44 protein-coding genes and 7 pseudogenes (2 of these 51 only partly in view) are annotated in these 57,671 nt (G+C 64.5%); 27 read left to right on the top strand and 24 right to left on the bottom strand.

Annotation, left to right across the window (positions count from 1 at the left end):
* The 4 genes from QE360_RS17845 to QE360_RS17830 all read left to right on the top strand — a co-directional run.
* Positions 1-429: the 3' portion of a hypothetical protein gene (locus QE360_RS17845; RefSeq protein WP_309703721.1), read on the top strand. 414 nt of this gene lie to the left of the window's left edge; only the last 429 of its 843 coding nucleotides appear in the window; the start codon falls outside the window, past its left edge; its stop codon occupies positions 427-429.
* Between the two features lie 370 nt (positions 430-799).
* Complete coding sequence (locus tag QE360_RS17840; protein ID WP_309703719.1) at positions 800-1,726, top strand: hypothetical protein; 927 nt, start codon at positions 800-802, stop codon at positions 1,724-1,726.
* Positions 1,727-1,806: 80 nt separating this feature from the next.
* Positions 1,807-9,900 carry an Ig-like domain-containing protein gene (locus QE360_RS17835; protein WP_309703717.1) on the top strand — a complete coding sequence of 2,698 codons (8,094 nt, stop codon included), beginning with the start codon at positions 1,807-1,809 and terminating at the stop codon, positions 9,898-9,900.
* 93 nt (positions 9,901-9,993) lie between these two features.
* Positions 9,994-10,434, top strand: coding sequence for a hypothetical protein (locus QE360_RS17830; RefSeq protein ID WP_309703715.1), 441 nt, complete (start codon positions 9,994-9,996; stop codon positions 10,432-10,434).
* A 454-nt stretch (positions 10,435-10,888) separates the two neighbouring features.
* Here the strand turns inward: QE360_RS17830 and QE360_RS17825 are convergent.
* Both QE360_RS17825 and QE360_RS17820 read right to left on the bottom strand, forming a co-directional pair.
* Positions 10,889-11,733, bottom strand: a pseudogene (locus tag QE360_RS17825) (IS3 family transposase); the annotation flags it as partial.
* Between the two features lie 17 nt (positions 11,734-11,750).
* Positions 11,751-12,062, bottom strand: a pseudogene (locus tag QE360_RS17820) (integrase core domain-containing protein); the annotation flags it as partial.
* A gap of 154 nt (positions 12,063-12,216) precedes the next feature.
* Between QE360_RS17820 and QE360_RS17815 the strand changes: the two are divergent.
* Positions 12,217-13,513: pseudogene (locus tag QE360_RS17815) on the top strand (IS110 family transposase).
* Positions 13,514-13,727: 214 nt separating this feature from the next.
* Here the strand turns inward: QE360_RS17815 and QE360_RS17810 are convergent.
* A pseudogene (locus tag QE360_RS17810) lies at positions 13,728-13,934 on the bottom strand (DDE-type integrase/transposase/recombinase); the annotation flags it as partial.
* 72 nt (positions 13,935-14,006) lie between these two features.
* On the opposite strand from QE360_RS17810, the pseudogene QE360_RS17805 reads away from it, so the two are divergent.
* A pseudogene (locus QE360_RS17805) lies at positions 14,007-15,250 on the top strand (IS256 family transposase).
* Positions 15,251-15,291: 41 nt separating this feature from the next.
* On the opposite strand, the pseudogene QE360_RS17800 reads toward QE360_RS17805, so the two are convergent.
* From QE360_RS17800 to QE360_RS17780, 5 genes and pseudogenes are all read right to left on the bottom strand, one after another.
* Positions 15,292-15,887 (bottom strand): annotated as a pseudogene (locus QE360_RS17800) (transposase); the annotation flags it as partial.
* Between the two features lie 220 nt (positions 15,888-16,107).
* The gene (locus QE360_RS17795; RefSeq protein ID WP_309703713.1) at positions 16,108-16,383 is read right to left on the bottom strand and encodes a hypothetical protein; all 276 of its coding nucleotides are present in this window, start codon (positions 16,381-16,383) and stop codon (positions 16,108-16,110) included.
* 3 nt (positions 16,384-16,386) lie between these two features.
* Positions 16,387-19,650, bottom strand: coding sequence for an error-prone DNA polymerase (locus tag QE360_RS17790; protein ID WP_309703711.1), 3,264 nt, complete (start codon positions 19,648-19,650; stop codon positions 16,387-16,389).
* Positions 19,650-21,437 (bottom strand): DNA polymerase Y family protein, encoded by a 1,788-nt coding sequence (locus QE360_RS17785; protein WP_309703709.1) that lies wholly within the window; start codon positions 21,435-21,437, stop codon positions 19,650-19,652. Before QE360_RS17785 ends, QE360_RS17790 begins: the two co-directional genes overlap by 1 nt.
* Positions 21,355-22,116: a protein ImuA gene (locus tag QE360_RS17780; RefSeq protein WP_309703706.1), complete on the bottom strand. Its 762-nt coding sequence runs from the start codon at positions 22,114-22,116 to the stop codon at positions 21,355-21,357. Before QE360_RS17780 ends, QE360_RS17785 begins: the two co-directional genes overlap by 83 nt.
* A gap of 76 nt (positions 22,117-22,192) precedes the next feature.
* Here QE360_RS17780 and QE360_RS17775 point away from each other — a divergent pair, with 76 nt between their 5' ends.
* The 4 genes from QE360_RS17775 (at position 22,193) to QE360_RS17760 (ending at position 25,272) form a co-directional block, all read left to right on the top strand.
* Positions 22,193-22,573, top strand: a complete 381-nt coding sequence (locus QE360_RS17775; protein ID WP_309703704.1) for a hypothetical protein — start codon at positions 22,193-22,195, stop codon at positions 22,571-22,573.
* Positions 22,574-22,585: 12 nt separating this feature from the next.
* Complete coding sequence (locus tag QE360_RS17770; RefSeq protein ID WP_309703701.1) at positions 22,586-23,212, top strand: SOS response-associated peptidase family protein; 627 nt, start codon at positions 22,586-22,588, stop codon at positions 23,210-23,212.
* Between the two features lie 324 nt (positions 23,213-23,536).
* Positions 23,537-25,027, top strand: a complete 1,491-nt coding sequence (locus tag QE360_RS17765) for a S8 family serine peptidase (RefSeq protein WP_309703699.1) — start codon at positions 23,537-23,539, stop codon at positions 25,025-25,027.
* Positions 25,028-25,062: 35 nt separating this feature from the next.
* Positions 25,063-25,272, top strand: coding sequence for a hypothetical protein (locus QE360_RS17760; protein WP_309703697.1), 210 nt, complete (start codon positions 25,063-25,065; stop codon positions 25,270-25,272).
* Positions 25,273-25,293: 21 nt separating this feature from the next.
* Here QE360_RS17760 and QE360_RS17755 read toward each other — a convergent pair whose 3' ends face one another.
* Positions 25,294-25,566: a hypothetical protein gene (locus tag QE360_RS17755; protein ID WP_309703695.1), complete on the bottom strand. Its 273-nt coding sequence runs from the start codon at positions 25,564-25,566 to the stop codon at positions 25,294-25,296.
* A 194-nt stretch (positions 25,567-25,760) separates the two neighbouring features.
* Here QE360_RS17755 and QE360_RS17750 point away from each other — a divergent pair, with 194 nt between their 5' ends.
* The 7 genes from QE360_RS17750 (at position 25,761) to QE360_RS17720 (ending at position 31,036) form a co-directional block, all read left to right on the top strand.
* Positions 25,761-26,267, top strand: coding sequence for a hypothetical protein (locus QE360_RS17750; protein ID WP_309703694.1), 507 nt, complete (start codon positions 25,761-25,763; stop codon positions 26,265-26,267).
* Between the two features lie 436 nt (positions 26,268-26,703).
* Positions 26,704-27,207, top strand: coding sequence for a DUF736 domain-containing protein (locus QE360_RS17745; RefSeq protein WP_309703692.1), 504 nt, complete (start codon positions 26,704-26,706; stop codon positions 27,205-27,207).
* Positions 27,208-27,292: 85 nt separating this feature from the next.
* On the top strand, positions 27,293-27,508 hold the full coding sequence (locus tag QE360_RS17740; RefSeq protein WP_309703690.1) for a hypothetical protein: 216 nt from the start codon (positions 27,293-27,295) through the stop codon (positions 27,506-27,508).
* Between the two features lie 67 nt (positions 27,509-27,575).
* Positions 27,576-28,589: a DUF2493 domain-containing protein gene (locus QE360_RS17735; RefSeq protein WP_309703688.1), complete on the top strand. Its 1,014-nt coding sequence runs from the start codon at positions 27,576-27,578 to the stop codon at positions 28,587-28,589.
* Positions 28,590-28,655: 66 nt separating this feature from the next.
* A complete protein-coding gene (locus tag QE360_RS17730) occupies positions 28,656-28,853 on the top strand; it encodes a hypothetical protein (protein ID WP_309703686.1) in 198 nt (65 codons plus the stop codon).
* 415 nt (positions 28,854-29,268) lie between these two features.
* Complete coding sequence (locus tag QE360_RS17725; protein WP_309703683.1) at positions 29,269-30,234, top strand: DUF2493 domain-containing protein; 966 nt, start codon at positions 29,269-29,271, stop codon at positions 30,232-30,234.
* Positions 30,235-30,520: 286 nt separating this feature from the next.
* Complete coding sequence (locus tag QE360_RS17720; protein WP_309703681.1) at positions 30,521-31,036, top strand: hypothetical protein; 516 nt, start codon at positions 30,521-30,523, stop codon at positions 31,034-31,036.
* Between the two features lie 64 nt (positions 31,037-31,100).
* Here QE360_RS17720 and QE360_RS17715 read toward each other — a convergent pair whose 3' ends face one another.
* Positions 31,101-31,433, bottom strand: coding sequence for a hypothetical protein (locus QE360_RS17715; RefSeq protein WP_309703679.1), 333 nt, complete (start codon positions 31,431-31,433; stop codon positions 31,101-31,103).
* A 421-nt stretch (positions 31,434-31,854) separates the two neighbouring features.
* Here QE360_RS17715 and QE360_RS17710 point away from each other — a divergent pair, with 421 nt between their 5' ends.
* The 4 genes from QE360_RS17710 to QE360_RS17695 are packed head-to-tail and all read left to right on the top strand — an operon-like array spanning position 31,855 to position 37,752.
* Positions 31,855-32,154 (top strand): ribbon-helix-helix protein, CopG family, encoded by a 300-nt coding sequence (locus QE360_RS17710; RefSeq protein ID WP_309703677.1) that lies wholly within the window; start codon positions 31,855-31,857, stop codon positions 32,152-32,154.
* Positions 32,151-34,256: a type IV secretion system DNA-binding domain-containing protein gene (locus tag QE360_RS17705; protein ID WP_309703676.1), complete on the top strand. Its 2,106-nt coding sequence runs from the start codon at positions 32,151-32,153 to the stop codon at positions 34,254-34,256. The genes QE360_RS17710 and QE360_RS17705 overlap by 4 nt, the downstream gene beginning before the upstream one ends.
* On the top strand, positions 34,253-37,207 hold the full coding sequence (gene mobF / locus QE360_RS17700) for a MobF family relaxase (RefSeq protein ID WP_309703674.1): 2,955 nt from the start codon (positions 34,253-34,255) through the stop codon (positions 37,205-37,207). Before QE360_RS17705 ends, mobF begins: the two co-directional genes overlap by 4 nt.
* Positions 37,208-37,215: 8 nt before the next feature.
* Complete coding sequence (locus QE360_RS17695) at positions 37,216-37,752, top strand: restriction endonuclease (protein ID WP_309703672.1); 537 nt, start codon at positions 37,216-37,218, stop codon at positions 37,750-37,752.
* A 779-nt stretch (positions 37,753-38,531) separates the two neighbouring features.
* Here QE360_RS17695 and QE360_RS17690 read toward each other — a convergent pair.
* From QE360_RS17690 to QE360_RS17675, 4 genes are all read right to left on the bottom strand, one after another.
* Positions 38,532-39,491, bottom strand: a complete 960-nt coding sequence (locus QE360_RS17690; RefSeq protein WP_309703641.1) for an IS481 family transposase — start codon at positions 39,489-39,491, stop codon at positions 38,532-38,534.
* 272 nt (positions 39,492-39,763) lie between these two features.
* Entirely contained in the window at positions 39,764-40,180 is a 417-nt protein-coding gene (locus QE360_RS17685) for a thioesterase family protein (RefSeq protein ID WP_309703670.1), read from the bottom strand.
* Positions 40,181-40,240: 60 nt separating this feature from the next.
* The gene (locus QE360_RS17680) at positions 40,241-40,711 is read right to left on the bottom strand and encodes a PaaI family thioesterase (protein ID WP_309703667.1); all 471 of its coding nucleotides are present in this window, start codon (positions 40,709-40,711) and stop codon (positions 40,241-40,243) included.
* Positions 40,704-41,858 carry an HlyD family secretion protein gene (locus QE360_RS17675; RefSeq protein WP_309703665.1) on the bottom strand — a complete coding sequence of 385 codons (1,155 nt, stop codon included), beginning with the start codon at positions 41,856-41,858 and terminating at the stop codon, positions 40,704-40,706. Before QE360_RS17675 ends, QE360_RS17680 begins: the two co-directional genes overlap by 8 nt.
* 37 nt (positions 41,859-41,895) lie before the next feature.
* Here QE360_RS17675 and QE360_RS17670 point away from each other — a divergent pair, with 37 nt between their 5' ends.
* Genes QE360_RS17670 through QE360_RS17660 form a run of 3 tightly spaced genes read left to right on the top strand, consistent with a single transcriptional unit; the run spans position 41,896 to position 45,575 of the window.
* Positions 41,896-43,521: a DHA2 family efflux MFS transporter permease subunit gene (locus QE360_RS17670; RefSeq protein ID WP_309703661.1), complete on the top strand. Its 1,626-nt coding sequence runs from the start codon at positions 41,896-41,898 to the stop codon at positions 43,519-43,521.
* A 9-nt stretch (positions 43,522-43,530) separates the two neighbouring features.
* Positions 43,531-44,967: an efflux transporter outer membrane subunit gene (locus QE360_RS17665; RefSeq protein ID WP_309703659.1), complete on the top strand. Its 1,437-nt coding sequence runs from the start codon at positions 43,531-43,533 to the stop codon at positions 44,965-44,967.
* Positions 44,968-44,975: 8 nt separating this feature from the next.
* A complete protein-coding gene (locus QE360_RS17660; protein ID WP_309703657.1) occupies positions 44,976-45,575 on the top strand; it encodes a TetR/AcrR family transcriptional regulator in 600 nt (199 codons plus the stop codon).
* Positions 45,576-45,753: 178 nt separating this feature from the next.
* On the opposite strand, the pseudogene QE360_RS17655 reads toward QE360_RS17660, so the two are convergent.
* Positions 45,754-46,350 (bottom strand): annotated as a pseudogene (locus QE360_RS17655) (IS701 family transposase); the annotation flags it as partial.
* Here QE360_RS17655 and QE360_RS17650 point away from each other — a divergent pair.
* The gene (locus tag QE360_RS17650; RefSeq protein WP_405052687.1) at positions 46,336-46,824 is read left to right on the top strand and encodes an IS5 family transposase; all 489 of its coding nucleotides are present in this window, start codon (positions 46,336-46,338) and stop codon (positions 46,822-46,824) included. The pseudogene QE360_RS17655 and the gene QE360_RS17650 overlap by 15 nt on opposite strands.
* A gap of 44 nt (positions 46,825-46,868) precedes the next feature.
* On the opposite strand, the gene QE360_RS17645 is transcribed toward QE360_RS17650, so the two are convergent.
* The 9 genes from QE360_RS17645 to QE360_RS17605 all read right to left on the bottom strand — a co-directional run bounded on the left by QE360_RS17645 (position 46,869) and on the right by QE360_RS17605 (position 56,245).
* Positions 46,869-48,032, bottom strand: a complete 1,164-nt coding sequence (locus QE360_RS17645; protein ID WP_309703656.1) for an FAD-dependent oxidoreductase — start codon at positions 48,030-48,032, stop codon at positions 46,869-46,871.
* 203 nt (positions 48,033-48,235) lie between these two features.
* Positions 48,236-48,430 (bottom strand): rubredoxin, encoded by a 195-nt coding sequence (locus QE360_RS17640; RefSeq protein ID WP_309703654.1) that lies wholly within the window; start codon positions 48,428-48,430, stop codon positions 48,236-48,238.
* A gap of 33 nt (positions 48,431-48,463) precedes the next feature.
* Entirely contained in the window at positions 48,464-50,443 is a 1,980-nt protein-coding gene (locus QE360_RS17635) for an alpha/beta fold hydrolase (protein WP_309703652.1), read from the bottom strand.
* A 17-nt stretch (positions 50,444-50,460) separates the two neighbouring features.
* Complete coding sequence (locus QE360_RS17630; RefSeq protein ID WP_309703650.1) at positions 50,461-50,781, bottom strand: acyl carrier protein; 321 nt, start codon at positions 50,779-50,781, stop codon at positions 50,461-50,463.
* 40 nt (positions 50,782-50,821) lie between these two features.
* Positions 50,822-51,766: an acyl-CoA desaturase gene (locus tag QE360_RS17625; RefSeq protein WP_309703648.1), complete on the bottom strand. Its 945-nt coding sequence runs from the start codon at positions 51,764-51,766 to the stop codon at positions 50,822-50,824.
* 4 nt (positions 51,767-51,770) lie between these two features.
* Positions 51,771-52,718 carry a fatty acid desaturase gene (locus QE360_RS17620; RefSeq protein ID WP_309703646.1) on the bottom strand — a complete coding sequence of 316 codons (948 nt, stop codon included), beginning with the start codon at positions 52,716-52,718 and terminating at the stop codon, positions 51,771-51,773.
* Positions 52,715-54,562, bottom strand: coding sequence for a fatty acyl-AMP ligase (locus QE360_RS17615; RefSeq protein ID WP_309703644.1), 1,848 nt, complete (start codon positions 54,560-54,562; stop codon positions 52,715-52,717). The genes QE360_RS17620 and QE360_RS17615 overlap by 4 nt, the downstream gene beginning before the upstream one ends.
* A gap of 321 nt (positions 54,563-54,883) precedes the next feature.
* Complete coding sequence (locus QE360_RS17610; RefSeq protein ID WP_309703641.1) at positions 54,884-55,843, bottom strand: IS481 family transposase; 960 nt, start codon at positions 55,841-55,843, stop codon at positions 54,884-54,886.
* Between the two features lie 270 nt (positions 55,844-56,113).
* Positions 56,114-56,245 (bottom strand): hypothetical protein, encoded by a 132-nt coding sequence (locus QE360_RS17605; RefSeq protein ID WP_309703639.1) that lies wholly within the window; start codon positions 56,243-56,245, stop codon positions 56,114-56,116.
* A 196-nt stretch (positions 56,246-56,441) separates the two neighbouring features.
* Between QE360_RS17605 and QE360_RS17600 the strand changes: the two genes are divergently transcribed.
* Both QE360_RS17600 and QE360_RS17595 read left to right on the top strand, forming a co-directional pair.
* On the top strand, positions 56,442-56,672 hold the full coding sequence (locus QE360_RS17600) for an excisionase (RefSeq protein ID WP_309703637.1): 231 nt from the start codon (positions 56,442-56,444) through the stop codon (positions 56,670-56,672).
* Positions 56,673-56,686: 14 nt separating this feature from the next.
* A protein-coding gene (locus QE360_RS17595) for an Arm DNA-binding domain-containing protein (RefSeq protein WP_309703635.1) crosses the window boundary here: on the top strand, positions 56,687-57,671 show its 5' portion. Its footprint extends 113 nt past the window's final position; 985 of the gene's 1,098 nt are visible here — the first part of the coding sequence; it begins with the start codon at positions 56,687-56,689; its stop codon lies beyond the right edge, outside the window.

Below are 57,671 nucleotides of genomic sequence, written 5' to 3'. Positions count from 1 at the left end.
GAAGAACTCGAATGGTCGCACGACCCGATCGCGCTCATCCCAAGGGGTGCGTTGTCCGCCGCCGGATGGGCTGCTGTCGGTTCGATGCTTCCAGACCCTGATGGTCGTTGGCGATGGTCACCGTCCTTGCGGATCGCCGCTCGCTCCACCCGCGACGACGATGTCAGCCGCCGACGCCGCGCCGAACTCCGGGTGAAGGAGCTTCATGCGGCCTTGCATTTGGCCTGCGAATTGCCGTGCACGGGCTATGATGTCGATGGCTATCATCACGACCTGATGCAGGCGGTCCTCACGGATCTGATCGCACTCTGCCTGGTCGGCGCCGACGCGAACGATCCCACGGACGACCTGGAGATCGTTCGCGAAGTGCTCGATCGGGAGCAGCCCGACTGGCGAAGCGCCAATGCCCGCTCCGTCCTTGCCGCCTGAATGCGGTGCCCAGCCTGGTCGCCAAATGAGTCCCGGCGACGAAAGTTGGCGGGATGCATGAACGTTCTGAAGTGCGCCTCCTCCACGAGGCGGAGACTGCGCACCTTGTCACCAGCCGTAATGCGACCGCGACAACACATCCGCATCGGTCGATCCTTGATCCACTTCCCATGGAGGTCATCGTGGTGCCAATCTCCCCGCTCCGGGCAAAGCTCGCCTCGTTCGACCACGCTTATGCCGTAGCCCTCCGGCTGAGACGGGTGACCGGGCGTCTTCATTACGTCGTCGAGACCCGAAACCCGTTGCAGCCTTATCGTGTCACCGACCGTCAGCCGCCCCGACCGGACCGGGCCCTGGCGATGATTGCGTGATGATCGGCCGTCCTCGCGTGCCCGTGGTGGCGGCCTGGGGTGCGGGGGCCAATTCGACCGCCATGATCATCGAACTGGTCCAGCGCGGTGAACCGCCCGACATGGTCTTGCTGGCCGACATGCCAGAGCAGCCAAGGACAAGACCTCTCATACCGCTGTTCCGGGACTGGATGGATGCCCACGGTGTCCCCAACGAAGTTGTCTGGTACCGGGTGACGCACTGCAAACACTGGCCGCCCTACGATGATCTCCTCGAAGCCTGCCTGACCAACGGCACATTGCCGTCGATCGCCTTCGGCCTCCATTCCTGTTCCGCACGGCACAAGATTTCGCCACAGGACAAATGGGTCAAGGCATGGCCGCTGGCGCAGCACGCATGGAGCAAGGGCCGGAAGGTCGTACGCCTGATCGGCTATGACTGTTCGGCGCGGGACAATCAGCGCTATGAGCACCGCGAGGGACACGTCTCCGACCTCTACGACTATCGATATCCGCTTCGCGAGTGGCGATGGGACCGTGAGGCATGTGACCGGTGCATTGCCGATGCCGGCCTACCGCCATTTCCGAAGAGCTCGTGCTTTTTCTGCACTGCAATGCAGCCGGAGGAGGTGAGGGCGTTACCGCGCCAGGAACTGCGTCTGATCGTATTGATGGAGGCGCGCGCCGCGCCTCGGCTCCGCACCGTCGAAGGGCTATGGCGGCGCTCCACCCGAACGAGGCCAGGGTCAATGACCGCTTTCATTCGGAACGAGGAGTTGCTCGATCCGGACGAGATCGACACGATCATCGCCACGGCTCCCCTGGACTTAATGGCCTTCCAACAGGTGGCAGCCACGCGACCGCTTGCTGAGCGGCAGACCATGCAAACGTGGCTGGAGCGCTTCAACGAAGGCGCAAAGCTGATTTCAGCCCGTAGCAGTCGCTGAGGCTCACCAAGGGCAGGTTTCCAGTTTCAGGTGAATGGAGAAACGGGGGGCACGTCAGTTCCAGCAGCGCCTTTAACCAAATGGAGATGCTTACCTGCCAATTAGCCTTTGCAGCCTTCCCTTTAACACAGGGGCAGAGGCATCGGGGCGAGATTGTAATGAAGCTGAGTCTGCATGCGCTAATGAGGTTGCGACGGTCGTTGCGTGTGTTCGGTGGGGTCGCTGCGACGTTGCTATCTGTGACGCAGTTTGCGGATCGGGCAGATGCGAGAACGGCAGCTTGCACGCAGCTAAACGCCGACTGGAGTGGTGGACGGACATCTCCAGGTGGAGATAGCGGTCTTTACATAACGTACTCCGGATTTGGATCGAATGAGGTCATTACTTACCGAGCTGAGACCAGAAACAGTAGTGCATCAGAAATAAATGAGCCGTCGCCGGGAAATTTAGGTGCGGCATATTTCGGTATATATGCGGATGGCGGTGTAAATGTAATAGTCGAAACCCGTCCGCGAAATGGTTCGGAGGCGGTGACGTCTGGTTCCTTTAACCCAAGTCCGTCCAGAGACTATGACTTTGGTGCTCAAGGTAGCGTAAACTCGGCAGGAACGGTCACTGCTATTGTATCATGCAGTGAGGCCGCAGTCGCGCCGGTAGCAAATGCCTCGAGCACGACCGTCGCCGCGAACAGCACCGCCAACGCCGTTACCCTCAACGTGTCGGGTGGCGCCGCGACCTCGGTCGCCGTGGCCACGCAGGCGAGCCACGGCACCGCCACCGCCTCGGGCACCGGCATCAGCTACACCCCGACCGCCGGCTTCTCGGGCAGCGACAGCTTCACCTACACCGCCACCAATGCGTCCGGCACAAGCAGTCCCGCGACCGTCACTGTTACGGTGACCGCGCCGACGCTGACGCTCTCGCCGACCAGCCTTCCGGGCGGCACGGCGGGCAGCGCGTACAGCCAGACGCTGAGCACCACGGGCGGCACCGCACCCTACAGCTATGCCATCACCGCCGGCGCGCTGCCGACCGGCGTCACCCTGGCGTCGAACGGCACGCTGGCGGGCACGCCGAGCGCAGCGGGCACCTTCACCTTCACGGTGACCGCGACCGATGCGCAGAACTTCACCGCTGCGCGCGGCTACAGCGTCACCATCGCCGCGCAGGCACCGGTGGCCGGCGCGGTCAGCACGACCGTGGCCGCCAACAGCAGCGCAAACGCCGTGACCCTGAACCTGTCGGGCGGCGCCGCGACCTCGGTCGCCGTCGCGACCCAGGCCGCCCATGGCACCGCCACCGCCTCGGGCACCGGCATCAGCTACACCCCGACCGCCGGCTATTCGGGCAGCGACAGCTTCACCTACACCGCCACCAACGCCTCGGGCACCAGCAGCCCGGCGACCGTCACCGTCACGGTCACCACGCCGACGCTCGTGCTGGCCCCGGTGACCTTGCCGGGCGGCACGGCGGGCAGCGCGTACAGCGCCACGCTGAGCACCACGGGCGGCACCGCGCCCTACAGCTATGCCGTCACCACCGGCGCGCTGCCGACCGGCGTCACCCTGGCGTCGAACGGCGCTCTGTCGGGCACCCCGACCGCGGCGGGCACCTTCACCTTCACGGTGACCGCGACCGACGCGCAGAACTTCACCGCTGCGCGCGGCTACAGCGTCACCATCGCCGCGCAGGCACCGGTGGCCGGCGCGGTCAGCACGACCGTGGCCGCCAACAGCAGCGCAAACGCCGTGACCCTGAACCTGTCGGGCGGCGCCGCGACCTCGGTCGCCGTCGCGACCCAGGCCGCCCATGGCACCGCCACCGCCTCGGGCACCGGCATCAGCTACACCCCGACCGCCGGCTTCTCGGGCAGCGACAGCTTCACCTACACCGCCACCAACGCCTCGGGCACCAGCAGCCCGGCGACCGTCACCGTCACGGTCACCACGCCGACGCTCGTGCTGGCCCCGGCGACCTTGCCGGGCGGCACGGCGGGCAGCGCGTACAGCGCCACGCTGAGCACCACGGGCGGCACCGCGCCCTACAGCTATGCCGTCACCACCGGCGCGCTGCCGACCGGCGTCACCCTGGCGTCGAACGGCGCTCTGTCGGGCACCCCGACCGCGGCGGGCACCTTCACCTTCACGGTGACCGCGACCGACGCGCAGAACTTCACCGCCGCGCGCGGCTACAGCGTCACCATCGCCGCGCAGGCGCCGGTGGCCGGCGCCGCGAGCGTCACGGTCGCCGCCAACAGCAGCGCAAACGCCGTGACCCTGAACCTGTCGGGTGGCACCGCGACCTCGGTCGCGGTCGCGACCCAGGCTGCGCATGGCACGGCCACCGCCTCGGTCACCGGCATCAGCTACACGCCGACTGCCGGCTATTCGGGCAGCGACAGCTTCACCTACACCGCCACCAACGCCTCGGGCACAAGCAGTCCCGCGACCGTCACTGTTACGGTGACCGCGCCGACGCTGACGCTCTCGCCGACCAGCCTTCCGGGCGGCACGGCGGGCAGCGCGTACAGCGCCACGCTGAGCACCACGGGCGGCACCGCGCCCTACAGCTATGCCGTCACCACCGGCGCGCTGCCGACCGGCGTCACCCTGGCGTCGAACGGCGCTCTGTCGGGCACCCCGACCGCGGCGGGCACCTTCACCTTCACGGTGACCGCGACCGACGCGCAGAACTTCACCGCTGCGCGCGGCTACAGCGTCACCATCGCCGCGCAGGCACCGGTGGCCGGCGCGGTCAGCACGACCGTGGCCGCCAACAGCAGCGCAAACGCCGTGACCCTGAACCTGTCGGGCGGCGCCGCGACCTCGGTCGCCGTCGCGACCCAGGCCGCCCATGGCACCGCCACCGCCTCGGGCACCGGCATCAGCTACACCCCGACCGCCGGCTTCTCGGGCAGCGACAGCTTCACCTACACCGCCACCAACGCCTCGGGCACCAGCAGCCCGGCGACCGTCACCGTCACGGTCACCACGCCGACGCTCGTGCTGGCCCCGGCGACCTTGCCGGGCGGCACGGCGGGCAGCGCGTACAGCGCCACGCTGAGCACCACGGGCGGCACCGCGCCCTACAGCTATGCCGTCACCACCGGCGCGCTGCCGACCGGCGTCACCCTGGCGTCGAACGGCGCTCTGTCGGGCACCCCGACCGCGGCGGGCACCTTCACCTTCACGGTGACCGCGACCGACGCGCAGAACTTCACCGCTGCGCGCGGCTACAGCGTCACCATCGCCGCGCAGGCGCAGGCGCCGGTGGCCGGCGCCGCGAGCGTCACGGTCGCCGCCAACAGCAGCGCAAACGCCGTGACCCTGAACCTGTCGGGTGGCACCGCGACCTCGGTCGCGGTCGCGACCCAGGCTGCGCATGGCACGGCCACCGCCTCGGGCACCGGCATCAGCTACACGCCGACTGCCGGCTATTCGGGCAGCGACAGCTTCACCTACACCGCCACCAACGCCTCGGGCACAAGCAGTCCCGCGACCGTCACTGTTACGGTGACCGCGCCGACGCTGACGCTCTCGCCGACCAGCCTTCCGGGCGGCACGGCGGGCAGCGCGTACAGCCAGACGCTGAGCACCACGGGCGGCACCGCACCCTACAGCTATGCCATCAGCGCCGGCGCGCTGCCGACCGGCGTCACCCTGGCGTCGAACGGCACCCTGGCGGGCACGCCGAGCGCAGCGGGCAGCTTCACCCTCACGGTGACCGCGACCGACGCGCAGAACTTCACCGCCGCGCGGAACTACAGCGTCACCATCGCCGCGCAGGCACCGGTTGCCGGCGCCGCGAGCGTCACGGTCGCCGCCAACAGCAGCGCCAATGCTGTCACCCTGAACCTGTCGGGCGGCACCGCGACCTCGGTCGCCGTCGCGACCCAGGCCGCCCATGGCACCGCCACCGCCTCGGGCACCAGCATCAGTTACACCCCGACCGCGGGGTATTCGGGCAGCGACAGCTTCACCTACACCGCCACCAATGCGTCCGGCACCAGCTCGGCCGCGACCGTCACGGTCACGGTGACCGCGCCGACGCTGGCGGTATCGCCGACCAGCCTCCCGGACGGCACGGCGGGCAGCGCCTACAGCCAGAACCTCAGCACGACGGGGGGCACCGCACCCTACAGCTATGCCATCACCGCTGGCGCGCTGCCGACCGGCGTCACCCTGGCGTCGAACGGCACCCTGGCGGGCACGCCCACCGCGGCGGGCACCTTCACCTTCACGGTGACCGCGACCGATGCGCAGAACTTCACCGCCGCGCGCGGCTACAGCGTCACGATCGCCGCGCAGGCGCCGGTGGCCGGCGCCGTGAGCGTCACGGTCGCCGCCAACAGCAGCGCAAACGCCGTGACCCTGAACCTGTCGGGTGGCACCGCGACCTCGGTCGCGGTCGCGACCCAGGCTGCGCATGGCACGGCCACCGCCTCGGGCACCGGCATCAGCTACACCCCGACCGCCGGCTTCTCGGGCAGCGACAGCTTCACCTACACCGCCACCAATGCGTCCGGCACAAGCAGTCCCGCGACCGTCACTGTTACGGTGACCGCGCCGACGCTGACGCTCTCGCCGACCAGCCTTCCGGGCGGCACGGCGGGCAGCGCGTACAGCCAGACGCTGAGCACCACGGGCGGCACCGCACCCTACAGCTATGCCATCACCGCCGGCGCGCTGCCGACCGGCGTCACCCTGGCGTCGAACGGCACGCTGGCGGGCACGCCGAGCGCAGCGGGCACCTTCACCTTCACGGTGACCGCGACCGATGCGCAGAACTTCACCGCTGCGCGCGGCTACAGCGTCACCATCGCCGCGCAGGCACCGGTGGCCGGCGCGGTCAGCACGACCGTGGCCGCCAACAGCACCGCCAATGCCGTCACCCTCAACCTGTCGGGCGGGACCGCCACCTCGGTCGCCGTAGCGACCCAGGCTGCGCATGGCACCGCCACCGCCTCGGGCACCGGCATCAGCTACACCCCGACCGCCGGCTTCTCGGGCAGCGACAGCTTCACCTACACCGCCACCAATGCGTCCGGCACCAGTGCACCTGCGACCGTCATCGTCACGGTCACCGCGCCGACGCTCACCGTCTCGCCTGCGGCAGGTCCGCTGCCGGCAGCCACCGCCGGTGCCCCCTACAGCGCCACGCTGACCAGCTCGGGCGGCACCGCGCCGTACAGCTACACTGCCACGGGTCTGCCCGCTGGTGTCACTCTCGCGGCGAACGGCACCCTGTCGGGTACACCGACGACGCCAGGCAGTTACACCGTCATCGTGAGCGTCACCGACGCTCATGGTGCCACGGGCATCGCCAGCTACACCATCACGGTTGCAGCGCAGGCACCGGTCGCGGGTGCCATCTCGGCTTCGGTCGCCGCCAACAGCAGCGCCAATGCAATCACACTGAATCTTTCGGGCGGCACCGCCACCTCGGTCGCGGTCGTGACTCAGGCCGCGCATGGCACCGCCACCGCCTCGGGCACCGGCATCACCTACACCCCGACCGCGGGGTATTCGGGCAGCGACAGCTTCACCTACACTGCCACCAATGCGTCCGGCACCAGCAGCCCGGCGGCCGTCACCGTCACGGTGACCGCGCCGACGCTCACCGTCTCGCCTGCGGCGGGTCCGCTGCCTTCGGCCACCGCCGGCACCGCCTACAGCGCGACGCTGACCAGCTCGGGCGGCACCGCACCGTACAGCTACACCGCCACGGGTCTGCCCGCCGGCGTCACCCTCGCGTCGAACGGCACCTTGTCGGGTACGCCGACCACCCCGGGCAACTACACCGTCACTGTCAGCGTCACCGACGCCAACGGCGCCACCGGCACTGCCAGCTACACGATCGCCGTGTCGGTCCAGGCGCCGGTGGCCGGCGCGGTCAGCACGACGGTTGCCGCCAACAGCACCGCCAATGCCGTGACCCTGAATGTGTCGGGCGGCACTGCGACCTCGGTCGCGGTCGCGACCCAGGCCACCCATGGCACCGCCACCGCCTCGGGCACCAGCATCAGCTACACCCCGACCGCCGGCTTCTCGGGCAGCGACAGCTTCACCTACACCGCCACCAATGCCTCGGGCACCAGCAGCCCGGCAACCGTCACCGTCACGGTGACCGCGCCGACGCTGGCGCTGTCGCCCGCCTCAGGTCCGCTGCCTGCGGCCACCGCCGGCACCGCCTACAGCGCCACGCTGATGAGCTCGGGCGGCACCGCGCCGTACAGCTACACCGCCACGGGTCTGCCCGCCGGCGTTACCCTTGCGTCGAACGGCATCCTGTCGGGTACGCCAACCACGCCGGGCAACTACACCGTCACCGTCAGCGTCACCGACGCCAACGGCGCCACCGGTACCGCCACCTACACGCTCGCGGTAAGCACCCCGCCTCCCCCGGTCGCGGCCAATCCGGTCACCACGTCGGTTGCCGCCAATACCAAGACGGAAGCCGGGCAAAGCGTGAGCCTCAATCTGTCGAGCCTGGTGACGGGCCAGTTCGATGAAATCCGGATCGTCACCCAACCCGCGCATGGCACGGTCACGATCTCGCGCACCCTTGCGATGCGTGGTTTCGGTGGTCCGTCCTTCATGGCTGTGGCGATGGCAGCTTCCTCGGTTTCCATTCCAGGCCAGGTCATAGCGGTCTACACGCCGGAACCGGGCTATCAGGGCACCGACACCTTCCAATATGTCGCTGTCGGACCGGGCGGCACGTCGGCACCGGCCACCGCGACCATCCAGGTGGTCGGCAAGGCGCCCACAGTAACCACCATCACGGCCTCCGCCATCGACGGCCAGCCCGTCTCGGTCGACCTGACCGCTGCTGCTTCGGGCGGTCCGTTCACCGCGGCGGCGATCACCAGCGTGTCGCCTGCCGACCAGGCGACCGCGACGATCGTTGCCGGGGGCACCGCCGACGCGCGCACCTTCCGCCTCCAGGTGACGCCCAAGGCGCACTTCAGCGGGACGATCGCGGTGGGCTACACGCTGGCCAACACGTTCGGCACGTCCTCACCGGCAACGGTAACCATCACGGTTACCGCCCGTCCGGATCCGTCGCGGGATGCGAACGTTCGCGCGATGAGCGATGCGCAGGCGGAGGCGGCGCGCCGCTTCTCGCGGACGCAGGTGGCCAACTTCATGGGTCATGCCGAGACGCTGCACGGCGACGACTGCACCCGTTCGGCGAACGGCCTGCGGTTGAGCTCGACCGATCGCAGCTATGACCGGCGTCTTCCGGGGCAACCCATCGATGACAGTGCGCCGGGTGCGCATCGACGGGAGGGACGTCGTGGCGAAACCTCCACGCGCGAAGAGACTGCGGCGACGGGTTGCGGCCGGGTCGGCCTATGGGCAGGCGGGACCGTCGATATCGGGACGCGTGATGCGATCACCGGTCGTTCGAAGGTGAGCGCCACGACCTCCGGTGTGAGCGCCGGCGTCGACCTGCGGGTCGCCAAGGGGGTCACGCTCGGGATCGGCGGTGGGCTCGGCCTCGACCGCAGCACGATCGCCGGCGGGGCGGCCCAGGTGAACAGCGATAGCCAGGTGCTGGCCGTCTATGGCAGCGCGATGCCGCTGCGCGGGCTGTTCATCGACGGGATGCTCGCCCAAGGCTGGCTCGACTATTCGCTGCGGCGCCAGGATGCCGCGGCGGGAGCGCTGGCGATGGCGGACCGGACTGGCACCTTCACCACCGGCGCACTGTCGACGGGGATCGATCGTACCTCCGGGGCGCTACGCTGGTCGCTCTATGGCCGGGCTGAGTATCTCGACGGGCGTCTGACGCGCTATATCGAAGAGGGCGCGGGCATGTATAACCTGCGCTTCGACGACCGCGACCTGATGTCCGTTACCGGGGCGCTAGGTCTTCGCCTGGGGTGGCAACGCCCTGTGTCGGTCGGTCTCCTTACCGCACGCCTGCGGACCGAGTGGCTTCACGAGTTCACCCGCGGCACCCGCCAGGGGCTGGACTATGCGGATGTGAGCGGACCGTCCTATTACAGCCTGATCGCATCCGGGTGGTCACGCGAGCAGTTCATGTTCGCGCCGGGCATTGGTCTCACCCTACCCGCGGGGTGGGATATCGGGCTCGACCTTGGCCTGAGGGTGGCCGACGGTGAACGGGCTGCAACTACGGGGGTGCAGGTCCGAAAGAATTTCTGATCCGTTTTGGCGTGAAGTTGAAAGATTAGCGATAAAAGCGCCATGTTCGGAGCAAGCGCCTTTTTCATTTGTAGGTTGACGAATGGAGGACTTATGTCGGGAGTATCACGTTTGCCTTTGGGTGATGATGAAGGCGATAACCCCATCGCTCTCGGCGATGATCGCATCGGCGCAGTTTATTTAGTCAATGATTGGGGTGTTGACCTGGCACAGGTTACTATCCGTCACAGGCGGGGTAACGATGAATCCAAGCAGGAGCAATATACGTTCCACAATGTAGAACCTGATGCCAAAGTTGGCCCTGTTCCGGTCAAATATACTGTGGGCAGCGGAAGTCCGTTTGATTATTGGTGGATCAAATTCACTACCCAAAATGGTGCTGCCTACACGTGTAAATCGAATTTCTATTGTTCGATCAGCTCGGATGATGATGGAACTGTGTATTTGAGGGTCGATGGCTCGACAAAGAAAATGTACGTGAAATTTAGCAAGTCGAGTGGTTGCAATGTCGAATTGGAATCATCTCCTGGATAACCCATTCAGGCTGGGAAGTCGGAATTTAACCTAGCCTGCGATGGCAGTCAGCGCGTGCGGACAAGCGGACCGGCTAGGCCTCGCGGCGGAAAGGCGGGCAGGGCTATGGGGGCGACTGTGGTGAGCAGTTGCCCTCAATCGCCTTCGGCCTTCATTCCTGTTCCGCACGGCACAAGATTTCGCCACAGGACAAATGGGTCAAGGCTTGGCCGCTGGCGCAGCACGCATGGAGCAAGGGCCGGACGGCTGTACGCCTGATCGGCTATGACTGTTCGGCGCGGGACAATCAGCGCTATGCGCACCGCGAGGGACACTTCTCTGAGCTGGCCCCCGTTTTGACCGGACGGATTCAAGCCTTAGAAGGAGGCTTGGGGCTATCCCCTGAGCATAGGCTTATGTCCGTGTCCGAGACCATCACCGACTGATCATCCCCCGTTTTGGCGGACACGCGGGGTTAGCCGGTCATGCGCTGCTCGGCTTGCTCGGGTGTCAGATACCCGATGGCCGAGTGCATCCGGTGCCGGTTGTAGTAGCCTTCGATGTATCCGAACAGGGCCTGTCGGGCTTCCAACTGGGTCGCCGATCGGCATTGATGGACCAGCTCGACCTTGAGGGTGTGGAAGAAGCTCTCCATCGGAGCATTGTCGTAGCAATTGGCGGTGCGGCTCATCGAGGGCACGGCGTGGATCGCCGACAGATAGGCGACATAGGCCCCGGCGGCATATTGCGACCCGCGATCCGAGTGGCAGATGAGGCCGGGCGCTGGACGCTGCCGCTGGGCGGCCATCATCATGGCAGCGAGTGGTAGTTCGGTTCGCAGTTGGTCACGCATGGCCCAGCCGACGATCTTGCGGGTTGCCAGGTCGAGCACGGCCGCCAGATAGAGCCAGCCTTCGCCGGTCGCGATGTACTTGATGTCGGCCAGCCAGATCCGGTTCGGCGTGGTCGCCACGAAGTTCTGCGCCAGCAGGTTCGCGGCGATCGGCAGATAGTGGCGGCTGTCGGCCGTGCATGGCCGGAACCGGCGCCCGGCAAGCGCGCGGATGCGATGCCGGCGCATCAGGCGCTCGACGCGGCCATGGCTGCACTGCCAGCCCTCCGCTCGCAGAGCCTGCCCCGGCGAAGGCCGGGGGCGGCATGCACCCGGGGAGACCCGTAGCGCCCCTGATGGCGCTCCTGGAGCCGGCGCACGTCGCCGAGTAGTGCCAGGTTCGCCGTGGTTCGTGCGTTCGGTGCCCAGCCACGCCAGTCGTAATAGCCGCTGCGCGACACACCGAGCATGCGGCGCATGACATTCACTGACGTGCTCCCCATTTTCAGGCCGCTGACAAGTTAGCTTCGGTTTCCTCATGCCCTTGGCGGGGGCGGCTGGTGAACTCGGCGGGTGCCATGCCGCCGAGGCTGCTGTGCGGACGCACGGTGTTGTAGTCCGTGCGCGATGCCTCGATGATCCGTCTCGCCGCAGCCAGCGAGGGGAACAGGTGCTCGTTCAGGCACTCGTCGCGCAAGCGACCATTGAACGATTCCACAAAGCCGTTCTGCTGCGGCTTGCCGGGCGCGATGTAATGCCACTCGACGCCGGTGTCCTGGCACCAGGCGAGCACGGCGTGACTGGTCAGTTCGGTGCCGTAGCACATCGGGAAGCGCTGGTTCGGGAGCCGCTATGGCCCTGTTGAAGACAAGGCCGCGTAGCGGCCGCAGGCTTCAACAGGGCAAGCCATGGCCGGTCAGCAGGTATCTAAAGTGAGGTTGTCGAGACAACACTTTGGAGGCCGACCGACCATGACCAAGCTCACCTCTACGCCTGCTGGCGCCGTGCTAGTAGCCATCGACATGTCCAAGAACCGGCAGGAGGTACTCATCGAGCGACCGGAAGGCGGCCGGCGTCGGCGGATGACCGTCATGGCGACCAGACAGGACTATGACGGCTTTGCCGAGCAACTCGCGGCCATCGGCCGCCCCATCGTCATCGGGTTCGAGGCGACAGGTAATTACCATCGCACGCTGGCACACCGGCTGCTGACGGCGGGGTTCGAGCAGCGCCTCATCTCGTCGGTCGCGCTCGCCCGAACGCGCGAGGCGCTGCACAACGGCTGGGACAAGAACGACCCCAAGGACGCGCAGGTCATCCTGCACATGCTGCGGATCGGCGCGACGCAGCGCTACGTCGACCCGCTCGCCGCGGGCATCAATGACCTGCAGGAGCTCTCAAAGACACACGAGACGATCTCCAGGATGAAGACGCAGACCTGGCACCGGATCCTGACCCATTACCTGCCGCTGTATTTCCCCGAGATCGCCCGTTTCGCAGGCAACAGCCGGTCCGACTGGTTTCTCGCGCTTATCGAGCGGTTTCCGACACCGGCCACCATCACGGCGCTGGACCGTGAGGCATTTTCGGCTGCGGCATGGCCGCTCATCGGCCGCAAGGTCTCCAAGGCACGCCTCATCAACGACATCTACGAGACTGCGTCCGCCTCGACGGCGCTGCCGGTGCCGGAGGCCTCGGCCGCCATCACCATGTTCCGCATGGTCATCGCGCAGGGGCGCAGCCTCATCCACCAGCGTGACGAGATCGAGCGGCTGGCCCATGCGCGGCTCGCCGATGACGTCGACTACCAGCTGCTGCGCAACATTCCGGGCATCGGTCCGTTCAACGCGCTGACCATCCTGGCCGAGGCCGGTGATCTGCGTCGCTTCAACCATCATCGCCAGTTCCTGAAGTTCTGCGGTCTCGATCTTGCAACGTGTCAGTCGGGCACGTTCCGCGGCCGCACCAAGCTGTCCAAATACGGCAACGCGCGCCTGCGCCGCACCTTCTGGATGGCTGCCCAGGTCGCCGCGCGTCAGCGCGACAATAGCTTCCGCGACAAGCTCGGACGGTACACCGCCGGGCACGCGGACGATGCCGACCGTCGCCGCAAGGCGATGACGGCGCTCACCGCCAAGATGGCGCGCGTGGCTCACGCCGTCATCAAGACGGGGACAGAGTACCGGCCGTTCCTCGAACGGTCGGATGCCAGGTGGAAGGACCCCTCTCTGCAAGTGCCGTGAGGGCGCTCGTCGAGCGACCCTGTAGATAATGTTCGGGCCTTCCACCTGGGTGCGTATCTCGTTTTAAGGATGGTGAGGACCACGGCCGCCCCGGCGCCGCTGGATCCTGTGTTTGCTATGGCAGGGAGCGATCCCGTTGACGGTGGGAGCCATCTGGCTGAGAATGCATGCCGCGCCGATGGTTGTCGGCGCATGGATATCTGCTGGCCAAAACCGGCCGCTGCTTCCCGACATAGGACGTTGTCGCTGACCACCATGCATGGGAGCCCGCGACGTTCGGTAATGGCGGCCAATTCCCGCACGACACGTCGTCCTGACAACGAGGTATCGACGATGCAGGCCAAGCACTCCCGGCTGTAATCGTCGATGACGTTGAGGACGCGGAACCGCCGGCCGCAGGCCAATGCATCCGACACGAAGTCGAGGCTCCAGCGCTGGTTGGGTTCCTGCGGGATCGCCATGGGAGTGTCAGGAATTTCGTGTGCGGGCGGGCATAAAGGGGAAGAAGGAGACCCGATATGTCCCGACGCAAAGAGCCTGCGATACCGAACGAGTTACTGGATCAGTTGCTGGCCGGCGGTGACGCGGGCACCGCTTTGGCGCAGGGTGGCCTGCTCGACGCGCTGAAGAAGGCGCTGACCGAGCGCGCGTTGAATGCCGAGATGGATCATCACCTCGCCGGTGAAGATGGCGCGGGCAACAGCCGCAACGGTTACGGTCGGAAGACGATCACGACCGATACCGGTAAGTTGGCGATCGACGTACCGCGCGACCGGCAAGCCAGCTTCGACCCGCAGCTGATCGCCAAATACCAGCGGCGCTTTCCAGGTTTCGATGAAAAGATCGTGTCGATGTACGCGCGCGGTATGAGCACCCGGGAGATCACGGGGCACCTGCACGATCTGTACGGCATCGACCCCGGCCTTCGCCGGGGCAGGCTGTGTCGCCCGATCTGATCTCGACGGTAACCGACGCCGTACTCGACGAGGTGGCGATCTGGCAGCAGCGGCCGCTGGATCCGGTCTACCCGCTCGTCTTTTTCGACGCCTTGCGGGTGAAGATCCGGGACGAGGGCATGGTGCGCAACAAGGCGATCCACATCGCGCTCGGCGTCCGTGCCGATGGTGCCAAGGAGGTGCTGGGCCTGTGGCTGGAGCAGAACGAGGGTGCAAAATTCTGGCTCAGGGTGATGAACGAGCTCAGGAACCGCGGCACCGAGGACATCCTGCTCGCTGTCGTCGATGGCCTGAAGGGTTTTCCCGAGGCGATCACCGCCGTGTTTCCCGACGCCGTGGTTCAAACCTGCATCGTCCACCTGCTGCGCAATTCCATGGATTTCGTGTCCTGGGACCGCAAGGGCTTGGCGACCGCGCTGAAGGATATCTACCGCGCACCCAGCGCCGAGGCGGCCGAACAGGCTCTGACGGCATTCGAGGCGGGCCCCTGGGGCACCCGCTATCCTGCCATCGGCCAGAGCTGGCGGCGCGCCTGGGCCGAGGTCATCCCGTTCTTCGCCTTTCCCGACGAGGTTCGGCGGATCATCTATACCACGAATTCCATAGAGGCCTTGAACTCGAAGCTGCGCCGGGCCGTGCGCGCCCGTGGACATTTCCCCAGCGACGAGGCCGCCACCAAGCTGCTCTACCTGATCTTGAACCGCTCGGAGAAAGAGTGGAGAATGCCGCCACGTGAGTGGACCATGGCAAAGGCACAGTTCGCCGTCATCTTCGGCGAACGCTTCATCAAGGCCATGGCGGCGTAATGTTCATCCGCCCGCCCGCACACGAAATTCCTGACACTCCCGATCGCCATCGGCGCCCGCGTGCCCAGCGCTCGTTTCCGGCCGCCGCGCTTGCGCACCGTCAGCCGCTCCTCGCGATACAGCCGGTACACCTTCTTCAGGTTCATGCCCTTGCCCTCACGCCAAAGCAGGATCGCCAGTCGGCGATAGCCGAACCGACGACGCTCGTTCGCGATCTCGCGCATCCGCTCGCGGACAGTATCGTCCTTCCCGCGAAGCGGCTCATATTGCCACGCCGACCGGTTGACCCCCACCAGCCTGCACGCGCGACGCTCGGAGAAGCCGTGGTCGGTCATCAGCTTCTCCACCGCAGCGTAGCGATCCGCAGGCCGGGTCAGTTTTTTCCTAGCAGATCCTTCAGCGCCGATACGTCCAGCATCGACTCCGCCAGCAGCTTCTTCAGCCGCCGGTTCTCGTCCTCCAGCGTCCGCAACCGTGCCGCTTCCGACACGGTCATCCCGCCGTATTTCGACTTCCAGTTGTAGAACGTCGCATCGCTGATGCCATGCTTCCGGCACAGCTCCGCGGTCTTCACGCCAGCCTCGTGCTCACGCAGCACGCCTATGATCTGATCCTCGGTAAAACGGCCTCGCCGCATCGCTCGTCTCCATCTGACAAGCTAACTTACCAATGGCATGATTTTCGGGGAGCACGTCACCGGCTGTATCTTTACCGAGGACATCAGGCGTCTCGACGCCGGGCGCTTCGACCTCTCGCGCCGCTCGCTCGCCGGACGCATCGTCCGGCCGACTTACGACCGATGCCTTGCCAACGGCGAGGGAACTGCCTTCACTTCTACCAAGGCGCTGGACATGTTCTTAATCCACCACAGCGCCGGCACGGCGCAATTGCCTTACGATCCCGGCAAACGCCGCCGTACAACCTTGCGCACGTCCAATGTCGTGCTCAGTTGCAGCGGAACTCCAGAACATGTCGAGTGGCCAACGCTCGGGGCAGTGACCGATCAGGCATCGCAGTGCGAGACGCACCTCGATCGTGTCGACCCGGTGCTCGCCCGACCGGGTCATGGCGGCGCGCAGGATGCGGATCGACAGGTCGACGACGATGCGCTGGTGTCGGGAAACCGGGCGCACGGCTCAGTGGAAGTCGCGGGATTTGATTCGCACCACCTGTTCAGGGTCCATGCCATCTGCGTGCGGCGGCCAGTAGCTGTCGCGCGGACCCGGCCGCCATCCGGCATCGCCCCGGTCGGGCGATCCGGCATGACGTGCGCCATCGCCGCGGCCGGTGGCTTGTGGAAAGTCCATCTGGCCGACCTGGGCGAGAAGCGGTCCATGGTCGATGATCCGGTCGCAGATGACGTGAATGACCAGCCCCTCGCGCTGGACCCGGCCCTTCATCCCGATCATCGCCGCCGACATGACGGTGCGGCGCTGCGCCTCGAACCGGTCGGGCCACAATATCCCATTGGCGATGCCGGTCTCATCCTCAATGGTGATGAAGAGGACGCCCTTGGCGCTGCCCGGCTTCTGGCGGACGAGGATGATGCCCGCGACTTCGACATGGCGGCCGTCCTTGATGTGGGCGAGATCGGCGCAGCGAACGATGCCGCGCCGGGTGAGATCCGGCCGGAGGAAGGCGAGGGGATGTGCCCGCAATGACAGTTGGAGCGCGCGGTAATCCTCCACCACCTCGCGGCCCTCGGTCAGCGGGCGGAGCGCAACGTCGGGTTCCAGCCCTTCCGGGCTGAACGAGGTTTCGCGGGCATCGGCGGCGGCGAAGAGGGGCAGGGGAGCCTCGCCCAGGCCCTTCACCTTCCACAAGCCCTGACGGCGATCCCCGCCCAATGCATGGAAGGCGTCCGCCTCGGCCAGGCGCTCGATCGCGGCACGGGGCACGCCCGCGCGGCGCCATACCTCCTCGACCGACTGGAAAGGCGCATCTCCTCGCGCCGCGACGATCGCCGCGCCATGCGTATTGGCGAGGCCACGCACCTGGCGCAGCCCCAGCCGGACGGCGAGGTAGCGGCCGGCGGTCGGCTCCAATGTACAGTCCCAGCGGCTGGTGTTGATGCAGGCGGGCCGCACCTCGACGCCGTGTTCGCGCGCATCGCGCACGACCTGCGCCGGCGCATAGAAGCCCATCGGCTGAGCATTGAGTAGCGCTGCGCAGAAGACGTCGGGATGATGATGCTTCATCCAGCAGCTGGCATAGGCGATCTTGGCAAAGCTGGCGGCGTGGCTCTCGGGGAAGCCATAGGAGCCGAAGCCTTCGATTTGCTTGAAAGTCCGCTCGGCGAAGTCGCGGGGATAGCCGCGCGAGACCATCCCCTCGACCAGCTTGTCGTAGAAGTGGCTGACCCCGCCGGTGAACTTGAATGTCGCCATGGCGCGGCGGAGCTGGTCTGCCTCGACCGCGGTGAAGCCCGCGCCGACGATCGCGACCTTCATCGCCTGTTCCTGGAATAGCGGTACACCCAGCGTCTTCTCCAGCACCGCGCGTAGTTCGGGCCGCGGATAGTCGGGCTTCTCGCGCCCCTCGCGGCGGCGGAGGTATGGGTGGACCATGTCGCCCTGGATCGGGCCAGGGCGGACGATCGCGACTTCGATGACGAGGTCATAGAAGCGCGTCGGCTTCATCCGCGGCAGCATCGACATCTGCGCGCGGCTCTCGATCTGGAAGGTGCCGAGCGTGTCGGCCTTCTGGATCATGGCGTAGACGTCGGGGTCGTCGTCCTGCAGGTCGGACATGCCGACGCGTATGCCCTTGGCCTCCTCGAGCAGGTTAAAGGCGCGGTTCATACAGCCGAGCATACCGAGGCCGAGCACATCGACCTTCATGAACTTGAGCGCGTCGATATCGTCTTTATCCCATTCAATGACTTGCCGGTCGACCATCGCCGCCGGTTCGATGGGAACGAGATCGTCGAGCCGGTCTTGGGTCAGCACGAAGCCCCCAGGATGCTGGGACAGATGGCGGGGTACACCGATCAACTGCCGGGATAGCTCCAGCGCAAGCCGCAACCGCCGATCGTCCAAGTTGAGGCCGAGCTGGGTGACCTGCTTCTCGCCGACGCCCTCTTGGCTCCAGCCCCAGACGAGGCCCGCGAGCGCCTTGGTAAGATCCTCCGGCAGGCCGAGTGCCTTGCCGACCTCGCGCACCGCGCCGCGCGCGCGATAGCGGGTGACGACGGCGGTTAGCGCGGCATGGTTGCGCCCGTACGTCTCATAGATCCACTGGATGATCTCCTCGCGCCGCTCATGCTCGAAATCGACATCGATATCGGGCGGCTCGCGGCGTTCGCCGGAGACGAAACGCTCGAACAGCAATTCATGGCGAATGGGATCGATGCTGGTGATGCCGAGCACGAAGCAGACGCAACTGTTCGCCGCCGACCCGCGGCCCTGGCAGAGGATGCCCCGCCGCCGGCTTTCCGCGACGATGGCGTTCACGGTCAGGAAGTAGGGCGCATAGCTGAGTTCACCGATCAGCCTGAGTTCGTGGTCGATCTGCTTCCGATACGCTTCCGGCACACCGTCCGGGAACATGCGCTCGACCGCCTGATCGGTCAGCCGTTCGAGCGCAGCTTGCGCGGTCAGGCCGTCAACGACGCGTTCGTGCGGATATTGGTAGCTGAGCTCGCCAAGGTCGAAGGTGCAGGCACGCGCGATCGCGGCGGTCGCGCGGATCGCCTCGGGAAAGGCGGCAAAACGCCGTTCCATTTCCTCCGGCGACTTCAGGTGTCGATCGGCATGCCGTTCGCGTCGATAGCCGAGGGTATCGACGGTGCATTTCTCGCGAATAGCGGTCACGACGTCCTGTAACAGCCGCGCTTCGGCGGCATGATAGAGGATGTCGCCGACCGCTACGGTGGCGACTCGCGCCGCCGCCGCCTGCGTCGACAGTTGGTGCAGGCGAAGCGCATCATCGGGACGCCGTCGGAAGGCAAGGCCGAGATAGCCGTGCGCTCCGAAGGTCTGGCGCAGTTCGAGAAGGTGGCGGGCGGTGCGATCATCGGCTTCGTGCGGCAGCAGGATCGCGATCAGCCCGTCGCGCCAGTCGCAAAGATCCGACCAGCCGAGCGTACAGCCGCCCTTGCCGGCGCGCGACTTGCCCAGCGTCAGTAGGCGGGTGAGCCGCGACCAGGCGGCCTTGTCGGTCGGATAGAGCAGCAGCGCGCGGCCATCGTCGAGGTCGACCCGCGCGCCCGGGACCATCCGCACGCCAGTTGCTTTCTGTGCCTCCCATGCTCGCACCAGCCCGGCGACGCTGCCGCGGTCGACGATGCCGAGCGCAGTGTGGCCTTGAAGCGCGGCGGCGGCGAGAAGTTCGTCCGGGCTGGACGCACCTCGCAGAAACGAAAAATGGGTCGTCACCTGAAGTTCGACATAGGTGGCCATCAGCCGAACAGCCCGTGCAGATACCAGCTCAAATCGCCGGTCGCAGGCTCGACCCCGTCGCCACGCCGGAACAACCAGAAACGCGCGCCAGTGTCGTCCTCAACCCGGAAATAGTCGCGCACCGCCCAGACCTCGCCGTCGCGCCGCCACCATTCGCCATGGATCCGTTCGGGTCCGTCGCCCGCGACCACCGCATGGACCTTGCCCCGCCAGGTGAACCGGCGCGGTGGAGCGTCGGGGAGCAGCGCGAGTACGCTTGACAGCGGTTCGGGACGCTGGAGGATCCGTACCGGTCTGCGCCAAGCCGGCCAGCCGGTGGGAGACGCGAGCGGCGAGGCGCGGCGCACCGCGCGTTCGGGCACGTCGCTTTCGACGGGGGCGGTTGTGAACAGCGCGTTCTCGCCAACCCGACCGGCGATCTGGTCGACCAGCGTGGCGATGTCAGGTGTCGGTTCCTCGCCGGTCAGGTCGCCCACCACTGCGATCGCACCGAGCGGATCGGTGCGCGTCGCCGCAAGGCGCATGGTCTCAATCCCGTCACCCGGATCGATCCGCTCTATGCGCAGGTGGAACAGGCGAGCAAGATGCGCTGTATCACGTGTCGCGCGCGCTGTGCCGATCGCGAGGCGCTGCTCGCTGCCATCGATCCGTTCCAGCAACAGCACCAACGTTCGCGCGCCGTGCCCGCGCTCCTGCAGAAGCAGCATCATGTCGCCGAGCAGGTCGGCGATGACGCGCTCGACCGCGTCGGCAGTGCCGATCGGTTCGAGAAGTCGGCGTTCGACGACTGGTGTCTCCTGCGGGACGACGGGCACGATCGGCTCCGCCACCCGGCCAAGCGCCTCATCGAGCCGCCGGACGCTGGCGAGCCCCAGCCGCCGGGCGAGCGGCCCGCGCGGCAGCGGGACCAGGTCGGCGATACGGTCGAGCCCAAAACGTTGCGCGGCGGCGATGGCCTCTGGTGACAGACGCAACGCTGCGGGGGGCAGTGCGCTGATCGCCCGTGCTTCGCCGCCGCCGGGAACCAGGGTGACGGCCTCGCGCCCGTAGCGCGCCAGCGCATGCGCTGCCCCCGGCGTACCTGCCACCGCGACCCGCGCGGTATAGCCGAAGCGTCGGCAGAAGCGGACCAGTCGAGTGCAGAACTGCGCCTCGCCACCATGCAGGTGCGCGGCGCCGGTCAGGTCGAACCATAGCCCGTCCGTTCCGCTCGGCGCGGCGGTTGGCGTCCAGTGGCGCACGGCATGGAGCGTAAGACTGTCGAGCACGGCGAGGTCTGCAACAGGATCGGCAGGGCGGATGTCCAGATCTGGCACCAGCGCGCGTGCCTGGGTGATCGCCATGCCGGGCACGAGGCCGAGCGTGAGCGCCGCCGGGCAGGCCGCGACGATCACTTGGCGCTGGCCGATCGCCTCAGCGAGGATCAGCGGCTGCATGTGGGTGACCGGGCTGGCCGACCCTGACAGGTGGGCTGCCTCGGCAGACAGTGCCCGTTTGAAGGGATGCTCGGCCGCCTCCGACCGGCGGCCCAGTTCGCGCATCGTCGGTTGCTGGTGAAGCGGCAGTGCCGCCGCCTCTTCGGCGATCGCCCCACGCGTGCCCTCAACCTGCGCCCAGCGCGCACCCGGCCGCCAGCCTCCACCCCGCGGTACCGAACAGGCACCGGGGTCGTCGTCGATCGGCAATATGGGCGCAGGCCTCGGCTCAGGCAGCGCGCGCGGCCGCTCCAGCCGCCGCAGTCGCTCGATCGCGAGATGCGGCAGGTAGAGCGAGGCGACCCGTGTCATCGCATGCCTCCAAGTCCATCGTGAAACCGGGGCCGCCACGCTGGCGGGCCAACTCGACTGTCCAGCGGGCGCGGCCGACGCCGGGGGCAGGCAATCGAGCGGACGGCGCGCACGCGATTCGCCAACGGGTCATCGCCGCCGACAGCTCGGTCAGCGGGCAGACGCCCTGCCGTCGCCAGCGCCGAAAGAGCAGGGCAGGGGTGCCTCCGGTCATTGCCGCCAGTTGCAGCCGCCGGGTGGCGACCATATCCGCGCGTTTCACCTCGCCGACCACAGCCGCGACGCCGCCGTGGCGCAGGCCATCCTCCATGACGGCCAACACGTCCTTGTCCTCTCGCGTCTCGACGAACAGCAGCGTCGCCGGATCGAGCCCGCCCTGTTCGAGCCCCGGTGCGTAAAGATCGAAGCGGGTCAGCGCCCACAGGACGCGGCGTCCTGTCGTCGCGGCGACCCGCGCGGCGATCCCCACCACGAACAGCGTCGCTGCCGCATCGTCGCTGAGCGTCGTCGTAGCCGCTGCGATCTCGTGAAGGCCGCCAAGCGTCAGGCCGCCATCCGCCAACCGGCCATCGAGCGCGTTGATCCCGAACGGTAGAATCGCCGAATCGTTGGCCCGCGCCTCTCCGATGCTCTCGCGGAGGAGGGCCATGGCGTGATGACGACGGGCTTCGATGGACATGGTTGCAGCGACTCATATGTTCGCCTTATGTTCCGTAAATCCTTCCGATTGGTCAAGATGTTGCGGAGCGCTGCCGATGGACGACAATGCACCAGTACGGGGCGATGGCAGCGTTCCCGCTGGCCATGGTGATCCTCTATTCGATCACATCGGCCGCCGGTTGCGCACGCTGGAGGAATGTGCCTTGCACAAGCGGACCCTTCGGCTGACCTGTCCCCGATGCCACCATATCCGCATCCTCGATGCGGTTCCGCTTTGGTGGCTGTTCCATCGCCGGGGGTGGGATGGGGCGATCGCTGCGGCAAGGGAGCGCATGCGCTGCGCGCATTGCGCAAAGGGCGGCGGTCCGCCGGTCCGGCCCGGCATCGCGATCGTGCGCGATCCGCCCACCGGCGAGCAGCTTCCCTCTCCCGACGTGGCGACGTGGAAGAAGCTTGTATCGCGCTACCGCTCGTGATCGAACGGTGGAATGTGCAATCTTTACAGACTCAAAACCGACGTGCGCGACTATTTCGACGCGCTTGCCGCATCCGAGGACACGGCCAATACCCTGTCGGTCGAGAAGGACTATGCCGCTCCCGGAAAGCCCGGGTACGTCGTTCGTCAACAGGACGGTGCGCGGGTCGTAAGCACGATGCGATGGGGGTTCCCAACCCGAAAGCCACGCAAGCGTCCGGCTCGGGAGGGCGAACTCCCCTTCCTCTACGACTGGTGGACCAACGCCCGGAACATGCAGAGCAACATGTGGCGGACATGGTTGGCGCAGCCCGAGCAGCGCTGCCTGGTGCCGTTCACACGCTTCGCCGAACCCAAGGCCGCTGCCGACCGGCAAGGGCCGGGCGATACCAACTGGTGGTTCGCCGTCGAGGACCAGGCGGTGCCTTGCTTCGCCGGGCTATGGAAGGTCGACCAGGACCATGACCGGGTCTATGCCTTCTGCACGACAGAACCGAACCCGCTGGTCGCGCCCAAGCACCCGAAGGCGATGCCGGTGATCCTGCTGGCAGACGATCATGAGCGCTGGCTAACCGCCCCTGCCGATCAGGTCATGGATTTGCTCGCGCCTTACCCATCGCAGCTCATGCAGGTGAAATAGTGCTGTCTCGATACCTTCCGGCGATGAATAGCATCGCAAATTGATCCATAATGAAGGTAATCGTCCGGACGATCAGAATGATCAATGTCTACAATGGTCACATCATCATCGGCGAGCAACATCAGGCATCCGCGTGTTTTCAGCAGCCGCAATGAACAGAATCATACGCACCGCCGGTTACGTCATAGCGGTTCTGTGATAGATGTCTCCGCGGATCGCCAATCGCGGCGATCCGTGGCGGTTGCGGACAGCCATGCGGACGAGGCACTGATCCATCTCGCCGTGTGCCAGCGTCCAGCCGCCCGTATCAGGGGAGACGTTGCTGTGGCCCGTTTCGTCATCGCCAATCGCCGCGCCGGACGCTTCAGTGCGGATGCCAAGGTCGCCTCACGCTTCTCGGTCGGCGTTGCTCTGGAGGGAATGTCCTCAGCCCGGATCGTCGAGGATAATGAACCCGAAGATCCGCTCGCCCGTCGCGTCGTCGTGGTGGAGGCTGACCCGGTCGAAGTCGAGCGCGAGCGCGCCGCGGCGGGGCCGGATACGATCATCGAACCCGAGATCCTCCATCACCCGCTGAACGTCCTTCCACCCGATCTGATCGGCGCCGTGCCGATCGGGGTGATTCCGGCAGCGATCGACAATGTCACCCGCATCACGGTGACCGGTAGCGGTGCAGGGCTGGCGGCTTGCCGCGTCACGGTGTTTTTCCGCGGGTTCGGCGGAACGTCCAGCGCCGAGGCGATCACCGACCCACAGGGACGCTGCGATGTCCCCAATCCGGCCCGTGCCGTCGTCGCGGGTGTGCTCGCACTGCCCAACGGCGGATTCTGGCCGACGCTGTCGCGGGGGGCCGCAACGGCGATTGACTGCGTACCACTTCCGACGGACGGCCCGCTAGGCTGGTGGCATGCCGCAACCGGTATCGATGCCTTCGATCCTGCGCTCGGCTCGGGCGTGCGCGTCGGCGTCATCGACACCGGGCTCGGGCCGCATCGCTGCCTGCAGCATGCCCATGGCATCGGCAGCTTCATCGATGGCGTCGAGGATAACGGCCCCGGTGCCACCGACGACAGCGAGGGGCATGGAACCCATGTGGCTGGGACGATCGGGGCGCGTCCGGTCGGGCAGGGCGATTATGGCGGCATCGCGCCGGGTGTCGACCTGTTCGCCGCGCGAGTCTTCGCGCCCGGCAAGCTCGCCTCCAACGCCGACATCGCCAACGCGATCGATGCCCTGTCGCGTGGTCACGGTGTCGACCTCATCAACATGAGCCTCGGCGCGTCGACGCCATCCGAGGTGATCCATGACGCCATGCTCGATGCACTGGAGCGTGGGACGTTGTGCGTGGTTGCGGCGGGCAACGAAGCCGGACCGGTAAGTTACCCGGCGGCGTTCCCGGAGTGCGTGGCCGTGTCCGCCCTTGGCCTCGCGGGCTGGGCTCCTCCGACATCGCTCAGCGCGACCCGCCTGCCACAAGCTGCGGACCGGTTCGGTCGCGACAACCTGTTTCTCGCCAGTTTCAGTTGCTTCGGTCCGGAGATCGACTGCGCGGCACCGGGCGTCGGCATCATCGCGCCCGTTTACGATCCCGATGGACGGAGCGACGCGCTGTTCGCGGCGATGGATGGCACTTCGATGGCATCACCGGTCGCCTGCGGCATCGCGGCGGCGCTTCTGTCGCGTCAGGCGGGGCTTGCGACGCTGCCGCGAGATGCGTCCCGCGCGGCATTGTGCCGCAGCCTGCTCACGGCAGGCTTGCAGGATGTCGGGCTCGCGCCGAAGTATCAGGGACGCGGTATCGCCTTCCTGTCGTAGCTGCTATGGTGACGCCGGAGACAAGTGGACAGATCATGCGGTTCGTCGTCGCAATCAAACGCGGTCTGCACGGCCAGGGTGTCGAAGCGACCAAGGCCGGGCAGGTCCCCGGTGTGACGCTGGTCGGCGATGCCAATCCCGACCGCGTGATCGTCGATGCCACGGACGAAGCCGTCACGGAGCTGCGCCGCCGCTTCGGTGCGTTCATGCATGTCGAGCCAATGATCGGTCACTCGACGCTATAGCCTTCGCACCTGACCGGTTCTTCAATCGTCTGCAGGAACGCCCCGACCATCGCGAATCGCCTGTAGTTCCGGAAGCAGCCGCGATCGGCGAGCCGATGGCCGAACGCCCCGCGAAACGAACTCGATCAGTGGATCCTTTTCACCGGGCTCGCCGAGGTGATAGGCGGTTTCGCCATCCAGTTGCACCGCGTCGCCGGGCGCCATCGCCATGATGGCGATCGCCTGCTCCCGGGTCACGAGTGTAGTGCAAGAGACACCTGCCGACCGGTCATCGATAGTTAGAACATAGCGCATCGCGCCTCCCTTACGGAGGCGGCCGGATCGGAATCAATATCGATCGTTGCGATGTCGCGCATGCCGTAGGAAAGTAGTCGGGCCAACCTGCCCAAGCGACCGGAGGCCTCAGATGATCGCTTGCCCGCGGTCTTTCGGGCTTCCTCGCACCAGCTTGTCAGTCACGCCGGCGGGCTTGATGCAGATGATCCGCCATGCGTCTCGATGATATACTTGCACGCCGACGCCGGCGCTATCCACGACCGCTTCCGACCTTGCCGGACATCTGCCTGATCGACATTCCGCAGCCCTACGCATCGCCGTCGCTGCCACTCGGCCGCTATTATCCCGTCATCATCGAAACGGAGGCGGAATGGGCGGAATGGGATCATTTCCTCGCAACCAATCGGATCGTGCCTTGCGCTCCCGACCTCTTCGACCGTCGCCCGTCCGCGCTCCATGCCGGCACGATCACGTTCGCGCACTATGATCCGGCCGAAACGGGTTGGCCGTGGATCTTGCTCTGCTGCTGGCCAGCCGATCATGTCGCCCGCGCAGGCGACGAGGGGGATCTGTTTGCCCGCTCGGCCTATTCGGTCGAGATCGCTGCGACCCATGCCGAACGTGACGCCATGGCAGACCGAGTGCTGGACAGGCTCGGGCGGGATCGCACGGTGAACCTGACGTTTATCCCGGCATCGCCGGTGGCTGGCAGAGGTTGACGCCCTGACTACCGCTACCCTTTCCATCCGGCACTTCCTTCGGCGGCCCTGCCGATAGGTCGAGGATACGGGCCGCGCGGATAGGCGGGAGCCTCGCCTGACCCTGCGGTTCGCGCAGGGGACCTCTGCGGCACCGTTGGGCCTTCCGCTCCGTGGACGATCGCCGTTCCTTGACGAACGCCGGGCACTCACTCCGGGTCGATCGGGGGCCGTGCACCACTGGGCATCGTCGGTTCAGCGCGGACGTGTCGGTCAAATTTTGGCGGCGGGGCAGGTGGCGGGCGGTGCGCATGGGCGTCGGGATGCGTGGCGAGGTGTGGAGGCCGTGGCGAGCGTCGGCGCGCGCGGTGGGTGCGGGATCAGAGGAGAGGAGGATCGAGGTTCGTGTCGCCGGGAATGAGCCTGAGAGCGACCTGAATGTCGAAAGGTTGAGACGATGAACATCGGTGAACTTCGCAACGTCAATGGCCGTCTGATGGGCTCGATCGCGACCCGCACCATCGACCTGCCGCGGATCGGCCTGCGTCCAGTCGAGAACGACAATCCGCGGGCGCCGAAATACGAGGTCGTAGCGCTCAACGTCGCACGGCGCTGGGTGCAGATCGGCGCCGTCTGGGAAGCGGTGATGAAGCGGACCGGCGAGGTCTTCCTTGCCGGCACGATCGATGATCCGAGCCTGCCCGAGGCGCTTCCCGTCGCCCTGTTCCCCGCCACCGATTTTGATGGCTACATGGTCGCGTGGCGTCGCGATACGATGCGGTCCGACATCGGCGGCGGCTTCGGGGCGAGCAACTACGACCGGGAGCAGGGCGAACGCAGCCGCGGCGGGAATACCCGCGACCAGCAGGACAGTGGCTTCGGTGAAAGCACGGCCGGAGTGGGTGGCGAACTGGTCGGCGCTGACGGCCCAGGCGATCTCGACGACGACATGCCGTTCTGATCGACCGCGCCCAGCGCAAATCGGGGCCGGGGGAGCATCGCTTCTCCGGCCCTTTTTCCTGTCCGACCAGCCGAAAGCCAGCATCGTGACAAACCACCTGTTCCCCACCAGCCTCAGCGCCAACTCCGCCGGCTTCCCCGGATCGAGCGTCAGTTCCGCTCAGCGGGTCCGACCCGTCATCGAGATCGGTGCACTGATCGCCCGAACCTTCGATCTGCTCGAAGGCACGAGTTTCGAGCCCCTCGCGCCGCAAATCGCCTCGGGATTGATCAACGGCGCGCGGCACCGACGACAGGGCTGACGCTTCCATCCGAGCCCGGGGCCGCGTGCGTGGCCCCATCGTACCGTCATGTACCGGAGCCAGCATCATGACCGATACCGCGTCATCGGGCAGCGTCCGCAGCTTTGCCGACCTGCCGAACCTGTACAAGCAACTGACCGCCACACCCGAATTCGAGCGGGCGTTCGGCGATCCCATCCCCCTGTCGATCATCGAACCCGGCGAGGAGCCCGGCGAACACGACATGCCCGATCCGCTGGCGGTGCAGGCGGATTGCGGCGCGATCATCGCCACCCTGTTCGATCTCTTCGTCGACACGCGGATCGAACCCTTGGCGGCAGAGGTCGCATGGGGCTTCGTCAACAGCTTCCACTTCACCGCGCAGAAGCTGGAGCGACGCGAACAGGCATTGGCCGACGAACTGGGTGACCTCGCCCGCCGGCCGGACCTGAGCGAGGTCTACAACCGCGAGATGGAGGAAAAGCAGCTTCTTTGCCAGTCGATCGCCGAGCACCGCGAGGCGATGGAGGTGTGCCGCGACTATGCCGCCGAAATGTACCGGGTCCAGACTGGCTGGCCGTGGTCCCCGGCGCGGGGCAGCCGGGCTTCGAAAGCCTCGACCGCCACGCAAGTCGCGATCCAGGACTATCTCCGCCAGCGGGAGCTTGATCAGCGCGACCGTTACCTGCCCCGGGGGCCGCTGGTCGTCGCCTCCGGCCATGCCCAGTGGCATGACTGGCAACCGATCTGGGACCGTCTCGATACGATCCGTGCGCGCATCCCGACCATGACCGTCGTCACCACCGCGCAGCGCAAGGGGTTCGACGCGATCGTCGCCGCATGGTGTGCGAGCCGGAACGTGCCGCTGCTGGCGTATGGACTGGTCGGCGGTGGGCGACGCGCGCCGTTCCTGCGCAACCGCAAGCTCGCCGAGTTGAACCCGGTCGAGGCGGTCCTTGGCGAAGGCTCGGGCATTCAGGCCAATCTCTACCAGACGCTGCGGCAGGCGGACGTTCCGATCCACGCCTTCCGCAAGGCGGATCAGGCCCCGATCGAACGGGTCGGCCGGCCGGGTGGCCCGGCACTGCGCCGCGCCGCCTGATCCTTCATGCCAACCTTGGGGGGTGGCGCGATGCGCGGCATCCCCTAATTTTGGGAGTTCATCATCATGCGCGTATATGGAGGTTGCATCGAACCGGACGGCATGGACCTCGACAGCGAATGGTGGACCGCACCGTGTCCCAAGTGCGGAGCGCCGGCGCGGCATGGTCACGTCGAGCAGCTCGAGGGCGGCTGTATCAACGCCTATCATCCGGTTTCCTGCACGACCTGCGGTCATTATGACGGCTTCTGGGACGACCTATAAGCCGAGCGCGAATGCGACAGTGGCCTGCGGCAGGCGTCGGAGGTCCACGCACCCTGCGGCGCTATCCGGTAATCCGGAGCGACAATGGCCTCACCGATCATGGTAAGCGGCGAAAAGGGCCGCCATGGGCATCGAGCCCATGCCGGTCCTTGGGCGCTCGTGGCGACTGTCAGGGACAATATTCTCTCTCAACAAGTCCTATCGTGGCACGGGACCGCACCGGCCTCAAGGACGGCGGGGCCCCACCATTTTTCCCGGCGGAGCCAGCGTCGTCCTCCCCCCAGAGCGCTTCGGCCGCCGGGAAAAATCGTGACCCCCACCGCCGCTAACGCGGTCGGGCTGGCGCCCGATCCTTGACCCCGGTGCTCGGAGCCCGTGCAGGGGAGGAGACCTCTTGAAGAAGAAGGAGGTTCTCATGACCAGCACCGACGTTTCCCGCTTCGCCGACATCACTGACATCTTCGCCGAACAGACCGGACACCCGTCGAGCAGCTTCGCCGCCGCCTTCACCGAGACGGTCGACGGCTTCCAGATGACCCGTGGCGACGAACCGATCACGGCGGGACTTCCCGACGCTTGGGAGGCCGAGCGCGCGTCGGAGATGGTCGTGCAAACGCTCTTCGATGTGATGCGCGATACCCGGCTGGAGGACATCGCCGGCCGACTGGCGTGGGGCGTCGTCCACGCCTTCCACAAGGTCGCGCAGCAACTCGATCAGGAAGCTGACCGGGCGGCAATGAAGGTCAAGGATCTGATCCGATCAGCCGACGGCAGCGAGGTCGGCACCGTCGAGATTGAGGAGGCGCAGACGCTCTGCCAGTCGCTGGACGAGGCACGAGAGGCGGTCGCCTGCATGCGCGACCGGGCGGCCGAAACCTACCGGGTCGAAACCAGGCGGCCATGGTCGGCTCCGCGCGCAACGCTGGTATCGAGCAAGCGCACCGCCTCGGTGATCGACGGCACGAATTTCCTCGCCGCACGTCGCCAGCGCCGGATCGAGGCCCAAGCGCCGCAGGGGCCGGTGGTGATCTTCTCGGGCGGGCAGCGCTGGCATGATGACCGGCAACTCTGGGATCGTCTCGACCAGATCAAGGCGCGGGTTCCGGCAATGGTGCTGGTGACAACCGCTCAGGGCAAGGGGTGCGACGCGATCGCAGCGGCATGGGCGGCCAGTCGCGGAGTGACGCTGGTGGCGATGACGCTCAACCATCGGCTCGGTAGTCGGGCAGGGTTCGCGCGCAACGAGCAGCTGATCAAGCTGCAACCGGTGGAGGCGGTGGTGTGCGAAGGCTCGGGGTTGCAATCGCACCTCGCGCGGGCGGTTCGGGCGGCGGGGATCCCGGCGCATTTCTTCCGCTATGACGGACAGCAGGCGGCGTGAGCCGCTTGGCGGGGCCGGTCGGGTTCATACCCGGCCGGTCCCCATTTTTTTTTGTCGGTCGGTTGGCTCGCTCCGGCTCGGGACGACGGCCCTGGCGGGCCGTGTCCGTCGCCGGACCGATGCGGCGGCGATGCCGCCGGCCTCCTGCGCGCGGCTCCGCCGTGCTCGTCGCAGGGCCATCCCTTCGGGATGACGTCGGTTGCTTGCCGTTCGGGATCAGACGGATCGCACCACGTCAGAGGAGAGGAGGATCTGGAGGGGTGCCTGACAGAGGAGTTCAAGAGCCATGACCAATGATCGCACCCAGCCCATCGCCGACAAGCCGTCCGTATTCATCTCCGGGTCGATCTCGATCCGGCACCTGCCCACCGCTGTTCTGACACGGTTGCTCGAGATCATCGATCGCCGGCTTCCGGTCCTGATCGGGGACGCACGCGGGGTCGACTCGGCCGTCCAACGCCTGCTCATGGATCAGCGCGCGCCGAATGTGACGGTGTCCACGGCAGACGGCTTTCCGCGCAACAACATCGGCGATTGGGCGGTCCGAAACATCCCCGGTGAGGGGCGTGCCGGCACAGCGGGTTTCCACGCGACCAAGGACCGGGCGATGGCGGCCGAGGCGGGGGCCGGCTTGGTCATCTGGGACGGAAGAAGTCGCGGCAGCCTTGCCAATGTCCACCGTCTTTGCGAGCGACAGTGCTTCGTGGCGGTATGGCTGGGGCCTGAGGGGCGGTTCGAAAACCTCAACTCGACGGCAAGACGCGGAGCATTCGTGAACCGCTATCCCTGCCGCGCGCGATGATTTCTATGGTGCCGTCGAAGGCGGTACGCTGCGACCCTGCGGGGCCTCAGCGTACCGCCTCTCTTCATGCAGTCCTGGCCGCCGGCAACGCCTTCAGCGCGCCGATGGAGGGAGCACCACCGGCCCGGATCGCGTGGGTCAGCACGTCGCGAAACTCACGCTCGGTGAGGGCCTCGACGCCCAACTCCCGGACCATCGCGGCATAGCGATCACGCAGCGTGCTTCGCGCCTGCGCCACCTCTTCGGCCATCTTGCGCTGGCGCACTTCAAGGTCCGCCAGCCGTTCGCGTTCACTCAACTTGGGCATGTCCAACTCGCTTGTCATCGGGCTGCCCGCCAACCCCAATGTGTAGCGCACGCGGCGCGTGCGCAACCCGAACACGGAGGTTCGTATCATGAGCATCATCGTCTCGTATCGGTCATGCGTCGGGGACCGGCGTGCCGCCGGAGGGAACAAGTGTGCCCCCTACCGGGGGGTGGCCGCCCGTGTGGCGATCGATGGTCGCAGCGGTCCGGCCGCTGCGCTGGGGATGACGCACGGCCTTGGCCGTTGTTGATGCACCGTACGCACGGGTGCTGCGGAGCAAATCCGCCTGTAAAACAGTGACATAGAAAACATCGCAGCGTCGGACGCTGCCGCCACACGGGTCCGACACGTCTGACCCGCTCGTCCGGCGCGACGTAAAGACCCGCACCATCAACGACTTGGCGCGTCGGACAGGTCCGACGCGGCCATTTCCTTGATGCTCAGGCACGGATCGGCTACATTCGTCGACGCTTCATCACCCGTGACGGGGCTCCGATCGATCGGAGCGTCCGTGACCAAGATCAGTATCCGCATCGACGAGGCGCTTCACGCGCGTCTCTGCCGGCGCGCCGACGCCGCCGGCGTCTCGCTGTCCCACCTCATCCGTCCCGCCCTAGAACAGGCCGCCGATCCCGCGCGCGGCTATGTCTTCTCGTCGCAAGACGAGATCCTGGCCACCTGCATCCAGATCCTCTCGATCGTCGCCACCGGGGTCGGCCAGCAGTCGCCGAAGGCGCTCGAACAGGGGATGGCGGATGCGCGGACGATCCTCGCCGAGCGGGGTCTGCTCGCCCGAGGGCCTGCGCGATGAGCATCTTCCGCCACGATACTTTGGGTTCCTGGACGCGGGGCGGCCAGGCGATCGTCCACAATGTCCGAATGACCACCCAGGTCTTCTTCCAGACCGCCACCGCCGGCCTCGTGATCTGGGTGATGGGCATCGTCTGGTACGCCTTCGAGAAGTCCACCGAATATGAGCGCTTCGTCCTCATCAAGCTGGCCGAAGCTGCCATCAAGGTGGATGCCGCGCCGGGCACCAACGACCCGGTTCGCTTCCATGATCCGCAGGGACGCGAATACTGGACCTCGGCCGACTGGCTGCTCGCCTCCAGCCTGGGCAAGCGAACCCTCCACGCTTTCGAAATCTACCTGATCCACGGCGCGCTGATTGCCGGTGCATTTGCCCTGGCCGCGCTCGGTTTCGCCTGGTTCACCTTCACCCGGACGGGGAAGGGGCTCGGCTCGAACGAGTATCTGCGGGGGGCTCATTTCGGCAGCCGCCGCGACATCCGGCGCGCCTTGCGGTGGCAAAAAAAGGGGCCGCTCAGCATCGGCGGCATCGCCGTGCCGGAGGCGTTCGAGCCCGAACACATCCTGCTGTGCGGGGCGCCAGGCACCGGCAAGACCAACCTCATCGTCACCATGCTCGCCGGCATCCGCAAGGCCGGGCGGCGAGCCATCGTCTACGATACCGCCGGCACCTTCGTGGAGAAATTCTACCGGCCGGGTATCGACACGCTGCTCAATCCGCTCGACGCGCGGACTGCCCGCTGGTCGCCCTGGGTCGATGTCCCGCGCGACTATCATTACGACCAGATCGCCGAGTCCACGATCCCCGACAAGCATGGCGATCCGTTCTGGGCCAAGGCGGCGCGCGGTACGCTGGTCGCGGTGCTGCGCAAGCTTGCCACCCAGAAGCACACCTATGTCTCGGTGCTGCTCGACCGGCTCGTCCGTTCCAAGCTGAAGGACCTCGCCGCCTTCGCCGCGGGCACCGATGCCGCGGCCTTCATCTCCACCGAGGGGGAGCGGACCTCGGCCGGCGTCCAGGCAGAGCTCGCATCGGTCATGCGGTCCTTCGCCTATCTCGACGACACCGAGGATGGCTTCTCGATCCGCGACTGGGTGGAGGAGGGGCGGGCGGACAGCTGGCTGTTCATCACCGTCAAGGCCGACCAGCTTCCCTCGCTCCGCCCGCTGATCACCGTCTGGCTCGACATCGCCATCTCCGCGATCATGAGCCTCGACCCCGATCGGCTGCGCCGGCTCTACTGCGTCATCGACGAGTTGCCGACGCTCCAGAAGCTGCCCTCGCTCTCCGATTTCCTTGCCCGTGCGCGCAAATATGGCGGCTGCGGCATCCTCGGCTTCCAGTCCTATCCCCAGCTCGAGGCGACCTACGGCATCCAGGATGCCGCCGCCATTACCGGCTATTGTTCGACCTGGGTGGCGCTCCGGGCGAACGACACGCCCACCGCCAAGCATGTCTCCGAGAATCTCGGCCAGGTCGAACAGGTCGAGGCCAATGAGGGGATGAGCTACGGCGTCAACGACATGCGCGACGGGGTCAACCTGTCGCGGATGCAGGTGACCCGGCCGCTGGTGATGCACACCGAAGTCACCAACCTGCCCAACCTGTCGGGCTATCTGCGCTTCGGTCGCAACCTGCCCGTCGTGCGCTTCGATGACCGCTTCAATGCGCTCCCGACCATCGCGGCGGGCTTCCTCGAACGGGCAGAGCCGGCGATCCGCCTCGATACCGCAAAGGTGCTGGTGAAGGTCGCGCACGCGCAGGCGAAAGTGCGCGAAGCGATGGAGGCGGAGAAGGTCGCCGGGAAGACCGGCAAGCCGAAGGCCGACGCACCGTCGGACCCAACCCCGCCCGTCGATGATCCAGGAGATAACGCCTCGGTCGATGCTGCTGCGGCGCAGCCCGACCTGTTCTCCGCCGCCCCTTCCATCCCGGGCGACCTGCCGATCGAGGAGGCGATCCTTGCCGCCGATGACGGCGAACTGCCCATCCCGCCACGCATCGCCTGGCAGGTGATCGGGGTGCGCGCGGGTGAGTTGGCGAGCCATCTCGTCCAGCATGCCGACGCGGACGGCCCCCGCCATGATGCGAGGCCGGCATGATCCACCCCCGTCGCCTCAAGGGCGCGCCGACCAATATCGCCCGCTACTACACGGTCGGCGATTACTACACCAAAGGCAGCGACGAGCATTCCGAATGGGGCGGGGCGCTTGCCGCCGATCTCGGGCTGTCGGGCAAGGTCGACCCTGCCGTGTTCAAGGAGCTGCTGGCCGGCAAGGTCGCTGGACAGCAACTCGGCCGCCACCGCCAGGAGGGCGGGATCGAGCATCACCCCGGCTGGGACTTCGCGGTCAACGCCCCGAAGTCGGTGTCGATCATGGCGCTGGTCGCGGGCGACGAGCGGATCATTGCCGCGCATGAACGCGCGGTCGGCACCGCGCTCGCCTATCTCGAGGAATGGGCGACGCTTCGCCGCCGCGACGAGGGTAAGATCGTCCACGAGACGACCGGCCGCTTCCTCGTCGCGCGCTTCACCGAGCACGCCAGCCGCGAACTCGACCCGCATCTCCATACCCATGCGGTCGTGCTCAACATGACCAACCGCGAGGATGGCGGCCCGATGGCCAGCCTCGAAACCCGCGCCATGTATGCCGCGCAGATGACCGCCGGGCAGGTCTATCGCAACGACCTCGCGCATGCCGTGCGCGAACTCGGCTACGAGATCGACAGCGACCCGCGCACCGGCCTGTTCGAGATACGCGGCGTACCCGATCGGCTCATGCACGCGTTCTCTCAGCGCGCCGAGCAGATCGACGCCTATGCCGAGGAGCATGGCCTGGAAGGGCAGGCGGCGCGTCGCCGCGCCTTCTATGCGACGCGCCCGGCCAAGGAGCGGATCGGGCTCGAGGACCTCCATGGGCGCTGGGCGGAACGATCCGGCATCGAGCTGGAGGTGCTGGACGAGGTGCAGGGCAAAGCGGTCGGTCGCGACTTGCCCATCGATCCGGCCACCGCGGCCCGCGCGACGCTGTTCGGCATCCGTCAGACCGAAACCCGTGAGGCGGTCAACGAGCATGGCCGGATGCTCCGGGTCGGGCTGGCAAGCCATGTCGGCGAGGTGCGCCTCGCGGAAGTCGCGCCGCTGATGGAGGGGCATGAGGAGCGCCGCAAACTCCTCGCCACCCACGAGCCGACTGGTGATAAGCCGTTCCTGCGCGGGCGGACGACGAGGCGGACAGCGCGCCTCGAACAGGCGCTCGCGCAACATATCGCCCTGGGTCTCGACGACGCCCGGCCGATCGCCCGCGCCGACCGGCTTCTCGCCGTCCTGGAGACGGCGGGTCTGACACCGCAACAGGAACAGGCGCTCGTGTCGACTGCGCTCACCCGCGACCGGGTGACCGGCATCCACGGCGTTGCCGGTGCGGGCAAGTCGATGCTGGTCGGCACGCTGCGGGAGGCAGCGGAGCCGGGGACCGCGTTCATCGCGCTGGCACCGACGTCTTCGGCGGCGGCCAATCTGGGGGAGGGGGCCGGCATTCCATCCCGCACCGTCGCCAGTCTTCTGGCGGGCGGTGGCAGAGGGCTGACGCCGGATCATGTCCTCGTCCTCGATGAAGCCGGACAGCTCGGCAACCGGCAGGCGCTGAGGGTGCTGGAGATCAGCCGGATATCCGGTGCCCGGCTGCTGCTGCTCGGCGACAACCGCCAGACCGGTGCGATCGAACAGGGCAAGCCCTTCTGGCTGATGCAGCAACTCGGCCTGCCGACCGCCCAACTGACAGAGTCAATGCGCCAGCAGACCCGCTCGATGAAGGCTGCCGTCACCGCGGCCCGGGCAGGAAATTACGCAGCGTCGATGGCCGCGCTCGACCGGGTGACGAGCGGCGCGGATACCGAGGAACTGGCACGAGGCCTGGTCGCCGAATGGACCCGGCTGCGCGGAGACACCCGCGCCTCGACCAACATCCTCGTCCTCGAGAATCGCACACGCCAGTTCGTCCATGCGCTGATCCGCGACACGCTGAAGCGGGAGGGCGTGCTCGCCGCGGAGGATGCGCGCCTCGAAGTGCTGTCCGCCGCGCCGATGACCGATCAGGAGAAGCTCTACGCCCGCTTCTACACCAGAGGACAGGTGCTCACGTTCGGACGCGACGTCGTCGCGGCAGGGATCACGCGCGATACCGAGTACCGGGTCGTCGGAGTCGGGCGCGAGCCGAGCGGGCGCCAGGTCGTCAAGCTCGCCGACCAGCATGGCCAGATCATCCGCTGGGATCCGAGGCTGGGGCAGGTCCGACACGTCAACGTCTTCAACGTCGAGGATCGCGACCTTGCCGAAGGGGATCGCGTCCAGTGGCGACTGGTCAACCATGAGCTCGGTCTAAAGAATGCCGACCGGGGCACGGTCGAGAAACTCGTCGAACATGTCGCGACGATCCGCTGGGACCGGGACGGGCGGGTACAGGAGATCGACCTCGATCGGCACCGTACCTGGGACCATGGTTATGCTGAGACGGTCTATTCGGCCCAGTCGAAGACTTACCCGCGCGCCTATGTCCTGGCGCCAATCGGGTCAGCGCTGGTCAACGGACAGAATTACTACACCGCGATCACCCGCGCCCGCTTCGGGGTGAAGCTGTGGACCGAGGACCCCAAGGCGCTCGCCGAGAAACTCGAAAAGAACAGCGGCGAGAAGACGGCTTCGCTCGAAGGGCTGGGTCGCACGGAGCGGGACAGCCACCGCGCGATCGCCGCGCGCCATGCCGACCGGCTCGGCATGGGGAGGGCCGAACAGGAACGCTGGCGTGAGGAGCGTCGCGACCGTGCGCTGGCCCGCCGTCTCGGCCGACGCCCGGCACCCCCTAACGGCATCGCGGAACACCTTGCCGACGGGGCACGCGAGATCGCGGTCCGGCTCGATCGCTTCCTACAGGCGGTGCTCGATCGCGAACGGACCACGGACCGCGAGATCGTCGCAACGCCCACGCACATTGCCGGCCGCGAGTCCCATTCCCCTGAAACCGTCCCGCATCCACGCGGGCCTGAACGATGAGATCGACCATGACCGTCGCCCTTGTCTCCTTCACCCTTGTCCTCCTGATCATAGCGTGGCGGCACTCTGCTGTGCCCTGGCGCCATCGCTGGCGGCGCCGTCAGGCGCGAGCGATGGCGGAGCAGCTCCGCGGTAGCGATCGTGAGCAGTCGCCCGCCATGATCTTTGCCCGATTGCGGGCGATGGATGCCCTGGCCTTCGAGGAACTGTTGCTCGAGAGCTTCGAGCGACAAGGACACACCGTCGTCCGTAACTGCCGCTATACCGGCGATGGCGGTATCGATGGTCAGGTCGTCCTCGCTGGTGAGCGTTGGCTGGTCCAGGCCAAGCGATATGCAGGACCGATCAAGCCGGCGCATGTCGTCGCCTTTGCCGAGCTCTGCCGGACGCGGCGGCAGCGGGGGCTTTTCATCCATACTGGCCGGACGGGGCCGGCCAGTCGGGCGGCATGCAGGACTGGAGACGTGGTCATCATCTCCGGCCGGGCTCTTCTGGCCTTGATCAGGGGCGAGCGCCTGGACCTGATCGATAGGGCAGGGCGATGAGAGGCGCGTCCATGCATCTTCGGTGGGCAGCCGTCGGCCTCCTTGCGATGCTTTGCGCCGTGCCAGCCAGCGCGGCCCGGCCGCGCAAAATGGCAGAGGAGCGCTTGATTGGCTGGTGCATCCACCGCGCAGCAGCAGGACGACCCTGGCTGGAGAAGACTTTGTGGGGTCTGCGGGATCAGGAGGGCGGTTGGATCGGGGCCGCTGTCCGCAATCTCAATGGCTCCTATGACCTGGGACCATTCCAGATCAACAGCTGGTGGGCGTCGAAGATCGCCTCCAGGCTCGGCCACGACGAGAGATCGGTCACTTACTGGCTGCGATACGATCCGTGCTTCAACGCGGACGCGGCACGGTGGATCTTTCTGACGATGATACGGTCGGGCACACCTTATTGGCGTGCCGTGGGACGGTACCACAGTCCCACCGGGTGGCGGCAAAAGCAGTACGTCAACTCCGTTGTGCTTCATCTGCGTAGGCGGTTCGGCGATCAGGCTTTCCGACCTTGAGCGTGACTGGCAACGGATTGTTGGTTCGAAGTGGCGGCGGAGGATCGAGGCTGACGATTCGAAAAGAGCAACTGGAAGGACTGTAAGGAGTCAGGTGCGCGCGCGTTCATACCAGCTAGCTTGCGGCAGGTGTAGCGCCTTCTCTCCATGGCGATGCCCAAACACTGTTAGCCGGGTGCTCCTTTTTGAGTTTCGGTTTCGGTCCGATCATTCTTGGAGCATTCGATTGGTAACATATCAAGATAATTTCGAAATTCCGAACCGATCTGCTTAGGTGTTCAGTCCCGGCATCTGGTGGATCGGGTTAACGATGAACCGGTCCGGTTCTGATGTCCAGATTTTGACGATGTACTCGTAGGGTGTGAGGCCGCTGAGCGTCTTGAGCCGGCGGGCAAAGTTATAGGCGGCCATGAAGTCGGCGAGGTGCGTCCGCAGCTGGTCATGGCTGTCGTAATGGAAGCGTTTGACGGTCGCCTCCTTGATGGTGCGGTTCATCCGCTCGACTTGTCCGTTGGTCCACGGGTGGTTCGGTTTGGTGAGCCGGTGCTCAATGTCGTTGGCCTCGCAGATCATATCGAAGCGCATCTGGCGAGACCAGGCGGTGTTGCGGTTGCGAGGCTGCTCGGCGAACTGGATGCCATTGTCGGTCAGGATGGTGTGGATGCGGTAAGGCACGGCTGTCAGCAGGTGTTCGAGGAACTCCCATGCTGTCCGGCGATCAGCCTTGTCGACCAGCTGCGTGACCGCAAATTTGCTGGTGCGGTCTATGCCGACGAACAGGTAGAGCTTGCCTTCGGCAGTCTGCACCTCGGCGATATCGATGTGGAAGAAGCCGATCGGGTAGCGTTTGAAGCGTTGCCGCTTCGGTTTGTCGCCTTCGATGTCCGGCAGGCGGGAGATGCCGTGCCGCTGCAGGCATCGGTGTAGCGCTGAACGGCTCAGGTGCGGTATCGACGGCTGCAGGGCGTAGAGGCAGTCATCCAGGGGCAGCAGCGTGTGCCGCCGGAACGCCACAACAACTGCCTCCTCAGCCTCGGACAGAGTGGTGGAATGAGGGGCCTTCGGCCCGGTCTTCAGATCCTCGACCGTCGCCCTCTTGCGCCACTTCGCGACCGTCTTCGGGTTGATCCCCAACTCACGGCTCAGCGTCGCGAGCGAAGCTTGCGATCGCTGTATTGCTGCTCGGACGGCGTGCGTGGTCGTGGCGCACCCATGACGTACCTGTCCCATGCGGCATCCTTCCATTCCAACGAAAGGATCGCACCATCAAACCGTGGGATCAAACACCTAGTTTCAGACTTTCCTTTCGTTCGCGTGACTAGTCTTGCATCGAGAATGGTTGAGCGTGGGGATTGGTCAAAATGTGAGCTTTCAGGAGATTGTTCATCTAGCGCGCCAAGGCAAGAATGATGTTGCGAACGTCAGACTGCGAGGGCCGACCGGACGAACAACCGCTTGAAAGCCCACATCTTAATTGTGTCGCGGATCGGCAACGCCTAACTTCACAAGCTAGGTTTCGGCTTCACGAAGATCATATCCCTTAGTTCACGCGCCAGCCGGATAGGGCGGAGCGATGTAGAGTCCACGCTGCACCACACGCTGCGGACCTCGGCTAAAACTGTATCTCCCCTACGAACAGTGGCAAGAAAGTAACCCTTTGCACCTACCAGATATTCTGCACGCGTAATGACATCAACGCGCTCGTCAACGAAGGCCGGGCAGCGGTAGGTGATCTCGTGCTTGAGCGCTACCCAAGCGATCGATCTCACTGCATCCGCCGGGGCGACCCGATGCCAAAAGGAGATGACCGCCTCCTGTATCCAGCGCAGGTAAACCGTATTGTTGACGTGGCCCATGTGATCGATATCGGGGGCCGTCACCGCAAACGCACAAGAATGGGTCATGCCGTCATCGAACATCTCGGAGGCCTCGGCATAGGTCGTTGACTGGGTTTCCACTTTAATTGCGCTATAAAGAATTTACGCTGCCGCCTTTGCTGATCGCGCGATAACCTTGAAGTTCCCAACGGCATGCGCAACCAGCATTCCGCTCGCGGCATGAACTTCGCCCAGCACATATACAGTGCCCCGCCCCACATGACCTACGCGTGCCGTCGCCGTGATCGGCATCACCTCGGGAGTGACCGGCGACAGGTAGGTAACGTGCAGATCCAGCGTCAGTAAGGTGCTGTCATCCGGAACGACTGTACCCGCAGCGCATCCCATGGCCGTGTCCAGGATAGTTGCCGTCGCTCCTCCATGAAGCATTCCCATGCCGTTATCGAGCTTGCGATCATAGGCGAGCCGCATACCGACTGATCCGATCTCGGCCTCGATGATGTCAAACCCGATCGTCTGCGCCATCGGCGGCGGCTGCATGTGGCCGTCCTGGATCGCGCGAACAAAAGTGAGGCCGGCAGGCGCTGCCGGTGCCTGGAGGGTTTCAGTCATGGTTGAAGCTCACTTTCGCGGTGACGGAAAGGCCAGGACGCAGACGATCGACGATCGTCTGTCCGGGGTCGAGACGGATGCGGACCGGCACACGCTGAACGATCTTGGTGAAGTTCCCAGTCCCCGGCTCGAACGGGAGGAGAGCGAAGGTAGAACCCGAGCCCGGAGCGAAGCTCTCGACGCGGCCTCTGAGGGCGGGACCATCGAGCGCGTCGACGTCGATGCTTGCCGGTTGACCGACCAGCATTCGAGCGGTCTGCGTTTCCTTGAAGTTGGCCGTCACATAGAGGGCGTGCAGCGGGACCAGCAGCATCAGCCGTGACCCTGGCTGCACATAGTCTCCCACCCGGGCTTGCAGATTGCCGACGGTGCCGTCGATCGCTGCCCGGATGATCGTATGCCCTTGATCCTGGCGCGCCAGATCGAGAGCCGCCTGCGCTTTGTTAAAGTGCGCTTCGGCGGCTGCGACGGCGGCCTGCAAGCCGGGACGCTTGGCGGCGGTGACGCCAGCTTGTTCGATGGCCACGGCGAGTTGCGCGCGCATCCGCGCCGCGCCCTGTTCGGCGACAACGGCGCCTGCCGTTGCGCGATCCGCTTCGGTGCGGGCGATCGCGCCGCTGGCGATCAGGGCATCGTAGCGCCGGCGATCCGATCCCGCGCGCGTCGCTTCGGCCTGCGCGGAACGGATCGTCGTTCGAGCGGCCGCTACCGTCGCTGCTGCCAGACGCTCTTCGGCGGCAAGCCCCTGCAACGCGGCCCTCGCCGACAGCAGACCGGCCTGCGCATCGGCAAGGTCGCCCCGGGCTGAGGCAAGCCGCGCATCGAACTCTTCGGCGTCGATCCGCACGAGCGGCTGTCCCGCCCGAACTCGCTGGTTATCCCGGACATACACCTGCGCGACCAACCCCCTGACCCGGGGAGCGACAGTTGAGGTGTCGGCCTGCACATAGGCGTCATCGGTCGACTCGCTGGATGCGGGCGTGGCGATCCAGACCGAACCCCCAACCGCCAGCGTAAGTGCGATCCCCGCGACGATGATCTTGCGTCTGGAGCCTGACGCGGACGTGGCCTTGGCATCGTTCGGCTGCTCGATCCCTGCTTTGGCATCCATGTTCATAATCCCCGCTTGCCAATATATGACGACCATAATATTATGATCGTCATATGACAAGGGGTGGCGCGGGATGGCGAGTGTCAGCATCGATCGGAATGGCCGATACGTCGGACAGAGCGCGCAGGACGTCCGGCCCGTCGAACTATCGACAAGCCGCAAATTCCTGATCTTCGGCGTGCTGGCGTTCGGTCAGTTCATGGCCCTGATCGACATTCAGATTGTCGCTGCGTCGCTGAATGACATTCAGGCCGGGCTGTCCGCGGGGCCGGACGAGATCAGTTGGGTGCAGACGGCCTATCTGATGGCGGAACTCGTGATGATCCCGTTCTCGGCGTTCCTGGCAGGATCGTTGTCGACACGCTGGCTCTTCTCGCTGTCGGCAGGGCTATTTACCGTATCGAGCATCGCCTGTGGCTTCGCTTGGAATATCGAGTCGATGATCGTCTTCCGCGCGGTTCAGGGTTTCGTCGGAGGCGCGATGGTCCCTACCGCCTTTTCGGTCGGCTTCACCCTGTTTGAGGGCAAGCAGCGCGCGATGATTCCGGCGATCCTCGGCATCGTATCGGTGCTGGCGCCGACGTTGGGGCCGACCGTCGGGGGCATCATCACCCAGGCGATCGACTGGCGCTGGATCTTCTTCATCAATGTGCTGCCGGGCATCGTCATCACGACGCTGGCCGTGTCGCTGATCCGGGTGGACAGGCCGAACCTCTCGCTGCTCGGGAAGATCGACTGGGTCCATTTGGCGGCGATGGCGGTGGCACTGGCCTGCCTGCAATATGTGCTGGAGGAGGGCCCGCGGAAGGATTGGTTCGGCGATCCTCATATCCAGATCGCTGCGTGGTGTTCGCTGGTCGGGTTCGTCCTGTTCTTCGAGCGGTCGTTCGCCTCACATAATCCTATCGTCCGACTGACCCCGTTCGCCCGCCCGACCTTCGCCTTCTCCTGCGTGTTCAACCTGGTGGTTGGATTCGGCCTGTATGCCTCGACCTATCTGGTGCCGGTCTATCTGGGCAGGGTCCGCGGTTATGATAGCCTGCAGATCGGCACGACCGTGTTCATCGTCGGCCTTGGGCAGATCGTCGGCACGATCATCTCGGCCCGGCTGTCGCAGACGGTCGATCGCCGTATCCTCCTTGCCATCGGTCTGACCGGCTTTTCCTTCAGCCTGTGGCTTGCCTCACACCTCAACGCGCAATGGGGTTTTTGGGAACTGGCGTTGCCCCAGGTGGTGCGCGGGCTTTCGATCATGTTCTGCATCGTTCCGACCGTGGGTATGGCATTGGGCAGTTTCCAAGGGCCGGAGCTGCGCAATGCGTCCGGCCTGTTCAGCCTGATGCGTAATTTGGGCGGGGCGATCGGGATCGCGACCGTCAATACATGGCTGGGCGATGCCGCCCGCATCCAGGCCGCGCGGTTCGGTGAGGCGATGGCGAGCGGCGGACGCGTCGCCGAAGAGACGCTGGCTGCGCTCGCCGCGCGCATGTCTTCTGTGACGCCCGATCCGGACCATGCCTTGTCGCTGGCGCAGGCGGTGTTCGGCCGGTTCGTCGGTCGCGAAGCCCTTGTGGTCGGCTTCGGTGAGGTCTTTCGAACGATGTCATGGATGTTCGTCATCGCGCTCGTGATGGTGCCCTTCTGTGACGGACGCCCAGAGGGGGCAACCGAAGCTGCCCCGTCACCCGATACCCATTGAGGAGCCGTCATGCGCAGACCCATCCTGATCGCACTGCTGCCGCTCGCCGCCTGTACCGTCGGTCCTGACTACCACCTTCCCGTCTCGCCGCTCGCGGCACCGCTGCAAAGCGGTACACCGATAGACACCGTCGCCAGCGACGCGGACTGGTGGGAAAGGTTCGATGATCCGACCTTGACCACACTCGTCGCACGTGCCGTCGCGAACAATACGGACGTTGCGCGGGCAGCCGCCCGGATCGATCAGGCGCGCGCGGCGGCACAGCGCGCAGGTGCCGCGTTGGCACCCTCCTTGGACGCCAGCGCCGGGGTCGAGAGCGTCAGCCAGTCACTCAGAACTCCTTTCGGGTCCGCCGTGACGCGGCTCGGCCTCCCACGGGGCTACACGCAATATTCGGTCGGCGCGCAGGCGTCGTGGGAGATTGACCTGTTCGGCGGTCTGCGCCGACAACGCGAAAGCGCGCGCGCCGACCTCGCCGCTGCGGAGGCGGATGCTGCCGGCATTCGAATTGCCATCGTCGCCGAAACGGCAGACGCCTATGTTTCGATCCGAACGCTTCAGGTCCGGCTCGGCATCGCCGGCCGGGCGGAACGCAGTGCCGCAAGCTTCGCGGACCTGGTCGGACAGCGTGTCCGAGAGGGGCTTTCCGCTGATAGGGAACTGAACCGGGCAACTGCCGAACGTGAACGTGTCCGCGCCACATTGCCCGCGTTGCGTGCCGCCTTAGCTGCCCAGGAAAATCGCCTCGCGGTGCTGCTAGGAACGCAGCCGGGAGTCGATCGGCTCGTACCCGACTTTAATGGGTCGATCCCGATCGCCCCTGATCCTGCCGGCAGCCGCGAGCCGGCTGATCTTTTGCGCCGACGTCCCGACATCGTAGCGGCAGAGCGTCGGCTTGCGGCGACACATGCTCGTATCGGTTCGACGATGGCGGAATATTATCCGCGGCTGTCGTTATCCGGGCTGCTTGGCGTGGCTGGTATCGGGACAGGTGGACTGCTCACCGGCGAGGCGGTGCAGGCGGTCGGCTCGGCGGGCCTGCGCTGGCGTCTGTTCGATTTTGGTCGAGTGGACGCGGACGTGGCGGCGGCCCGCGGCCATAATGCCGAAGCGCTGGCGTTTTGGCGCGGCACCGCTCTGTCAGCGGCAGAGGACGTGGAGACCGCACTGACTCGCCTGGTTGAGGCCCGTGTCGAACGTGGAGCCTTGCTACAGCAAAGAGCGGCGCTCGAGGCGTCACGAGATCAGTTGCGGTTGGCCTATGCGAACGGCGTCGTCGCGATGCTGGACGTAATCGATGCCGATCGAGCGCTGCTTGCGGCCGAAGATGCGTTGGCTTCGACGCGCGGCGGCGAAGCTCGCGCCGCCATCGCTGCCTACCGGGCGCTTGGTGGCGGTTGGCGCAGTAATATCGCCTTGGCGAACGTCCCTTCCACCGCCAGATAGGACGAAGCATGCGATACGACACTGAACACAAGGCACGCACCCGCTCTCGAATTCTCGACGAGGCAGCCGCTGCGATGCGCGCGAGCGGCCCCCACGGTGTCAGTGTTGCAACGGTGATGAGCAGCGCTGGTCTAACGGTCGGTGGCTTCTACGCCCACTTCGCGTCTAAAGACGACCTGATCGCTCAGGCGATAGGACATATGTTCGATGAGCGCTACGGTCGTCTGATGCAGCTCGATAGTGTGGAGTCACCTAAGGCGGCGCTGGAAATGTTTGTGCGTGCCTACCTCGATCCGGCCCACCTGCGGCAGCCAGAGAAAGCTTGCCCGATACCGATGCTCGCCTCCGAAGTGCCGCGTCTGGACCTCGCGGCACGTGCCGCCTTTCAGGCTGGGTACGAACGGCTGATCGCTGTAATCGAAAAGCTGCTGGAACTTGGAAATGCTGAGAATCCGCAGCCGCTCGCTCAAACAATATTGACACAGATGGTCGGCAGCTTGGTGATTGCGAGAAGTCTTCCCGATAGCGCCAGTGCTGCATCAGTGCTCGAGTTAACGCGCAACGACGTTATGCGTCAGGTTAACCACGTTACAAAAAAGTTCGGCTAGCATTACAGTTGCGCTTTTGATCGGATATGTGCGTGCCGAGCGGCGGCTTGACGGGCGCGTCGCCAGCATGACCAAGCGATATCGTGACGAGGCTCGATGCGCCGCTGTGCCAGCCTGATGACGATACGGCGGATTTCCTGGACGGGCCAGTGGATAAGGTCCGCGGTCTCGCCCAAGCTCTTTTTGGGCGCGCGGCATTGGCGCGGGTGCGGATGACTGCCAGCATGGCGAAGGCCGGCATGACGAGCGAGACGTGCCGGTGCAGCCATGCCAGGAGCGGGTCTCGTTGTGGTCGAGGCCGAGTTCATTCTTGGCGGTCTCGAAGCTGTCCTTGATGGCCCAGCGATGCCCTTCCACACCGACCAGGGTTTCGATAGTCGTGCCGGCCGGACACCAGGTGGTGAAGCAGGCAAGGTCATCACCGGCGACGTGGCGGCGGATCAACACGCCTCTGGTCCATACCCCGGTTGCGCCATCGACGTATTCGTCGGCTTCGAGGTCAGTGAGTTCGAAACAGGCCTAGTCATGGATGCGCTCGCCCTTGGTGCCTTGGCCCACCGACAGGCGCTGCCACGCAGCAGCATCGAGGTCATTTGTGATCTGCGCGGTGGTGCCCGCGACGATCGGCTTGTCGCCCCACGAGCCGCAGCGATGGTCGCTCTTTACGCACAGCAGATAGCCCTTGCCGGCACGGCGCAGCACCTGCTCGATGTCGCCGACGCCGTAGACCGCATCCGCCGCGAGCCCTCGCGAAAGGCATATTGGCCGCGATCGACAGCACCTGCATCAAAACGCAACGCGCGGAGTTCGGCGGAAAAGGGGGCGGCAGACCCAGGCGATCGGTCGCTCGCGCGGCGGATGGACGACCAAGGTTTACGCGCTCACCGCCGTCATCGGCCGTGCCTATGCGCTGATGCTGACCGCCGGCAATGTCAGCGACGTGAAAGCGGCGCCCGCGCTTCTCGAACGTGCTGGCCGAATGCGTTACCTCATCGCTGACAAAGGCTACGACGCCGACCGACTGCGCCGTTGGCTACGTGACGCCGGAGTCGTTCCTGTCATTCCCGGACGGCGAAACCGCAAACGCACAGTCCGTTACGACAAGCAAAGGTTTCGCGGCCGCCACCTGATCGAAAACGCCTTCTGTCGCCTCAATGACTTCCGTCGGGTCGCCACACGTTACGACAAGCTCGCCGCCAACTTCCTCGCAGGTGTCCCCATCGCCATTACGATCGCCTTCTGGCTCTGATTAAGCCTGGACCCCTCGAATATGACAGGTGGATAATGTCCATATTACCGGAAAAACTGCTGAGCTTCTGCAAAGGCTTTTGTGTCATTTATACAGTCTACTGCGATGATATCTCCGCCTTTAGCATAAGATACCGAAAAGCTGCGGTCGGCAAAGCTTCCGGCATAAATCTCTTCGTCGGCACCGATATTCAAGCCGATCGATTGAAGGCGAATGTCATACTGGGTCGACCAAAACCTAGGTGCAGTTCGTGACGGTATCATATGACCACAAATCGATTTGGCAACTATCATTGCCATATCTTTCGCATTTTGCACCGATTCTAAGCGGATGAGTTCGCCGTTGGCAAAGCGGCTTTGTTGCACCGCGCAGTCTCCAACTGCAAAAATGTTTGAGATTGAAGTGCGGCAGGTTTGGTCTACTGTGATGCCACCATCTCCCAAAGCCCCCGCTATCAACAAGGGCTCCACATTTGGAATGATGCCGATCCCAACTATCGCTACATCAACGGCAAGTTCCTTGCCACCCGAGAGAGAAAGTGACTCGACCCGCCCGTCCTTACCTTCGATGTGTTCTACAACAGTTTTAAGGTGAATATCTACGTTGTGAGATCGATGTTCGGTTTCGAGAAAATTTGAGACAATGCGTCCTGCAGTGCGAGGTAGAACGCGGTCTTGTGCTTCTATAACTGTGACGCGCTTATCTAGATTTGTTAAAACAGCCGCCGTTTCAAGGCCGATGTAGCCAGCTCCAATTATTGCAATATTTTGGCTGGAAAGTAGTTCGCGTTTCAAGCTGTCAACGTCTAACCTGTTTCGAATTGCGTGTATGCCGTCAAGATCGCAGCCACCGCACATGAGTTTTCGTGCGTTGCCGCCTGCCGACCATACCAAGTGATTATACTCAATCACGGCTCCGCTCGATGTAAGAATCTGTTGGCGGCCTGGGTCAACGTGCTCCACCCGATTGGCTGTTAAGATCGAGATGTTATTCTCTTCCCAAAAACGTTCAGGGCGAAGATATAATTGCGGTAGCTCCTTTCGACCTGAAAGATAATCCTTTGAAAGTGGTGGACGTTCGTACGGTAAATCGGTTTCGTCAGTAACTATAGCGATTGATCCCGCAAAACCGAGGTTGCGCAGTGAAGCTGCGGTTTGTGTCCCGCCATGACCTCCGCCGACAATTACGACATCGAAATGAATAATCATGATCAACCATCACCTTTACCGTAACGGACAGGTGGGGGCGGAGGCGTCGTAAGCATCCCGAACACTCATGCTGCGGCGACCCCGTGAACGAAGAGGAGCGCGGCCATGAACGTCACCGCCAACAGAAAAGCATCACGTGGTATGCCGCTCTCAGCCAAGCCTTGAAAGGCGTGGCGCGCCGCGGCTGCTGTCAGGCGGAGCCGCTACAACCTCACCATGTTAAAGTCGGTCTTGTTCACTCCGCATTCCGGGCATCTCCAATCGTCGGGTATATCGTCCCAAGAGGTGCCCGGTGCGATCCCAGATTCAGGATCACCTAGGCGCTGATCGTAAATCCATCCACAGATCAGGCATATCCATCTGGCGCCGGTTCCGGCAGAGGATGTCAGGGTGGTCATGTGACGATCTACCTTTCCGAAAGGAGCCCTGCCTCAGATTTTCACTCGACGGCGCGTGTCAATCGGGGCGTATTCCGCCATGAAACTTGCCACTCGATCCATCACTGGGCGCGCCGAAAGGATGCGGACATGGCCCAGGCCGTTCACGGGCTCCAACTGCGCCTCCGGCAACAGCTCGGCGATACGCTGCGCTTCGCAAAATGGCACAACCGGATCATCAACGTCGTGCAGGACCAGAACCGGCCGGTGGAGCCTGCTCGCAAGCTGCGGAATGTTCCAATGCTCGACCGGGACGCCATTGCGCGCATGCAGTTCGACATGCATCGCCTCGACAGTACGGCGATTCAGCCGCAGGAACCCATTCGCCCAGCGCCGGATGACCGTCGGCAGGTCAGCCGGCGCTCCCACCAGACAGATTGCCTCGACCCCGTGTGCCCCGGCGAGCTCGGACAATGCGCCGGTCGTGGCGATGCCGCCCAGTGAGTGCGCGACGATCCCGGTCACGTTGCCGAGTGCCAGGATGGCCGCCTTCACGGCATCCTTGAATTCGGTCATCGTGCTGAGTGAACCGGGCGACATGCCATGGGCCGGCGCGTCGAAGGCGGCGACGCTGTACCCGAGTTGTTGCAGCGGGCGAATCAGAGCATACAGGCTGCGGCTATCGGTGCCCCAGCCGTGGACGAGCAATATTGTGTGGTCGCCGTGGCCCCATCGATATCCGTACGACGTGCCGTGGATCCCAGGGATGGCAAACCGACTAGCCCCCAGCGCATTCATCTCCTTGGTGGGCGCCTTGATGTACTCGCGCGTATATCCGAACAGATCGGTCGCCTTGCGGCCGGCCGCACCGACAGAGATTGCGCTCAGTCCTGTCATATATGTGCGCAACAGGCGCTGCTTCGTCGTCAAGGTCTGCAGGTCGGCCGGGGGAGTGGACTTGCCTTGGCTTGGGCCTGCCGGCGCGGCCGCATCGAATGCTTCGTAGAAGCCATCCACTGGATCGTACAGATGGCAGTGTCGCGCCACCCTCCACAGTGCACGCACACTCATCGGCTTCTCGCGGACCATGCCCGGAAAGGCCTTCTTCAGGGCCGTCTGAGCCTTGGGCAGGTTGTAGTGGGGAATGACGGGTGCGACATGGTGTGCGGTATGGACGGAGATGTAGTGGGTCAGGAAGAGAAGCCACTTAGGATACGTATAGTCAGTCGTAACCAGCAGCCGACTGGCATTGGACGTCCAGTGTTCCCTGGTTAGAAATGGCGTGTCTTCGCTGATGTGATGCATCATGGTCGTCACGCTGAACCATGCGTGGATGGCGAACCATGGCATGACGAAGTAGATGATGAGGCCAGTGAATCCGGTGAAATAGACCAGAGCGGGAAGATACAGCAGCGCAGCGACGGCCATGAACAGTATCGAGCGGCGCACTTCGTTGCGGGCCTCGCGCTTCGCGAACATCGCCGGACGGAAACCGGAGTGGCGCTGATAGTTCACCGTGCCCAGCCAGAAGAGCCAGCTGCGCGTGCTGCCGTAGACGAGTTTGTCCCACCAAGGCATCGCGTCATATTGGGACCGGAGGACCGGTCGCCAGTCCACATCCAACTCAAGGCTGTTGGTATTGGCGTGATGCATGTTGTGCATGTGACGCCATCCGTGGAACGGATAGAGCAGCGGCAACAGCGCAATATGGCCGATCACATGGTTGAATTTGCGGTTGCGGGAGAAGGAGTTATGCCCGCAGTCGTGCGCGACGCAGAACAACCCCCAGCCGCCCAGTCCGGCCAGCAACCAGAGAGGCAAATAGAACGCCCAGTGGACATGTGCGGTCGCGACAACCGCGCCAATGTATATGGCATAGCTTACGGAAAGGCTTAGCAGGCCGCGGGCTAGACGCGGCTCGTAAAGGTCTTTTGGTATCGCATCGGTCAGGCGGACGCCATCCAGCGATTTCGATGCGTGCAGCAGGCTGTCGAATTTCTCGGTCTTGTTCGAAGGCATAGTGATGGTGACCATGACCATTCTCCTGAAAGCTATGCGTCTATCGGGCGCGTTTCCTGGGCAAGGAAATGCGACAGTTCGTCGATGTTCGGATATTCGAACAACAGTGCCGGCGAGAGCCGTTGATCCATGAACCGTTCGAGATCCCCGGCGACATTGACGGCGGCGAGCGAGTCCAGTCCGTAGGATTCGAAACTGCGCGCGGTATCGACCTCTTCGGGTTTGGTGTTAACCAGGACCGCCATCCGCTCGACCAGCCACTGCCGGATATTCGGTTCGGTCAGTTCGACGGGGGGTGACGACTTTTCGGCGAAGCTTATCTTGTTGATCAGGTTGGACAAAAAGCTTGCCATGGTAGATTTCCTTCTTGCCTGTTGATCGGTGAATGGGGGATCAGCGCTGCTGATGACTCCGCGTGGTTCGTGCCACCGTGGTGGGCGTGGGCGAACGGAGCTCCGAGACGAGCTTGAGCCGGCCCATCAGCGCCAGCATCCAGCCTGACAGGTCAGGCTCCCACCAATGGACGCCGTGACGATAGGAGGCGGGGAAGGCGTGGTGATTGTTCTGCAATCCCTCTCCGAAGGTCAGGATCGCGATCAGCCAGTTGTTGGTGCTGTGGTCGCCGGTCGCGAAGGGGCGGCTGCCGAACCGATGGCAGATCGATCCCACGCACCAAGCGAACTGGTTAGCCCAGAAGATGCGGGCAAGTCCGCCAAAGACCAGCCCGTTCCATGCGCCGTGCAAGTCGCCCGAGACGATGCCGCCCACCGCCGCCGGGAGCGCCAATCCGGTGAGCACCCACAGCAGATATGTCCTGTCGTAGAAGAACAACTGGCGGTCGCGCAGGATGTCGGGCGCGAAGTACGTCCAGCTCGACATGTCCGGGGCCAGCATCCACGGCATGTGTGCGTGCCACAGCCCCTTCGCCCTTGACCAGCGATCGTCCCCCAGTAGATTGGGCGAATGCGGATCGCCGGGACGATCGCTATACGCATGGTGACGCCGATGCGTTGTGACCCAGAACAGGATTGGCCCTTGCGCAGCCATCGAGCCTGCGATCAGCAGCAGGCCACGCACTAGTCGCGACGTCTTGAACGCGCGGTGGGCGAGGTAGCGGTGATAGCCCATCGAAATGCCGAACATCTGGATCGTGTAGAATAGGGCGAACAGGACGATGTCGACGGGTCGTGCCTGTTCCGTCATCCAGAGTCGTACCGCCTCGATCGCACCCATCAGCGGAACGAGCATGACCGCCAACGCCACCAGCGACTTGATCCGGGCGGCCTTGGGACCGAGCGGCGTGACCCCGCCGATCACGGGGGGTGCCGACGATGGCATCGTCTCATCCATGACTGTCCTCCGAATGTTGGCGGAGCGGCGACACGCGCTTTGGCTCCGCGGGTGAGGGGGGCGATCCCGGCCGCTTGACGCCCCAGACCAGACCAAGGCTTGCCAGCAGTTCGATAAACAGGCCGCCGACGTCGAACTGCCAGGGTTTCAGCCCGGTATGGGCAAGCGCCGGAAACGCATGATGGTTGTTGTGCCAGCCGCCGCCGACGGTCGGGAGGGCCAGCCAGAAGACGTTGCGACTGGTGTCACGGGTCGAATGCTCGCGTCGCCCGGTTCGATGGGCGAATGAATTGATGCACCACGTTGCGTGATCCACCAAGAATATCCGCAGCAATCCGCCCCAAAGGAATCCGGTAAGCGCGCCGGCCAAGCTATGCGAGATGAGGCCGCAGACCAGCGCCGGGGCCAACAGCCCCAGCAGAATCCAAACATAATAGTGCTGGTTCAGCCACATCATTTGCCGGTCGCGAAGCAGGTCGGGCACGAAGGCGCTCCAGTTTTGGCGACGGAGGCTGAAGAGCCAGCCGAGGTGGGCGTGCCACCAGCCCTTGACGTTTGCGACGAAACCCTCGCCTAGGGGGCGCGGTGAATGCGGATCGCCCTCGGTGTCGGTGAAGGCGTGATGCTGCCGGTGGGTGGCTGCCCAGAATAGGATCGGACCTTGTGCCGCCATTGAGCCGGTAATCCCGAACCACGCAGTTACGAGCGGACCGGCCTGGAACGCGCGGTGCGAGAAGAAGCGATGCATGCCTACCTCCACGCCAAGCGCAGTGATGAAGTACATGCTCGTGAGTGCACCGATTTCTAGCCAGCCTATCCCTCGGACCCAGGCGATGGCCAGCGCGGCTATTGCACCCAAAGTTGGAATGCCTACGGTCAGCCATGCAAGTTGGCGTTCGCGCCGACCGGTCAGATCGGCAACCGGGGCATGTGTCATCATGAGGCACTCCTATCCGCGGGTACGGGTGCCCGCGTACGTCCGCCATATTGCGCGAAGTTTCCTGCCAGCAGCGCATCGCGAACTGCCCGGCGCCGGACCTTTCCGCTTGTAGTGCGCGGGATCGTACCGGGTGTTGCAAGGTGAATATGTTCGGGCTTCACGCCGTAGGCGGCAACGATTGCTGCGGTAAGTGACCGTCGAAGAAGTTCCTGCGCGACATCGTCGAGCTTTTCGCTCCGCTTTATCTCCGCAACAATCGCGATCCGCTCGCGCTCACCATCGTCGAGTGCAACAGCAACGCAACCGTTCGGACGGATTCGGCTGTCAGTCTCTTCGACAGTCAACTCAATATCTTGCGGGTAGAGATTGCGCCCCGACACAATGATGAGGTCCTTAAGGCGACCGGTGACGATCAATTCTCCTTCCAGCAGCGCCCCAAGGTCCCCCGTGCGCAGGAATTGTCCGTCGACCTCGGGCAACGTCCCGCCAAACGTCTCGCTGCTCGCCACCGCGTTTCGCCAGTATCCGGTACCGACATTGTCGCCTTTGACCCAGATTTCACCGATGCGACCCTCTGGCACAATCTGCAGTTCGAGGGGGTCGACGATCAGAATCTCCACGCCGGCGGCGGGGCGACCACTGCTGACCAGAGGACATGCCCCAGGCGCATTTTCATCGACGACCTGAATTGTCCCGCGGCTCAACATTTCCCGATCGACATGGAAAGAGACGAAGGGCTTATCGACCGGCTTGCCGGCGACCAGCACCGTGGCCTCGGCTAGTCCGTAGCAGGGGCCGATCGTTGCAGGATCAAGTCCGGCTGCGGCAAAACGGTCTGTGAAGCGCTCGATTGTTCGCGAGCGGACCGGCTCTGCCCCGCAGTAGATTGCTCGGACGTGCCGCAGATCAAGCGTCGACCTTTCGGCATCCGAAATGCCGTCGGTGCAGAGATCCAGCGCGAAGTTGGGGGCGATCGTTACGGTTACCTTGTACCGCGAAACGGCGCTCAGCCAACGGAACGGTTTCTGTATGAAGTGCCCGGGATTGATGAGGAGCGTACTGAACCCGTCATATACGGGCTGCAGGATACCGCCCATAAGGCCCATGTCGTGGTAGGGAGGAAGCCAAGTGCAGCCGACCCGTCCACGGATGTCACCCATCCATAAACTGGCGTTCTCGCAGTTGCTTACAAGGTTGGCATGGGTAAGAATTACTCCTTTTGGAGTCGATGTCGAACCGGATGTGTATTGCAGCAACGCAATGTCATCTCGGGCGGGACCGACTCCTGTACAGTCTGGCCCACCGGTTGGAATTGTGGTCTCAACCCAATAGGGTTGAGGCATGGCACTTGGAAGCAGATCGTTCAGGCGCTCACGTGCATTAGAAAAGCGCGCATCTGCGACTATTATATCGGGTTGCGCATCGGCACAAATTAACGCTAATCTTGATAGGCCACGCGACCCTATTGGTGGAAATGCTGGTATGATCGTCATGCCTGCGTGGAACAAGCCAAACAGCCAAGAAACATATTCTATTCCTGTGTCTAATAGTAAAACGGCCCGTTTTCCGTTTGGCTCAAATGCCTTGAGATATGCGGCTATGGATTGGCTTCTCGACCAAAGTTCACGGTAGGTGATCGCTTGTTCGATCACTTCACCGTCGACCAAGTGGACAAAGGCCGTTTGATCTGGAATCGACCGAGCCCGAAACGCGAGAGCATCTATTATTGTGTGCAGTTTGCTGGTCGCCAAGTCACTTGACGTAGATTCCGCGCATTTCGATAGGGGATTCGAAAGGGCAAGGTGACTTGCGTTTCGAACATCTGCTTTGCCGTAAGACAGCATAATGCCTCCTCTCATCAGAAAGAGTGCAAAGAATCTCCGTGATTGTATTTTGAAATGTACTGAGAATAGGCAATTGCCATGACATCAGCTTGCGAAAGAACGCTTTGGATAGGATAGCAAAATGCTTCCTATTCAAGGAGGTGCTACTCACCGCAACTTTGCTTATCTCTGATCAATATTGGCATTGAAGTTCCATTGAGGCAACTTATTTAACCTCCAAAATGAAAGCTGGTTCGCGATCCTGAGTCGATGGACGACAAGCCGAGTTGGCAGATCGGTGCCGTACTGTGCCGGACGCACTCAGATGCACATCGCGAGAAGCTAGGTGTTCAGTCCCGGCATCTGGTGGATCGGGTTAACGATGAACCGGTCCGGTTCTGATGTCCAGATTTTGACGATGTACTCGTAGGGTGTGAGGCCGCTGAGCGTCTTGAGCCGGCGGGCAAAGTTATAGGCGGCCATGAAGTCGGCGAGGTGCGTCCGCAGCTGGTCATGGCTGTCGTAATGGAAGCGTTTGACGGTCGCCTCCTTGATGGTGCGGTTCATCCGCTCGACTTGTCCGTTGGTCCACGGGTGGTTCGGTTTGGTGAGCCGGTGCTCAATGTCGTTGGCCTCGCAGATCATATCGAAGCGCATCTGGCGAGACCAGGCGGTGTTGCGGTTGCGAGGCTGCTCGGCGAACTGGATGCCATTGTCGGTCAGGATGGTGTGGATGCGGTAAGGCACGGCTGTCAGCAGGTGTTCGAGGAACTCCCATGCTGTCCGGCGATCAGCCTTGTCGACCAGCTGCGTGACCGCAAATTTGCTGGTGCGGTCTATGCCGACGAACAGGTAGAGCTTGCCTTCGGCAGTCTGCACCTCGGCGATATCGATGTGGAAGAAGCCGATCGGGTAGCGTTTGAAGCGTTGCCGCTTCGGTTTGTCGCCTTCGATGTCCGGCAGGCGGGAGATGCCGTGCCGCTGCAGGCATCGGTGTAGCGCTGAACGGCTCAGGTGCGGTATCGACGGCTGCAGGGCGTAGAGGCAGTCATCCAGGGGCAGCAGCGTGTGCCGCCGGAACGCCACAACAACTGCCTCCTCAGCCTCGGACAGAGTGGTGGAATGAGGGGCCTTCGGCCCGGTCTTCAGATCCTCGACCGTCGCCCTCTTGCGCCACTTCGCGACCGTCTTCGGGTTGATCCCCAACTCACGGCTCAGCGTCGCGAGCGAAGCTTGCGATCGCTGTATTGCTGCTCGGACGGCGTGCGTGGTCGTGGCGCACCCATGACGTACCTGTCCCATGCGGCATCCTTCCATTCCAACGAAAGGATCGCACCATCAAACCGTGGGATCAAACACCTAAGCCACAGGCTTCGGTATTTCGATTTTGCGCTGGGTGAAGCTGAAAAGTTCGGAAGACGTCAATGTCGAACCGCCCTTCCGATGAATAGGGCTTTCAGGTCCGATTTATCCGGAGAGCAGGTCGGTAAACCTGCTGCCGCTGTCACAATGACTGGCGGTGCAGCTCCGATCCCGTTGCTGTTAAATGTACGAACTGATCGAGTGTCGGGTTCAGATTGATATCGCCCCGGCAAGCGCGAAGATCGAGACGGCAAGGATCGTTTGGAGCGCAGGGGCAATCTCCGACTCCGCCAGCGTGACGTGACCGCGCGCCAACACGGTATAAAAGAAGGCAGAAAACATTCTTTCCCACCGTTCGAAAATTCGCTAAAATTTTCGGGCTTCATCACCTTCGCGACGGGTCCAGCGTTGGACGTCGTATGTCCCCTGAGTGTTTGCGCGATCTGGCGTGGCGACCTAGCGGTTTGCCGACCCGCGGCTCCCCTCGCTTTGTCCCGATCCTCTTGGGAGAGGGGAAGGGGGTGGTGTCGGGTGTCGTATGGCTGGATTGAATCCCGACACAGCATCCGGGCTGCCGCGATTCATTCGCGTGCGGCGATTCGCTGAAGTCAGCGGCTATTCCGAACGGGCGATCTATCTGAAAATCCAACGCGGCGTCTGGCTGGACGGGCACCAGTACCGCCGCGCGCCCGATGGCTCGATCTGTATTGATCTGGAAGGATACTATCGATGGGTGGAAGGCAAAGAGGGACCGGCGTCGAGCCGTTGAAGTCGTGCATTCGTGTGACGTTCGTGTTCGCGGGTAAGCGTTGCCGCGAAACGTTGCCGCTTGCGCCGACGGTCGCCAACATCAAGGCGACCGAGCGGCTGATGGCCCGCGTTTTCCAGGAGATCGAACTCGGCGTCTTCGATTACGAAGCGACGTTCCCACATTCCAAACGGGCGACCCCCGGCAATGGCTTCACCAGCTACGCCGAAACCTGGCTGACGACGGTCGTTGCCGAGAAGTCGACGATGCAGGGCTATGAGTACGCCGTCCGCAAGCTTTGGGGACCGATCTTCGGTGAACGGCAGCTCGCCAGCATCAAGACGAGCGAGATCAAGCGCGAGATCGCCAAGCTGGCGAAGCGTGTGAGCGGCAAGACGGTCAACAACAACCTCATCCCGCTACGCGCCATCTTCGAGATGGCGATCGACGACCGCCTGATCGAGCGGACGCCGATGGAGCGCATCCGCAGCCTGTCGCACCAGCAGCCGGTCCCCGATCCCTTCGACCGTGACGAGATGGACCAGATCATCGACTTCATCGGCCGCCGCTACGATCCGCAGGTCTGGAACTGGTATGAGTTCGCCTTCGGAACCGGAATGCGACCGAGCGAACAGATCGCGCTCCAGTGGCGGGACGTCGACTGGAAGCGGCGCACGGTTCGCGTGCAACGCGCGCGGGTGCGCCATGTCGAGAAGGGGACTAAAACGTCGAGCGTCCGCGACGTCGACCTGACCGACCGGATGATGGAGGTGCTCCAGCGTCAGAAGGTGCATAGTTTCATGCGAGGCGGCGACTCGCCGATCTTCCTCAACCCGGTGAGCGGAACGCCATGGCCCGACGTGCAGGACCAGCGGAAGCTCTACTTCCACCCGGCGCTTCGGGCGCTGGGGATACGAAGCCGGGATGCCTATCAGACCCGCCATACCTATGCGACGACGGCCCTCATGGCAGGGGTCAACCCGGCCTATATTGCGCGGCAGTTAGGGCATAAGAACCCGA

The organism is Sphingomonas sp. SORGH_AS_0789 (assembly GCF_031453055.1).
GTDB lineage: Bacteria > Pseudomonadota > Alphaproteobacteria > Sphingomonadales > Sphingomonadaceae > Sphingomonas.
The sequence above is the reverse complement of the archived record's forward strand: the minus strand, read 5'-3'. Positions and strand labels throughout refer to the sequence as shown.

Coding starts and splice junctions, on each gene's coding strand:
- QE360_RS17780 (WP_309703706.1), bottom strand. CDS start 22,116: ATGTCCATCGAAGCCCGTCGTCATCACGCCATGGCCCTCCTCCGCGAG.
- QE360_RS17665 (WP_309703659.1), top strand. CDS start 43,531: ATGCGCAGACCCATCCTGATCGCACTGCTGCCGCTCGCCGCCTGTACC.
- QE360_RS17725 (WP_309703683.1), top strand. CDS start 29,269: ATGACCAGCACCGACGTTTCCCGCTTCGCCGACATCACTGACATCTTC.
- QE360_RS17620 (WP_309703646.1), bottom strand. CDS start 52,718: ATGATGACACATGCCCCGGTTGCCGATCTGACCGGTCGGCGCGAACGC.
- QE360_RS17720 (WP_309703681.1), top strand. CDS start 30,521: ATGACCAATGATCGCACCCAGCCCATCGCCGACAAGCCGTCCGTATTC.
- QE360_RS17775 (WP_309703704.1), top strand. CDS start 22,193: ATGGACGACAATGCACCAGTACGGGGCGATGGCAGCGTTCCCGCTGGC.
- QE360_RS17645 (WP_309703656.1), bottom strand. CDS start 48,032: ATGATTATTCATTTCGATGTCGTAATTGTCGGCGGAGGTCATGGCGGG.
- QE360_RS17730 (WP_309703686.1), top strand. CDS start 28,656: ATGCGCGTATATGGAGGTTGCATCGAACCGGACGGCATGGACCTCGAC.
- QE360_RS17685 (WP_309703670.1), bottom strand. CDS start 40,180: ATGTTCGATGACGGCATGACCCATTCTTGTGCGTTTGCGGTGACGGCC.
- QE360_RS17750 (WP_309703694.1), top strand. CDS start 25,761: ATGCGTCTCGATGATATACTTGCACGCCGACGCCGGCGCTATCCACGA.
- QE360_RS17610 (WP_309703641.1), bottom strand. CDS start 55,843: ATGGGACAGGTACGTCATGGGTGCGCCACGACCACGCACGCCGTCCGA.
- QE360_RS17705 (WP_309703676.1), top strand. CDS start 32,151: ATGAGCATCTTCCGCCACGATACTTTGGGTTCCTGGACGCGGGGCGGC.
- QE360_RS17770 (WP_309703701.1), top strand. CDS start 22,586: ATGTGCAATCTTTACAGACTCAAAACCGACGTGCGCGACTATTTCGAC.
- QE360_RS17690 (WP_309703641.1), bottom strand. CDS start 39,491: ATGGGACAGGTACGTCATGGGTGCGCCACGACCACGCACGCCGTCCGA.
- QE360_RS17600 (WP_309703637.1), top strand. CDS start 56,442: ATGGCTGGATTGAATCCCGACACAGCATCCGGGCTGCCGCGATTCATT.
- QE360_RS17745 (WP_309703692.1), top strand. CDS start 26,704: ATGAACATCGGTGAACTTCGCAACGTCAATGGCCGTCTGATGGGCTCG.
- QE360_RS17760 (WP_309703697.1), top strand. CDS start 25,063: ATGCGGTTCGTCGTCGCAATCAAACGCGGTCTGCACGGCCAGGGTGTC.
- QE360_RS17640 (WP_309703654.1), bottom strand. CDS start 48,430: ATGACCACCCTGACATCCTCTGCCGGAACCGGCGCCAGATGGATATGC.
- QE360_RS17635 (WP_309703652.1), bottom strand. CDS start 50,443: ATGGTCACCATCACTATGCCTTCGAACAAGACCGAGAAATTCGACAGC.
- QE360_RS17660 (WP_309703657.1), top strand. CDS start 44,976: ATGCGATACGACACTGAACACAAGGCACGCACCCGCTCTCGAATTCTC.
- QE360_RS17715 (WP_309703679.1), bottom strand. CDS start 31,433: ATGATACGAACCTCCGTGTTCGGGTTGCGCACGCGCCGCGTGCGCTAC.
- QE360_RS17835 (WP_309703717.1), top strand. CDS start 1,807: ATGGAGATGCTTACCTGCCAATTAGCCTTTGCAGCCTTCCCTTTAACA.
- QE360_RS17680 (WP_309703667.1), bottom strand. CDS start 40,711: ATGACTGAAACCCTCCAGGCACCGGCAGCGCCTGCCGGCCTCACTTTT.
- QE360_RS17695 (WP_309703672.1), top strand. CDS start 37,216: ATGACCGTCGCCCTTGTCTCCTTCACCCTTGTCCTCCTGATCATAGCG.
- QE360_RS17630 (WP_309703650.1), bottom strand. CDS start 50,781: ATGGCAAGCTTTTTGTCCAACCTGATCAACAAGATAAGCTTCGCCGAA.
- QE360_RS17675 (WP_309703665.1), bottom strand. CDS start 41,858: ATGGTCGTCATATATTGGCAAGCGGGGATTATGAACATGGATGCCAAA.
- QE360_RS17735 (WP_309703688.1), top strand. CDS start 27,576: ATGACCGATACCGCGTCATCGGGCAGCGTCCGCAGCTTTGCCGACCTG.
- QE360_RS17670 (WP_309703661.1), top strand. CDS start 41,896: ATGGCGAGTGTCAGCATCGATCGGAATGGCCGATACGTCGGACAGAGC.
- QE360_RS17785 (WP_309703709.1), bottom strand. CDS start 21,437: ATGACACGGGTCGCCTCGCTCTACCTGCCGCATCTCGCGATCGAGCGA.
- QE360_RS17830 (WP_309703715.1), top strand. CDS start 9,994: ATGTCGGGAGTATCACGTTTGCCTTTGGGTGATGATGAAGGCGATAAC.
- QE360_RS17625 (WP_309703648.1), bottom strand. CDS start 51,766: ATGCCATCGTCGGCACCCCCCGTGATCGGCGGGGTCACGCCGCTCGGT.
- mobF (WP_309703674.1), top strand. CDS start 34,253: ATGATCCACCCCCGTCGCCTCAAGGGCGCGCCGACCAATATCGCCCGC.
- QE360_RS17840 (WP_309703719.1), top strand. CDS start 800: ATGATCGGCCGTCCTCGCGTGCCCGTGGTGGCGGCCTGGGGTGCGGGG.
- QE360_RS17755 (WP_309703695.1), bottom strand. CDS start 25,566: ATGCGCTATGTTCTAACTATCGATGACCGGTCGGCAGGTGTCTCTTGC.
- QE360_RS17790 (WP_309703711.1), bottom strand. CDS start 19,650: ATGGCCACCTATGTCGAACTTCAGGTGACGACCCATTTTTCGTTTCTG.
- QE360_RS17615 (WP_309703644.1), bottom strand. CDS start 54,562: ATGCTGTCTTACGGCAAAGCAGATGTTCGAAACGCAAGTCACCTTGCC.
- QE360_RS17605 (WP_309703639.1), bottom strand. CDS start 56,245: ATGTTTTCTGCCTTCTTTTATACCGTGTTGGCGCGCGGTCACGTCACG.